The following is a 57,671-nucleotide window of genomic DNA, read 5'->3' as shown; positions in this document are numbered from 1 at the left end:
ATATTGGGAGAGTATTTAATAAGTATATAACATGACAAAGAAGTCAGGCGTTAACCTGACTTCTTCTCTTGCATCCTTATCCCAAAGCCAGACGACCTGGCTGGGATTCAGTGGCGTTATTTTTCATCTGTTTACTACGCAATTGTCCGCATGCCGCATCGATATCGGTACCATGTTCCATGCGTACAGTTGCGTTAATGTTATTCTTTTTCAACGTATCATAGAAGCCCAGAATGGACTCTTCCGTGCTCCGCTGATACTGACTGTGCTCATCCACCGGATTATACGGAATCAGATTGATGCTGACCATACTCTTGCGGCTGGACAACAGTTCAGCCAGTTCGGCCGCATGTTCACGCTGATCGTTGACATCCCGGAGCAAAATATACTCAAACATAATACGCTTGTTCGTCGTAGCCAGGTAATAATCCACTGCATCCATCAATTGTTCAATCGGGAAGGCCCGGTTGATCTTCATGATATGTGTCCGCAGTTCGTTATTCGGTGCGTGCAGGGAGATCGCTAGATTAACCTGCAGACTGCTGTCTGCAAATTCCTTGATCTTGTCAGGTAGCCCACTCGTGGATACGGTGATCCGTTTGGCCGCAAGCGCCAGTCCTTTACGATGCTTGATCACTTCGATGAAGTCAGTCATGTTCTGGAAATTGTCAAACGGCTCGCCAATTCCCATTACGACCACGTTAGTTACCCGCTCGCCTTGACCAGCTGCATCAAGATACTGTTGTACATGCATAATCTGTTCTACAATCTCACCACCGGACAGATCGCGGCTCTTCTTGATCAGCCCGCTCGCGCAGAAGCTGCAACCAATATTACATCCCACTTGAGTAGTTACACATACAGTGAGACCGTATTTTTGGCGCATTAAGACCGTTTCAATCAGATTACCGTCCTGCATACGCAGCAGAAATTTCACGGTGCCGTCTGCGGATTCCTGCTTCACATGTTCACTCAGCGAGTTCATCGTGAAGTGCTCGGAAATGACATCCAGGCATTCCTGACGCACGTCCGTCATGTCTGTAAAATCGTGCACACGCTCCTGATATAACCATTCCCAGATGCGGGAAGCACGGGATTTCTTCTGTCCGTGCTCCGGCAGCCAGTCACGTAATTGCTCTAATGTTAATCCATATATGGATGATTTAATCATGTTATTGTCCTCTTTTCGCAAAAAGCATATGGCTTATCGGTCTATCGAAAAAACCTCTACTCTGTATTGTCCCAAAATTGACGAGGGAACACAAGGGCTTTTGCATTTCTTCCAAGAGGTTTTATCAATGGCAAATCTGCACAGTAGCTTACTTCTCCACTTCAATTCCCAACCGTTTAGAAGTGAATAATACCGGAGGTGTGCAGCAGAACCAGAAGCACCAGGATTGGCGCTATATAACGCAGCATGAACAGCCATACCCGGAACCAGCCTGCACGCAGGCCGGAAGCTTCGGCTGCCTTTTTCCAGAAATATCCGGCAAAAATAGTAACGAGCAATCCACCAATCGGAAGTAAAATGTTGGACGCCATAAAGTCCATCCAGTCGAACACACTCTTCGAGCCAATCTTCCATTCAGGGAACAATCCAAGCGACAATACCGAAGGAAGCCCAACGATAAAGACCGCAAGTGAGATGGTCCATACCGAACGACTCCGGCTCCAGGATAGTCTCTCCATGAAATATTTCACCGGAACTTCCAGCAAGGATACAGCCGAAGTTAACGCCGCAATCGCTAGAAGCACGAAGAACAACCCACCAAACACGAAGCCCAGCGGCATAGCTGAGAAGGCTGCCGGCAGAGCCACAAAGATCAGCGACGGACCCTGATCCGGTGCAATCCCGAAGGAGAATGTCGTTGGGAATATGATCAGACCGGCAATGAATGCATAGATCAAGTCACCCGCACCGACAGCAATGGTTGCTGCACCGAGCGATTGATTTTTATCAACATATGAACCGTATGTCACGAGAATACCCATACCCAGCGATAGGGAGAAGAAAGCATGTCCAAGCGCAACAAGCGCAGATTCAGTCGTAAGCTGCGAGAAGTCAGGATTCAGGAAGAAGGAAACTCCCGCACCAGCTCCTGGCAAAGTCACTGCGCGAACCATCAGGATAATGAGCAGAACGAGCATCGCTGGAATCAGCACTTTGTTAAATTTCTCGATCCCATTCGATACCCCTTTGGCTACGATCCAGCCTGTAATCAGAACTGAAATCAGCTGCCAGACAATCGGCATATAACCGCCTACAAAATCACCAAATTGCCCAGCATAGTCAGGATTGTTATACAGCGTGCCGCTGAATGACGTCACTGCATATTGCAGCGTCCAGCCTGCAATGATGACATAAAAGGAAAGAATGATAAACGGCGTCAATACTTGCAGCAAACCAGCCGCAAGCCACCCTTTTTGCCCACCCGCTTTGATAAAGGCCGTAGCCGCGCTTCCTCTGCCGCTACGACCAATCGCAAGCTCAGCCAGCAATACGGGCAGACCAATCAATAGGAGACAAACGATAAAGAGCAGGAAAAACGCCGCTCCCCCATTCTCTCCCGTAATATAAGGAAACTTCCACATGTTGCCGAGACCCACTGAACTACCAATGGCAGCCAGGATAAATCCGGCCTGTGAGAAGCGTTCACCTTTGCCCGGTTCGTCTTGATTCAAATTGGAATTACTGGACTTACTGAAATTCATTATATCTACTCCATCTGTTCTAAGATTTTCCGTTATTATATAACAGTCATCCACTCAGGTCATTCGAAAATCGAAATTAATCGAAATGTTATTTATTTACAGGAATGTCCACATTAAATATGCTGCCCTTGCCTTCTTCGCTTAACAAAGCAATCTGACCATGATGCGCTTCGACAATCCACTTCGCGATCGCAAGCCCTAGACCGTGTCCTCCCGGACCACGTGTACGTGATTTGTCCCCACGATAAAAGCGGTCGAAGATTCGCTCCACATCCTCCGGCCTGATGCCAACGCCCGTATCTGTTACAGACAAATGGAAGATAGGACGTCCATCTTTATCCCGATCCGACAGCACCACACGAACCTCCCCACCCCGTGGAGTAAACTTCACAGCATTATCCAGCAAAATGGTCAGTACCTGTCTCAGTTTCTCCGGATCGCCATTGAGAACCATCTTATCAGGCCCTTCCAGCTCCATTCGAATGCCCTTTGCCGCTTTGAGACGCCGAATGGATTGCATCGTCTTTTCGGCAATCGGACGAAAATCGAAATCCCGCTTGACCAGTTCAAGCTCATCCGAGTCAGACCGTGCCAGAACGAGTAGATCTTGCACCATACGTGTCATTCGCCTGATCTCATCTTTCATGTTGGAAAGGGTTCTTCTGGCAAAAGAAGGTGCGTCCTGTCCAAGCTCCAGCTCAAGGGCGTTAACGGATGCCAGCAGCACGCTCAGCGGCGTGCGCAGCTCATGAGAAGCATCTCCTACAAACTCACGTTGTCGATTGTAGGACTTCACAATAGGAACCATCGCTTTACGGGACATCAGCCAACCGATGAGACAGGCAATAAATACAAACAGAATCGCCAATAAAATTAGCAGTATTAGCAGCCTGTGCAGCAGTTTGTATTGCGGCGTTACATTAATACCCGCATAGAGCGTCATTTCTGGACCATTCTTGGTCAGCACGTTCTGGCCGGTTACCATCAGATGGAGAGTCGATGGTGCAACAGGTGCAGCATCTTCCTCTCCGTTATCCAATACATCTGCGGGAACGCTCAGGCTTACCTCTTTAATCTCCTTGGCACGTGGTTTCCAGTCCTGTACAAGCCCCAGAAGGTCTGAACGCATCCCAGGGAACATTTCATTGCCTGAGATCACTTTGCCGTCCGAACCGAGGACATAATAGAAGAACTGGTCGCTGCCCGATCCCCATAACCTTCGATTATCCAGCGTATCTTCGGCCTTGCCTTCTTGCATATTCTTTTCCACCAAAGCCCGCTCAACCGCAACGAGAGAGAGAAGATTATCCTTCTGACCATTGATGACAATGTAAGATAACAGAACATAGACCACGCCTACAAATAGTGCAAGCAGCACAATCGTCAGGCTGCTGTATGTGAGGGTAAGTCGACCCTGCGTACGACCGAACAAATTTCCTTTAGTTCTTCCTGGGTGGATGCCTTGTTCGTCTCTACCTATTCGTTTTCTATTATTCAAGCTTGTAGCCCACCCCTCGGATGCTATGGATCAGGTGTTGTTTGTTGAATAGCTCAAGCTTTTTGCGCAGCAGCTTAATCGTGGCATCCACAATTTTGGTCGAAACGTCCGAGTCGTACCCCCAGATCCGTTCCAGGATTAATTCGCGGCTGAGGGTAGCGCTCTTGTTCCGTAACAACAGATCCAGCATCTGAAATTCACGAGGGCTTAACTGGATGACCTCCTCTTCCATACTCAGCGTCAGGCTGGAACGATTCAGATACAGACCATCCAGCTCAGCAACCTCTTCCAGCAGCGGTGCATAATTACGGCGACACAAGGCTCTCAGCCTGGCTTGAAGCTCTTCCAATTCAAATGGCTTCACCAGATAATCGTCTGCTCCTGCATCCAATCCCTGAACCCGGTCACACAGCGCGTCCTTGGCGGTTAACATCAAGATTGCTCCAGCATAGCCGTTCTCTCTTAATTTCTTGCATACGGATAGCCCTGTCCATCCAGGCAGCATCCAGTCCAGTACAGCCACATCATAATGAGAATCCATGCAATAGTGATAGGCGTCTTCCCCATTTTCCACCCATTCTACAGTCCCAAAGCCGGTTTTCTCCAACATATGAACAATCAACTCACCCAACAAGGAATCATCTTCAGCAAGCAGTATGCGGTGTGTAGTCAATGTGAACCTCCTAAGAAGCAGTATGTGATAAAGACGAGCACGTCAACCCTGCCCGGTTTAATTTTCAAACATTCTCGCACTTCCGGATGGTCCATGTCCAATACCTCGCGTTTGTAAAAATACCCCAGTCTGTCTTTCTCCGTTTTTTCACCTTTCGGGATTACAGTAAGGGTGCAACAAAAAATAAATCAAAATTAGGAGTGAATGTACAATGAAAAAATGGATTCCTGCCATGCTGGGTGCAACGATGATCTTCTCTGCCACATCGGCTTCAGTATTTGCCGCCACCCCGACCGCTGTAACTCAAGTCTCTGCTGCAACGAATGCCAAGGTGAGTTCGAATGGATATAATATCAGTCTGGATCAGAACTCCCTGTGCTCCAATACATCGCTGCAAAAAGTACTCGGCCTAAGCAAAACGGAATTGCAAAAGCAATTCCAGGCTGGTAAAACGTTGGCGGATCTGGCTAAAGCGAAGGGCGTCAGCACAACTAAAGTAACCAACGCCTTGTTGCAGCCACAGCTGACTAAGCTCGCAAGTGATCAGAAGTCCGGCAAGCTCACGCAAGCCAAAGTGGCTTCTATCAAGACAGACTTGACCAAGCAGCTGAATAATTCCCTCACCAAAAAAGTAACCACCGTAACGACGGTAACAACAACGTCCACGACCACTTCAACCACATCCAAGACGGCTGCGGCTACAGCAAAATCAACGAATACCACGTCATCCAATAACCTGACAAGTCTGAATAAATCTGCCGCCGCATCTGCACTCAACCTTTCGCAAACGGAGTTGAATCAACAAATCAAGGCTGGTAAATCCATCGTTGATATTGCCAAGGATCAGGGCGTAAACAAGACCACGGTAATTAATACCGTCGTAACCAAAGAAAAAAGCTGGGTCACTTCTCAACTGAATGAGTCCTGGAAAAACACGACTGGTACTTTGACTACAGAGCAGCAGCAATTCAAGGACAGCGGTTATTTGACGAAGGCTGCCCAGTTGTTCAACACATCCGCAGATGAGCTGCAAACCCAACTGAAGAATGGAAAAACGTTAACTGCGATTGCCAAAGAAAAAGGCGTGGATTCCAGCAAACTGACGGAAACACTCCATACCTATGCCAAACAGCAAGTAACCGAGCAATGTAACCAAGCCAGCTAATCCCCTTCCCCATTAACCCCAAACTACCACCAAACCATAAAAAGAGAGGGTCCTGTGAACAGGACCCTCTCTCCATCTATTGCATGATACATCTTTTCACTTCCTTGGCTTTCAGCAAACTTTAAGCTTCCATCCGAGTAAAACATGACCCAAAATTCATCCCTTTTTCAGCTTGGTCACCTATACTTGCACCAATCTCAATCGCCCATGCTGAGGAGGAGAAGGATGGACACACTGAGCTACAGAGATCCAAATACCCGATGGAACAGGCATTTCTGGCTGTATGCCGCTCTAATTTTTACTGGCGGTCTATTGCTGCGTTTGTACCTTGGAACACAATTCAGGGGTTATATCGGAGATCAGTCCCTGTTCGTCGATTGGATGAATGCCGTCCACCAATACGGGGTTCGTGAATCATACCTGTATGGAAAAGATCAGAACTATCCCCCATTGTTTATCTTCATTCTGGGGTTGTACCGCTGGATACTGGGTGGGCTCGGCATAACCGCCTCAGCTGGCAATCTGTCCATGAAAATACTGCCTATCGCCTTTGATATGCTGTCCTTGGCGGTCTTGACCCTCACATTCAAAAAGCTAAGCTCTGGCAAACGTTTGGTGCTGCTTGCAGTTCTTTCCTTCAACCCCGGTCTGCTGGTCGACAGCGCCATGTGGGGACAGATCGACATCCTGCACAGTACATTAATGGTGCTGTCAACCGTTCTGCTGCTAAGTAATCCTCTATTGGCGGGTGTATTGTTCACCGTTGCCCTGCTGGCAAAGTTTCAGGCGATCGTCATTGCTCCGGTCATCGGTATTGTATTACTACGCCAGCTTTATAACAGGCGATTTCACGCCACGCTTCTATTTGTAGCAGGATTAATGATGGCTATCCTGCCTGTGCTTCTCTATTTTGCTGCAAACGGAACCCTCGGCACCATGCTGTCCAACGCCTACGGAAGCGCCGTTAATATGTATCCGCAGCTTTCCCTGAACGCCATGAATATCTGGTATCACCTGCTTGGTGATCCGGGAACCAGCGATGCTACGGTGTTGTTTGGCATAGTAACGTATAAAATGGTTGGTCTGCTGCTGCTTGCTATTGCCGTGATTGGAGTAGCGGCCTATCTACTGCTGATTAAGGAAATTCGTATTTCATCCCTGCTCATTGCAGGTGCAGCGGTGAATCTCGCCTTCTTTATGCTGCCAACGGAAATTCATGAGCGCTACAGCATACCTGCTTTGTTATTCTTGGTTCTAGTTCCGTTCTTTGAACGTAAATGGATGTACGCAGCAATTGCCTTCTCCCTGACGACCTACGTAAATATTGCCATGATCATGAGCACGGGCTCTGGTGGCGACTTTGGAGCTGAGGAAGAGCTATCACGCATCGGTGGTGAGCATGGTAACTTTGGCGGAGGACATGGAGCGAGCTTTAGCATGCACGGTTCGGGACTGACCAATGACTTGATGTACAGCATGGGTATTTCCATTGCGATGATCCATATCGTGATCCTGCTCTGGGTTGTATTTGCCATGACCCGTGAAATTCTGGATGGACGAAAAAAACGTAGCTGAATATTATTTTGCAAGAATAAAAAAGAGGTGTTCCAACAGCCATTTCCATGGTTGCCGAAACACCTTTATTCCCATTAAATTTTAATTTCAAGCAACTCATATTTGATAATGCCCATAGGCGCATTGACATGAATGACACTGCCTACTTCTTTGCCCATCAGTTCTTTGCCAAGCGGGCTTTCGTACGATATTTTGTTATCAGCAACATCCGCCTCGGCCGGACCAACCAGCATGTATTCAATCTTCTCGGCGAATTCGATATCATTAAGCAGAATGGTTGAGCCAATGCTTACTTTGTTCGAGTCGATATTGTCCGAAGTGATGACTCTTGCTTTGGTCAGCATTTTCTCCAGAATCAAAATGCGGGTTTCCATAAAAGCCTGATCATCTTTGGCTGAATGATACTCACTATTTTCCTTCAGGTCACCGTAACTGATCGCGAGTTTCAGACGCGCCGCCAGTTCCTTACGCTTCACCGTCTTTAATTCCCTCAGTTCGTCCTCCAGCTTTTCCAAGCCTTCCTGTGTCAAAATCACTTCATCATTAGCCATTTTTTCCATCTCCTAATCTTGCTTTCTATCTATATTCTAACCTATATCCACTCCAAACGGTTAACATACCAAGAAAAAGAAATAACGCTCCCATTGATGGAAAGATGTGTATGCGTAACCTTTACTGTTACTTACTATATATAGGTAATAAACCTAGAATCATCTCAATACGATGTCGCATTTTTTCTATAATGGTCATTATTGCCATATAAAGTCTTCTAACCTACAATAGACGATACTGCTATCGAAGGAGGAAATATTTTGTATGCAACGATTCAATTCATAGGACTCTTCCTGATCCTTCCTGCTGCCTCCGGGTGGATTATGTTGAATAGTTTCCTGAAAAAGGCTTCGGGAAATGGCCGAAAACTTCTCAAGGTGTTCGAATTTATTTTTCTGACCATCACTCTATTGCTTTTCGCAGCAGGTCTTGCAATAGACAGTATGGGTGTTCAGGGAGGAGAACCCTTATCCATGTATGAAGACTCCGGCCTGATGGCATCCAATTACGCCACGCTGGATCACCGTAGTCTTCTTGTCCTTTTGGTCACGTTATTGCTTGGCTTGCTCGCTTATTTAGCAATGTTCACACGTCCAGGTAAGCTCTCACCGATCATTTACACCTTATGCAATAGTATCCTTGTATTAAATATCGTTTGGGGTATCGTCTATATCACGCATACTAGCATTGCTTGGTACACCGAGACGGGTATGTTCTTGATGTTTGCTGTGCTTCTGTTGCAGAGCAGCTATCTATCACTCATCTTCCTATATATTGGTCGATTGAAACGTTCATGGGATGGCTTTATCGAGGCTACTCTGGTTGAATATCCAACGTCATTGGATATGGAGCATTTACCAAAATGGCAACGACTGCTATACCGGTCTATCATTCGCTTTCATACCGCCCCGATCGTGTGGACCATTCTGATGTTTCCCATACAGCTTGTTATACAATTGATCCTTGTTCTGTTTGGACAACGCCCGGATAGCGCCATTCGCGTATTTCTGGATACAAGCAGCTTCAATTACTCCAGACTGCCGGCTCCACCGCCAAATATGATTCCCGGTGATGGGCACTATCTATGTACAGTTGCAGCCGGTGGACATCAAAAATGGGTCAAACCCGTGCGAGCAGGCATACGACATGGCCACATCATTCACGTTAACCGGCAACTCATGATCGCCAACGCATTCGAGCATGTTATGGAGCAGTATACACCGCGGTTCCATGGCTTAGTTCGAGGTTTGTACAATCGCTATGGATATCCAATTAGTAAACATATTCGTTCCAAATGGACCGCCGATATCGTCTATCTATTGATGAAACCGCTCGAGTGGCTATTCCTCATCGTCCTTTATACAACAGACGCTCACCCTGAAAACCGAATTCATATCCAGTACAGTGAGATGCGAGGAAAATATACACGTTTCTAGAAAAACGGAATTTTAACTGTACCGGTACAATTGAACCAAACCAGTGTGTTCATTTCATCCGTTCACTTTTACAATGAATTCAGAGCAGCAGCAATTAATAATACGCCCACTACATGACTCGAGGTGATCTGGATGAATGTTACATTGACTCCATCTGAAATACAGGCCTACCTGAAACGGATAGGCATTCATAATATCAAGGAACCCACCCTGGAATTCCTATCCGAAATCCAGCAGGCACATGTGCAGCATCTATCCTGGCAAACGGTCGATATTTTTGCAGGTCGGCCTGCGGGCATTGATCTTCAAGAATCGGTCCAGCTTATATTGCAAGGCCGCAGTGGTTACTGTTTTCATCTGAATGGCGCATTCAGCGTTCTGCTTCGCTCTCTGGGATATACGGTGCATTGGCATCGTGCCGGAGTTCAGCCATATAAAGAGCAGCCACGTGTGAACTCGTTCCATCTCGGTCTGTCGGTCTCTTTGCCAGATGCAGACCCGAATGTGGAACGTTGGATTGTGGACGTTGGTCTGGGCGGCATGCCCTTTGAACCGCTTCCTCTTCGTTATGGAACCTACGGTTCGGCGCCATTTACGTATACATTAATGCCTTCATCCGTAGCTCCTGGCGGATGGCGACTTGAATATGAGCCGAACGGGCCAAGTGAGGGTGTCGACTTCGCTCCCGAAGAGCTTACCAACCTGGAGGAGTTCATTCCCAAGCATGAATTCTACAGCCAGTCAGCCGATTCGCCTTGGCATAACACATTTTTACTCCGTCAGAGGCATGCTCTCCAAAGCAACGAACTACGTGGATGTATGCTCCGGACGCATGACCGTGAAGGTATCCGCAAAAAGGAAATTCAAACCTACACCGAGTGGAAAGACGTATTGGCTGAGAAATTCCACGAACCGTTGGTGAATTACACAGAAGTGGAACGCAAAGAAATGTGGGGACGGGTACAGGCTGCACATGAAGAATGGAAAAGAACAAAGCAGGTATGAAGCGACACGCGCAGACCCGATAAACCGATGATTATAAAGGAAAGTGTGCAATCCATGCCGAATACATCGTCAGGTGATAAATGATGATAACGATTCAAATTCTTCAAGTTCCGGCAGAATTGCCGGAGTCATACTGGAATCTTTTTCTGTCGCGAGTATCTGAGGAAAGACGAGGACAAGCTTCACGTTTTGTACATCAGGCGGACGCCTATCGCTCTGTTCTGGGTGAAGTGTTGACCCGTGTGGCGCTGAGCAAGTTGACTGGCCTAAGGCCGGGAGAGCTTTCGTTTACCCGTAACAAATACGGCAAACCTTCCCTCAGTCACCATGCTGATGTTCAATTTAATGTCTCGCACTCCGGCGATTGGATTGCTTTAATCTCTGGCGGTGACGCTGCTCTGGGTGTGGATGTTGAAAAAATAGCGCCTATCGACATGAAGATTGCAGAGCGTTTCTTCTCTCTCACGGAGAGCGGATTCCTGGCTGCGGAGCCCGCAGAGATGCAGCTGGAGACCTTCTACCGTCTATGGACGCTGAAGGAAAGCTACATCAAGGCCGTCGGCATGGGCCTGTCCATGCCACTTGACTCATTCTCCATGATCCGCAATGCTGACGGGAACTGGCACTCGCCAGAAGCAGCCGCATATCCATTCCTCAGCCTGCGGCTGGATCACGGTCATATGTTAGCAGCTTGTTCCGCAGGAGAAGATTTACCCACCCAGCCGGATGTCATCACAATCGAAGGGTTGTATCAAGCATTATTATGAAGGAGGGGTGACAAACCCCTCCTTCATTTTTTACATTTTATCAAAACGTGCATTAATCCCTTTCCGAACCATAATTTTCAAAAAAATGATTAACATTCTGTCCAGTTAATGGTACTATAGGACCAAAAGGAAGAGAAGTAGGTAATATAGATCAGGTATTTATAACTAGCTTCTACAATACATACTTGTTAATGCTCGATTCTCTCTCCCGATTTATTATTTTAGAAGGAAGTGGACAAATGCATATCTTTTTGCAAAACAATGCAGGTGTGACCAAAAACGTTAAGGTTGGTTTCAGCTGGACAACACTCTTTTTCGGTTTTTTCCCTGCTCTTTTCCGTGGTGATTTGAAATGGGCTGCCATCATGTTTTTGATTAGTGTTGCTCTTGGAGTCTTCACTGTGGGTTTCGGAGCTTGGGTTAGTGGAATCGTATTCTCCTTCGTTTACAACAAAATTTACATTAAAGAATTGCTGGAAAAAGGCTACCGTCCTGCAAATGCTGAGTCTCAAGCGGTTCTTGAGAGAAATCAGATTATTGCTCGAGCAGCATAAACTTAGAAAAGAATGTAACAAACATAGCAATTTAGATTCTTATTGTAGATTTATGAACTAGCACGCATGTAGAAATACCGAAAAGTCCCCGGCGAACCCGCCAGGGACTTTTTAATATTCAATGCACTGCATTCACGCACTCTGATCTGAAGAGATATCATGTTCAACTGCCAGGCTACAGGACTTAACCTTTCGATTGTACAGACGATTCCTGCGTCAATGGTGGAGATTTCTTTTGCCTCCGGAAGAGACCGTGACCACTGGATTTTCGTATCGTTGCTGCCGCGTCAGCATCACTGATTTTCAGGGCAAAGCATAGGCCAATTAACAAAAACGCAGCAGCCCCGAGCAAAGCCAAACGGTACGCCAGCATATTCGGCTCCATCGCTCCAGCCGCAGTCACCGTCGTTGTACCCACGCCAGCCAGAACAGCAGACAATAACGCCATTCCAATCGCGGAACCTAGCCGATTTTGCACCGTGAACCAGGTGGAGGCTCGTCCCATTGAAGGAGGCGGTATTCGGGCAAACGAAGCAATCTGCACCGAGCCTACCGTCTGCCCCAGGAAAATCCCCACGCCGAACAATAATGAGCGAATGAACCACGGATTCGTATCCACTGTAATCTGACTAAGCGTAATGAAAATCACAGCCGTGCAGATCAAACCCATGGATATCAGCTTACGCGGACCCATTCGCGGATATGTCCAGGGCACAAGCTGCGAAGCGATCATAAGTCCCAGAGCTTCAGGGAATGTGGTTAGTCCTGTCTCCAGCGCAGAGGCGTTAAGCACGTTTTGATACATCAGCGGAAATACATACAACATGCCCAGCAGACCCGCTGCTCCACATACGGACACCAGACCGGAATAGCGGAATAAACGGTCTTTCAGCAAACGTAGATCAAGCAAAGGCTGCTTCGCGCGCAGTTCTGCAACCACGAGCAACGTGAGCAGGATGATTCCCGTCAGACCAGCTCCAATAATAAGAGGGGAAGTCCACCCTCGCAGCGGACCCTGACTAAGAGCGTACATCGTCAGAGCGAGCCCTGGGGCAGATAATAACCACCCCGGTACATCCAGTCGACCGGCTCCCTGTTCTTTGTGCTCCTTCAGATAAATCATTCCGAAGATTACCGCTGGAATGCCGACGGGCAGATTCACATAGAAGATCCATCGCCAAGAGAGCTGGTCCACAATCAATCCGCTCACAATCGGCCCCAGGGCCGGGGCTAGCGCGATGGGCAGTACGAGCATTCGAGATACCTTGGCCCGTTCCTGGGGAGGGAAGATTCGAAACAGCATCGCCATCCCCACAGGAGTAAGCAGACCACCCCCTGCACCCTGCAAAATGCGAAAGAACGTTAGCGTACTTAATTGATCGGCCGTCGCACACAGTGCAGAGGATACCGTAAACAGTGCCAGTGCGGATAAGAAAACTCGTTTCGTTCCCCATCGATCACCAAGCCACCCGGCGACAGGTAGGAATACAGCGAGACTCACCAAGTACCCCACGTTCAAGGTACCCGAAGCAGCCGGGGGAATCCCCAGCTCCTCACTAATGGTTCGTAATGCTACGTTCAAGACCGTTCCATCCATGGCCACCATAAACATCGCCAACACGTAGACGATGCTGACAATGACTTTGGGATTCAGACCGAATTTCATCTGCTAGCCTCATGAACAGCTCCAGGCATACCGATTTCATCACAGAGGCTTAACGGTTTCAGATCTGTCCATTGCTCGGCGATGTAATCGAGACATACCCGGCGCTTGGCCCTGCCAAGCATCACGGTCCAACCTGCGGGCACTTCAAGGGATGCAGGCCAGAGGGAGTATTGCCCCTCCTCATTGATTAACACCAGATAGTTGCTGTCTTCATATTCAAATGGGTTGCTCATCGCCTTATCCTCCTATTTATGTTGAATTTCACGCTTGTTCAGCTCTTCAAGCTTGGCGGCCAGTGTTCGGCAGATTTCCTCCAGCGGCCCAGGCTGGCAGAGGTCCTTGTGACGGCAAGCGATATCATGACGTTCCAAACGGCCCCCGATGTACGCATTCCACATTTCCGGTTCAATCGGGTCGAACCAGTCCGGAATAATAGTGGATCGGAAGAAGATCAGATCCCCCTCGAATCGGGATGGCGTGTAGGCCCCCAAAATCCGTACGGAATTTTCATAGGTCTTCCGCAGCTTCATGATCGTTTCTTCATCCAAACTTGCCAGCGCACTGCCCTCACTGCGCAATATGCGCATAGCCGTTGCCATATCCAGCCGCCCATCTCCAATGCTGTCCGGATCATAACCACCCAATGCCAGTAATGCCGTTAAGGCTTCTTCCTCATCCGGTTCTCCGCGAATCGGCAGATAGTGGCTCGGATACGCATCCAGCATGGCGAGAAACTCCACTTCTTCCCCTTCCGATTGCAGCTGCACCGCCATGGCCTGCGCAACATTGCCTCCGAGAGACCAGCCAAGCAGACGGTAAGGTCCCTCAGGCTGTACCGAGCGGATATGGCGGATGTAGTCTGCTGTCATATCTTCCAGTGTAGACGGAAGTTCCTCGTACTCAGCAATTCCTCTGGCCTGTAACCCATAGAGCGGATATTCCATGCCCAGATGTTTCATCAGCCCAGCATAACACCAGCTAAGTCCTCCTGCAGGATGGACACAGAATATAGGCAGATGCTCCCCATGCGTTCTGAGCGGCAACAGCACTTGAAGCGAGCTTTTTCCGGAATCCGAATCCATCTCCAGTCGCTCCGCTAGTCCCGCTACGGTAGCTGTTTCGAACAAAATGCCGATGCCCGGCTCCCTTCCCATCGCTTCACGAATGCGGCTCATCAAGCGAACAGCCAGTAACGAATGGCCACCCAGCTCGAAGAAACTGTCATCAATACTCACACTCCGCATGCCCAATACTTCGGCAAACAAATCACAGAGGATCTCCTCCTGCGGGTTGCGAGGCGCTCTGCCACCTGTCGTTAATTGCATTTCCGGTGCGGGTAGTGCCTTGCGATCGAGCTTTCCATTAGCTGTAAGCGGCAGGCTCTCCATCGCTACAACCGCAGATGGAACCATATAATCCGGAAGGCTGGCAGACGTATGACGACGCAAGGCAGTCGATTCCGGTATCGTCCCTGTGTCCGAAGCCGGAACGATATAAGCTACAAGACGTTTATCCCCCGGCTGGTCCTCACGGACAATTACAGCAGCCTGGGCCACGCTTGAATGCCTTGCCAGCACCGCTTCAATCTCGCCAAGCTCAATGCGGAATCCCCGTATTTTCACCTGCTGATCCGCCCGCCCCAAATAATCAAGCGAGCCATCATGCAAACGCTTCGCCAGATCTCCTGTCCGGTACATACGTGTGCCTGGTGGACCGTATGGATCAGCAACGAATCGCTCAGCTGTAAGATCAGGTCGATTCCAATAACCACGAGCCAGACCCTCTCCGGCTACATACATCTCTCCGGTTACTCCTGTTGGTACAGGCTCAAGCTGATCATCCAACACATATACCCGAAGATCCGGTATGGCGCATCCAATCCAGCTGCTCGCGCCTTCCGTAGAACTGCCTGCATGCAGTTCCTGGTAGCTGACATGAACCGTCGTCTCCGTGATGCCATACATATTGATGAGTCTTGGCGCATCATCAGCATGACGTTCATACCAATCATCCAAGCGCCCAAGCTCCAGTGCCTCGCCTCCAAAAATGACATAACGGAGTGCAAGCTGCTGTCCCCAGGCCGGATTTTCCCTGTCAGCCTGCATGAGTTGGTAGAATGCGGATGGCGTCTGGTTCAATACGCTCACCTTTTGCTCAGCAAGCAACTGCAGGAACGCTCCAGGTGAACGGCTAATCTCATGAGGAACAACGACTAATCGCCCTCCATGCAGCAGCGGTCCCCAGATTTCCCATACGGAGAAGTCAAATGCATAGGAGTGGAACAAGGTCCATACATCACTCGCGTCAAAATGGAACCAGTGCTGCGTGGCATCCAATAAACGGATGACATTGGCATGCGGAATAACGACCCCTTTAGGCTTGCCTGTCGAACCCGAGGTATAGATCATGTAAGCCGGGTTCAGAGGTGTTACACGCCCATTGCGTTCACTATCCGCAGGGTTTCGATCATCCAGCATCTCCAATTGCTGCAAAGTATGCAAATCGTCCATATTAATACACTGAATTTCTGCCACCTGCGGAAGCAAGGTGTATACCTCTGTACTTGTTACCATTACTTTCGGTGCTGCATCTGTCAGCATATGTGTCAACCGATCTGCCGGATAATTGGGGTCAAGTGGTAGATAAGCGGCTCCTGCTTTTAGCACAGCGAGAATGCCCACAACCATTTCAACGGAACGAGGCAAGGCTAGCGCAACCATTTGTTCCGGTGCCACGCCTTGAGCGATCAGTAATCTGGCAAGCTGATTGGCTCTTGCATTCAGCTCCCTGTAATTCAAGGTGATATCCTCACAGGTCATGGCAGTCGCTTCCGGATGAGCCGCTGCTTGTATTTCAAAGCGCTCGGCTATGGTCAGTTGTGCATCCTCACTCAGCGTAAAGGACCATTCTTTTTCAAGCTGGGCCTGCTCTGTTGGGGTCACGACATGAAATCTGCTGATTCGCTCATCCAACTGCTGCACTGCATCTTCAAGCACCTGCATCAATCGGACCACAAGTTCACCTGCAGTAGACTCCCGGAAGAGATCTGCACTATATTCCAGCACACCTTCAATTCCGCCTGGAGACCCGTTATGCTCACGCTGCTCTGTCAGCTCAAGGGTTAGATCAAATTTGGATGAACCCACACCATGCATGCGGGTTTCCGCCGCAATATCCGGTAGATCAAGACGAATATCCGGTGTATTTTGCAGAACAAGCATCACTTGGAACAGCGGATGTTTGGAACGCGACCGAGGCGGATTTAATACTTCAACCAACCGTTCAAAGGGCAGATCCTGATGTTCATATGCAGCCAGGTCGACTTCCCGCACACGAGCCAGCAGCTCACGGAATGTTGGATCACCTGAAGTATCTGTGCGCAGCACAAGGGTGTTAATGAACATACCCACGACTTCATCCAGCGCATCATCGCTCCGTCCGGCAATCGGTGTTCCTATCGCGATATCCGTTCCTGCACCCATTCGGGTAAGCAGCAAGGACAGTGCCGAGTGCAGCACCATGAACAGGCTGACTTTATTCTCACGTGCGATGATCATCAATTGCTCATGCAAACGTTGACTGATCGTAAAAGGCACTGACCCACCGCGATAACTGGACACGACTGGACGTGCGTAATCCGTAGGGAATGTAACCTGCTCCGGTAAATGGGCCAGCTGGTTGCTCCAGAATTCCATCTGTCTTGCAATCAGACTGTCCTGCTGGTTCTCATTCCCTAGCAATCTCTCCTGCCACACCGCATAGTCGGCATATTGAATGCGCAGCGGCTCCCAGGCAGGTGAAGAACCCCGCAAGCGTGATGCATAAGCCACCGACAGATCGCGGATGAGCGGTGACAATGACCATCCATCCCCGGCAATATGATGCAGCAACAACAACAGCACATGCTCATCAGCGCCGATTCTGAACAACTCGGCACGAATGCCTGGTTCAGTGGAAAGCTGGAAACTGTAGCGTGACGCTTCTGTCAGAAGCTCGGGAAGCTCCTGCTCCGTAGCAGCGGTTATATTCAATTTCACTTTGACGTCAGCAGCATTCAGAATATGCTGGCTCGCAGAACCCATTTCAGGCGGATACAACGTTCGTAATGTCTCATGACGGTCTACAATATCCTGCAGGGCGTTCTCCAGAGCATCCGTATCCAGCTTCCCGGCCAACCGGGCAACCAGCGGAATGTTATACGTCGGATTGGCGCCTTCCAGACAATACATGAACCACAACCTCCGCTGGGCAAAGGAGAGCGGAAGCTCCCCCTGACGTGAAACAGGCTGAATAACAGGTCTCACCGATTTCGCCTGATCCAATCGTTTGGCTAGGCCTGCGGCGGTTGGAGCTTCAAATACACTGCCAATCGTTAGATCTGCACCGAATACATCACGGATACGTGCTGTAATTCGTCCAGCCAGCAGGGAGTGCCCACCCAGTTCAAAGAAATCATCGTCAATGCCCACACGACCAACACCAAGAATCTCAGCGAACAGACTGCACAGAATTTCTTCTTGTGGCGTGCGCGCCTCCCGTCCATTGGCAATTGACAGCAAAGTAGGCACAGGAAGCCGTTTGCGATCGATCTTTTTATTCGGTGTCAACGGCATCTCGGGCAGTAGTGTGAATGCAGCAGGCACCATGTAATCCGGCAACGCATCCGCCACGTAAGCTCTTAGTTCTGCCAGATCCATACGATTCTCAAGTTCAGACTCACCCACTACGTACGCTGCCAATCGCTGGTTTCCCGGTTGGTCTTCGCGAGCCATGACCGTGACCTGAACTACGCCAGGATACCTGGAGATTACCGATTCAATCTCGCCCAGTTCTATCCGGAAACCTCTAATTTTGATCTGATGATCTGCACGACCCAAATAATCGATAGAACCATCCGGCAGCCATTTCGCCAAATCTCCTGTACGGTACATCCGACTGCCTGGCTGACCGAAGGGATTGGCTACAAAGCGTTCTGCGGTCAGATCAGGCCTGCCCAAATACCCGCGCGCAAGCCCTTCGCCTGCGATATAGAGTTCCCCTACTGCACCCGAGGGTACTGGCTTTAAGCCTTGATCCAGCACATATAGCTGTGTGTTGCGAACCGGACCACCAATCGACGGTTTCCCCATCACCCCTGTGTCGAACGAGGCAGCCGTGGAATAAATGGTTGTCTCGGTTGGGCCGTACTGGTTATTGACGTGACACCCCAATTCCTGCAAAGAAAGCTTCAGTTCCTCCGTCAGCGCCTCTCCTCCGGTAATCACGGTTAGCCCATCGAATCGCCCTGGGCGGCTCGTCACCAAAGACTGCCATAACGTAGGCGTAGCCTGCATGATGGTGGTTCCCAGCTCTCTCATCTTCCCAGCCAGAGCTACCGGATCAAGAATCGTCTCTTTGTGTGCAATATCCAGCCGGGCACCCGTCGTAAGCGGCAGAAATACTTCCAGTACGGATATGTCAAAAGCAATCGTAGTCACCGACAGCCAGTGGTCCTGCGGACCAACCTGTAGTCTCGTCTTCATATCCTCAAGCAAATTTGCCAGCCCCAGATGAGTTACGGCTACGCCCTTGGGCTTACCTGTGGAGCCTGAAGTGTAAATAATATACGAAGGATTGAGCAGAGAAGCTGTACTTGTCAGATCATCACCTTCGGGATTACTTCCAGGCCGACGACTCACTGCCGTAGCAGTATTCGGTTCATCCATGACCATCATCGGTACACTGGATGTTGTTGGCAGACTGGAAACATGGTCCATCACCGTCACCACACAAGCAGGCTTGGCATCATCCAACATGTAGATCAGACGCTCTTCGGGATAGTCAGGGTCAAGCGGCAGATAGGCGGCCCCCGTTTTGTGGACAGCCACAATGGCGATGACCACTTCGAGCGAACGAGGCAGAGCAATGGCCACCCGCTGTTCCGGTCCTGCCTGATATCGTTGTATCAATTCATGAGCCAACTGATTCGCTCGTTCATTCAGCTCCGCATATGTCAGGGACTCCCCTTCGAATGTCAGCGCCGTTGCAGAAGGTGTGCGGCGGACCTGCTGTTCAAACAGTGCTGCTGAATTGCTATCGGCCGTCACCCCTCCCATTCCATTCCATGTCACCAATACTTGCTCACGTTCGGCAGGGAGCAGCAATTCGAGTCGTCCAACCGTTTCCGTCTCCATGCCTTCATGCATCACCAAGTTCAGCAGCTGCATATAACGAAGCTGATGGTTCTGCAGTTCGGAATCACTGTAGATAGACGGATTCGCATCAAAATCAATACTCAGCCCATGACCATGCCCTTGGTCCACCACATGAATGGACAGATCGTCTACCGGGCCCGTGGACAGGTTGTGAATCATGCCGGGCTGCCCTGCAAAGTTCAATTCATGGTGGAATGGCATGACATTAATCATGGGTCCGAACAGGCGACGATTCTCTCCAAGCAGCTTCAGATCACGCCGCAGATCCTGGTGCCGATAGCGTTGATGCTTGCGTACCGCCCGAATCTCCTGGACAACCTGTCTCAGCAACTCTGACACGGTCAGATTTGACTCTACGTTGAGACGCAGCGGAAGTACATTCATGACCATACCCGGAACCCGCAAGGATGTTGATCCCAATCGGCACATCACGGGCAGGGCCAGCACAACATCGGTCGCCCCTGTCATTCGGTGTACGTAAATGGCTGTTGCCGCTACAAACAAATCCGGCCAGGTCACACCGAACCTTGCCGCTGCCGCCTGCATTTGCTCGCGCTGCGGCTGTGTAAGCAGACCGCTCTGTCTCAGGAAGTAGGTAGAGGTTCGCGGAGCCCGTTCCCCCAGACTGACAACATCCGGTTCATCAGCATATCGATCCATCCAGAACTGACGATCCTGTTCTTTATCCACGGAGCCAAGATAAGCCTCGTCTTCCTGAAGTACGGCTGCCAACGAGCCAAACGACGCCCCCTGCTGGACTTGATCTACACCTTCTCCTCTTACCCTTGCAGAGTATAGGCTCGCCACCCTGCGGGTAATCAGCGAAACGCCGTATCCGTCAATCGCGATATGATGGATGCGCTGGTACCAGTAATAACAATCATGGCTCAGCTGGAACAATGCCTCCGTGAAGAGTGGACCTGTCGCCAGATTGACGGGATTGGCCAGATCCTTTTTCATCCAGTTTAGTGCTGCTGTGTGGGGTTCCGATTCCTCCCTCACGTCGATGACATGAAATGTCCAATGATCCGGGTTGCTGTTCAAAGACTGCCATGGACCTTGTTCATTTTCGCCATAAACCATATTCAGCGATTCTGCTTCCGAAACGGTCTGTCGCACACTTTCTTCGAATCGTCTGGCGTCTACGCTACCCTCGATGACCACATACTCGGCGGTATTGTACATCGGATTGTCCGGATTCAACTGCTGAGCGAACCAGATGCCGGACTGTGCAGAGGACAGGGGCCAAGCCGTGTCCCGACTGAGCGACGTATGCACGGCCCCGCTCAAAAGTAGTCTCCGTTCGGAAGCACCTTATTTTGGGCCTTATCCAGCAATGCTGCCCATGCAGCCAATGTAGGCAGCTCCGCCAGATCCACGAACGTTACCCCCGCTCCTTCCACTCGAAAGCGCTCAGCCAGACTCATAATACGAATGGAATCGAGTCCCCACATCTGGATCAGATCATCGTGCTCTCCAATGTTGGCAGGCTGCTCCTGGAGCATCTCTCCAACCTGATTTCTCAATGCTTCCAACGTGACTTGTTCAACGCCATGACTTCCGTCCTGAATTCGCTCTGCTGCGGATGCCGTTTGTTGCTCAGCCTCTGAAACAGCCAACTGAGCGGGGGTAGCATAGGATCGATCTCCTTTCTCACCTTGCTCCCCTTGACCCCCTTGCAGACCTGCCTCGGATTTCAGTGCTCCTTCATTTCCGTCAGCGGCAGAATCATTTAGCGATTCAAGTAAACGTCCGGTTGTCAGTGTTACCGCGCACCTTTCTGCTGCATACGTCAGGGCCATGCGATGTTTTTCCGCCGAGAAGTCAGCTACTGCATCCGCAACCAGGAACGCCTGAATGTCTCTCATAAAGGCTTCACAAGAGGTCATCAGACATCCGATATGTGCATAAATACCGCAAACGATCAGTTGATCGCGGCCATCCCGCTGCATTAGTTCAAACAGGTCTGTTTTCTGGAAGGCGCTATATCGCCATTTGGTCATGAACGTATCCTGGGGAGCGGGTGCGAGCGCATCAATAATCTCTTTTTGCACAGGTCCTCCATCAATTCCCGCACCCCAAAAGTCCAGCTGTAACCCACGCTGCTCCGGAGTCTGTCCGCCCGGTTGTGCGGAGTAGACCACCGGAATGCCAAGCTCATGACACTTTGAACGAAGTTGTGAAATATGATCGATCAGCTCCACAACAGGGGATTGCCCTGCCGTAAAGGCGTTCATAAAATATTGCTGCATATCATGAATCAGGAGTACCGAGCGCTTCGCATCCGGTGTCCACATTACCTTGTTGACGGGAAGCTCCGACTCTACAGGCATTGCATAGGGTTGAATCTTTGGAAGTGCCATGAATATCCCTCTTTTCAGCTTTATTTATCACAATCATGTTCATCACTGCGCTGTAATGCTATCTATCAGAAATAACAATTAGGATATGGGCTGTTTAGCCGTAATCATCTCACGCAACGCTTTTTTGCTTACTTTGCCAACTTGAGTTTTGGGAAAAGACTGCACAAACTCAATCCGATCCGGTATTTTATAGCTGGCCAGACCCCGATTACGTAGAAAAGATTTCACTTCGGCAGCTGACGGAGCTTCACCGCTCGGCACGATAAATGCACAGGAGCGCTCGCCCAGATATTCATCCGGCATGGATACCAAAGCCGCATCATGCACAGCAGGATGCGCCAGCAGATGATTTTCCACTTCCTCGGCGGCCACTTTATCGCCGCCACGGTTAATTTGATCCTTCGCCCGTCCTTCCACAACGAGATATCCATCAGCCGTAAGACTGGCAATATCTCCGGTACGATAGAAACCGTCCGTGGTAAACGATCTGGCATTATGTTCCTCAGCCTTGTAATAACCACGAATCGTATAAGGCCCTCGTGTCAGTAAATGCCCCGATTTTCCCTGTTCTACATCCATGTCTTCGTCATCCACAATTCGTACTTCATCATACGGAGACATCGGCTTGCCCTGAGTGTTAACAATCACATGCAACGGATCATCCAGACGGGTGTAGTTCACCAGCCCCTCCGCCATGCCGAACACTTGCTGTAAGGTGCAGCCTAGGACGGGTTGGACACGTGCAGCCACCTCGGCGCTGAATTTGGCTCCACCAACCTGAAGCACCTCAAGTGAAGGAAGTTTAATCCCCAGGGTAGCCGCCGCATTCAACCATATGAGTGCAAGTGGTGGTACAAGAGCCGTTATGGTTACCTTATGGCGCATAATGAGTGGAAAAGCTTCATCCGGGCTGGACCCGCGTGACAGTACAATGGTTCCACCCGCATACAGCGTACCCAGAAAGCCGGGTGAGCTCATGGGATAGTTATGTGCTATAGGCAGAACGGCCAGGTAGACACTATCTGGGGTAAGTCCGCAGACTTCCACACTTCTCCGCAAACTGTAGATGTAGTCATCATGAGTGCGGGGAATCATTTTGGACAGCCCGGTACTTCCACCAGACAACTGTAGAAAAGCAACATCCGAAGAAACTGGCTCATCCGGCAGTGTGACTGTTGCTGTATAAACATCCTCCAAAGCCGTAAATCGCCCCGCTTCTCCCGCCACGAATACATGCCGAAGTCCCGGAACCTCTGCCTGAACCTCTTCGGCCAGTGTGCGGTAATCAAACCCTCCATCCTGATCAGGTATCACGTATGCTACGGCCTCAGAGAAACGGGCAAAATACGTAATCTCACTCTTCCGATGTAAGGGAAGTGCATATACAGGCAGTGCACCAATGCGGAATAAGGCAAAACACACCTCGATAAACGCCGTAATATTGGGCAGCTGGATAATAACTCGATCATGCTGTCGTATTCCTTTGGCATATAAGCCAGCGGCCAGACGATCCACCCGATCGTTCAGCTCCGCATAGGTTAATTGTTGTTCACCACTGATAACGGCTACTCGATTGCCATATAGTTCTGCGCGCTGGCGGAGCATTTCTCCAAACGTAATTCCTTCCCAGCAGCCTTCCTGACGATAACGTTCGGCAACTTCCTCAGGCCAGGCCTGAAATCCTGACAGCATCATTCATTCCTCCTTCATACTGGACACAGATGAATCCAAACCCATGGCGAGCAGCATTGTTCCGAATTTCGCTGAGGTCTCTGCCAGCTCCGCTTCGGCTGTAGAACCTGCCACAATACCCGCGCCAGCGAACAGTTTAAGCGTATTCCCTTCCACTTCCGCACATCGGATCGTTACAGCCCACTCGCCGTCACCCTCACTATCACACCAGCCCACCATGCCGGTGAATAATCCCCGTTCAAACGGTTCCTGTTCTCGGATGGCTTCCCGAGCGGCCTGTACAGGCGTTCCACAAATTGCTGGTGTAGGGTGGAGAGCAAACGCAAGTTCCAGTGATGATGTGTTCACATTAGCAAGCTCCCCGTGAATTTCCGTAGATAAGTGCCACATGGTTCGTGTTTGGATCAAGGAGGGTTCTGCCGGGACGGAGAGCTGCTTACACAACGGACGCAGCGCTTCCGCCACAGCCTCAATGACTACTGCATGTTCATGGCGATCTTTGGCGGAAGCCAGCAGTGCTTTTGCACGGCGACGGTCCTCAGCCGGATCATCACTCCGGGCAGCAGACCCAGCGAGTGGATTGGCTCTCACTTTGGACCCTTTCCGGGTAACCAGCAATTCGGGACTCGCTCCGATATAAGTCCGATGAGTTTCTTTTTCCGCCTCCACATAAGCGCGTTTATTTGTTGTTATATCACCTTTCGCTAAAGAGAGTTTTGTCATCGGAACAGCAAATGTATATCCGTGTGTGTTATCCCTGAACAAATTACGGAGTAACTGATGTGTGTCCACAATTGTCTGTGAAGTCACATGCAGTGTACGGGATAACACCACTTTGTGGAGATTGCCTTGATTTAGATCCAACAAAACGTTTTTTACGCTTTGCTGAAATATAGCTCCGGCAGGTTCTTCACGTACCTCACAACCCACTGCAGCTGGGCGTTTTTCCACCGATGCTCTGGCGTCCGGGGATAAAGGATCAGCCCATTGGATCTTCTCTGGCACGAATAGCTCTGCAGAAGAATGTATCGGATCGAACGGAATGGCGCCGACCACAATCGGTTTCGTTTGGCCCGAGCGTCTCGCCTTTCCCATCAACTGCTCCATCCGGTTAATGAAAAGCTGCGTTTCTTCATTCCGCTTTTGTTCACTAACATTAACCGCGCCCATGGAGTCAGGTGTATTCCCTTCCGATGCCTCCATGGCAGACCATCGAATCTGCCCCCCTTGAGCTAACAGGGTATGTTGCGGTGAAGACCAGAAAAAGGACGTCCCTTCCTGATATTGTTCCAGAAGGTGTAAGGCGGAAGTTGCAGCAACCGTACCCGCTTTTGACATGATTATCATCTCCTTATCTTGATTCAGGCACCTAGCGTGGCGCCTCCGTCCACACACAAGTTATGCATCGTAATATGTCTAGCCTGATCCGATACCAAAAAAAGCACACTATCCGCTATATCCGATGGTAACGCCAGCCTGTTCAGTGGTATGCCCAGTCGGTATGCTTGCTGGGAACCCGCGATAACGGCCTGTGCTCCCTGCTCATCTGCCCACAATGCACGCTGCATATCGGTATCCGTCGAACCTGGAGATACAATGTTACAGCGGATATGGTCTGAGGCGTATTCAAGCGCCAAACATTTGGTGAACATGGTTGAAGCCGCTTTGGAGGCCACGTAGGCAGACATGTGCATCCGGGGCACGCCAGAAGCATTTGAACCGACAGTAACAATCGCCCCCGACTGACGTTCGGCCATGTAACGCACCACAGCACGTGACATGTAAAATACACCATGTGTATTCACGTCAAAAGTTCTTGTCCATTCTTCATCAGGGAGCTCTCTCACAGCCCCCGTGTATAGTACTCCCGCTGCATTCACCAAAATGCCAATCGGACCTAATGTATTCTCAATACGCTGGATTGCATCTTCGACGAATTGACGATTAGATATATCCACAGGACAGGCTGTTGCTTGATAACCCTGACTATGCAGATCTGTGACCAGTTGATTCAACTGATCCTCTCGTATGTCGACAGCTGCAACAATAGCGCCCTGCTCGGCAAGCAATCTCGCCACGGCTGCACCGATGCCTTGCGCAGCACCGGTGACTACGGCTACTTTTCCATCAATCCCTGTGTAACTCACTCCTGTTCCTCCCTTGCATTACTGCTCCCTCTCCTATTGGAGGAGATATGTTAGCCTGCTGAACACGATTGGATATCCGTAAATCCGTAACATTTCTGTCCACTTGCCTTTCGCCCAATATCACGTACCGATACCTCTGATTGAGAAATACTGTCGTCTCTTTCCTCCTACGACTCCGGGCTGCAGGCAAAACGCATCGTACGACTAATCAGAAACGGCAATACGGATACATGGTTTTCTTCTTCAAACTCGGTATATTTAATGTCCAGACCGGGCTGATTCAGCGCAGACAACCGTTCTGTAAGACTCGAAGCCTTATCATTGTTGCGCGCAGGATGTGTCTTCTCCTGTTCACCCATGCCAATCCACACCTTGACGTTCACGGGATGCTCTTCCAGCCGTGCGACAAATTCCTGTTCCTCCGCCAGCATGACGTTCTGATTCCAGTGAAGCGAAGGGCTACCCGCAATGTAATAGCGAAAAGCTTCTGGTTTCTTGAACAACGTATGCAATACGAACAATCCACCAAGGGAATGACCAAAAATAGCCTGTCTGCTCCGGTCAATCCGGAACTGTCGTTCCATATCCGGCTTCAGCTCTTCTTCAATAAACTGCAAGAATTCATCGGCTCCACCCTGTTTCGGTAAAGGTGTTCCATCCGAATTCTGTGTATATTCCGTTGTGGCCTGCGGGGTAAAGTCATAGTAACGGTGCGGTGAAAAAGGACCGGCCGTTGGATACCCGATGCCAACAACAATGGCCGGAAGTGCTCCGGTCTTCTCCGGTCTGCGGCCCTGTACACGAACGGCTTCGACCATCGTGCCAAACACCGAGTTGGCATCCAGCAGATAGATCACCGGATATCCCGAAGGCGGTGGTGCTTCTGCCGGTTGGAATACCATGATTTGATAGGCATGATTGCCGTTGCGTGATTTCATGGTCCACTGTTCGGCGCGTGGAATCTGTACGGTACTGCGTGCGATATGTTCAAGGGTGCCAGATGCGGGTTGATTGGGCTGAAACGTCATTACGGATGGTTCCTCCTCGTTGTTCTGCGTATATAGGTTGAATACTGAACTAAATATGTTTTGTATGAGATTGATTCTCATTACCAATTATAAAAGAGTAAATCCGGCTGTCCCATGGACGATATCCAGAAATGATTTTGATTATCTCCATATTCCCACATTTCTGTAACTGACTTGGTTACTCCTAAAATAAAAAAACTCCCTCACGGAATACCTGAAACGCTGGAATTTGTCCGGTTTCTGGCACTCCGCAGGGAGCTACATTTCTCATATTGTGATCAATACATCAATGGATTGCCTCTATTATTGCGTTAACGCCTTCAGCGTGTCGTCAATGACATGACCATAAGCAATCAATCCACCGCCCAGCCACGGAGCTGGCTCTACTGCGTACACATTTCCAGCTTTAACGGCTGGCATGCTATTCCATACTTTGGTATCCGTCATTTCCTTCATGCTCCCCGGACCCTGTTCCACCGTGAAAATAAAGTCGGCATCAATCTCAGGCAACACCTCGGTCGATACCGTTGCGCTGTTCTCCGTTTGTACCAGTGTTGGCTTGCCAAGCCCCAATTGCTGATATACCACGTAACCACTAAAGTAGTTACCACCCATCATACTAATCCCGCGAGGTGCAAAACGAATGATCGCTGCTTTCTTGCCTTCGGTAACTTTGGCGAGCTTGGCCTTAGCATCATCTACCTTCGCATGATATGTTGCAATGGCTTTTTCGGCCTCAGCCGTTTTGCCCAGCAGATCACCGATCACCTGCAAAGACTTCTCTACATCACCCGAAGCATTCGTAAATACGTAGGTTGGTGCAATTTTCGAATAACTCTCATATACACCGTTCTCAGCATATTGGGCCGTGTGTAGAATAATAAAATCCGGATTGTACGCCATTAGTGCTTCAGGAGAAGGCAAACCACTGGAGAAATCCAGTGTTGGCACTCCGCTCAACTGGTCCTTAAGGTAAACATGGCCTTGCGTACCACTCGCCCACTGAGCTACCGGTTTAACGCCTAGCGTCAGCAGAGAGTCTTCCAGATAAGGTGCAAAAACACGCTCCGTATGCTCAGGAACGATAACATCATGTCCCAGATCATCTTTGACAGTTCGTTCTCCTTTGGTTTGTTCCGTGTTCTCTTCGGTTACAGCAGTCCCTGATGAGGCCGTGGTGGAAGCCTCCGTTGTTGGCTGCTCTTTCTGTGCTTCTCCCTCAACTTCTGATTTTGAACCACAGGCAGACAGCAGACCCGTAATCAATACCAGTACGAGCAAGGCCGAGAAACCGGTACTACGAAATGGACGAACGGAACTTTGTCCGTTACCTTTTTTCTGTTGAAACATGACATATCCCCCTTGATAAACATTCTCATTTAGATAGATGGATTATATGTCATGTAGCCCGCGAATCACCATGGACGTTATCCAGATATACATTTGGACAATATCCCGTGAAAATCAGGAGCGCTTCATCCAGCATGCGCATCACGCCTACGGCAGAGTAGTCAAACCATGGGTCACCTGTGATCAGATGAATCTGGTATTGCCTTACTGCCTTAAACTGACGCCATACCGGCGAGTGCTGTAGACTAAGCCAATACGCCCGCGATGCGGCCTCAGGACACACCATAACAAGAATCCGATCTGGATTTAGCGCAGCCAGTTGTTCCAATGTTAACCGTGTGTTGGCCTGAACATCGGGAAACGTCTCCAGTTGTAATCCATTATTGTACAACACCTCTTCAATGCCCGGATTTCGATACAGATAAAGGTGCTGACCATACACCCGGACAACGATGACCTTCTCTCGCCCCACTTTCTGTTTTACGGAATCCCGTGCCTTCTCGACTCGCTGATTGTATACGCTAATCCACTGCTCTGCCTGTTCTTCCCGCTCCAAAAAAGCAGCAATCATGCGTAACTGCGCACGCCAATCCAAGTGATACTTCGGTACAAAACAACAAGGTGCAATCTCAGCCAGTTTGGCCTGATCCTGATCACTGATCTGATCCGTACCGACAATAGCGTCCGGCCGGATATGAACCAAACGCTCCACGTTGGCTTCAAATCTCAAGCTGGTATACGGGTCTGTTAGTCTCAAGTGTGACTGAATCTCTGTTCGGTGCGCGTTATAATAATAAGCGGTCCATTTGGGGTCAATCGGCGCAGCGACAGGCATGACATTAAGCGCCAGCAGCTGTCCAATAATGCTGGAGGAGCAGGTGGCGATGCGTATTCTCGCATTTTTGGCATAATCCGAAGGAGATACGCCCACTTCTTTTTTAAATTTGCGGCTGAAATAATACTCATCGCTATAGCCCACTCTCAGCGCGATTTCACGAAGTTTGTATCCTGTTTCTTTCAGATATCGTTTCGCACGATTGATGCGAAGATCGGTCAGATATTCCATTGCACTCTGCCCGTAGGTCTTCTTGAACAGGTCCACGAAATATTTCGCACTGATATTGGCTTTGTGGGCGAGATCCGCAATAGACAATGGTTCGTCATAGTGCTCATCCATATATACTTTTACCTTGGCAAGATCCGTCTTGGGACTGCGGCCGGTAACGGGTAAGTGCGCAGGGGTCTGCGAATCATTTTCCAGTAACATGAGGCCACTCCTTTCGATCTGCTTGATCGGTTTGATATGAAATGTACAGGGCAATAAAGCCGGTACTATATTAGACTAACGAAAATGATAATCATTATCAATTAAAATATCACATTCTTTTCCATACAGTCAATCCATATATGGAAGAATGTACACAGTTCGATGTTAAGACAATCCCGTAAAAGGCAAAAAAGCTAACTGCGTGTTTTGGGCACGAGTTAGCTTTTGATGACGAATTTTGCAACATTAAGTTTGTAAAAATTTGAATTGAATTTAATCCCGGCTCCGCAGCTTGCCGAGTAGACGAATAATTTCTAGATACAGCCATACCAGCGTAACCATCAATCCAAATGCACCGTACCACTCCATATATTTCGGAGCACCGTTATCGGCACCACTTTCAATAAAATCAAAATCAAGTACCAGATTCAGTGCGGCCACAATGACGATAACGACAGAAATGCCGATTCCGATCAGGCTGTTGTCATGCAGATAGGGAACGGTAATCCCGAAAAAACCAAGAACAAAACTGAGGAGATACATAATCATGATGCCTCCGGTTGCTGCCACAACCCCCAGCTTGAAATTCTCCGTAGCTTTGATCAATCTTGTCTTGTATGCCATCAACAGAGCAATAAAGACGGCCATGGTCAGCAAAGCAGCTTGCAGCGTAATGCCGTTATACAAGTATTCATACGTAGCCGAGAGTGCTCCGAGGAACATCCCTTCCGCAACGGCATAGATCGGCACAAGATAAGGCGCTGCAACAGGTTTGAATGAAATAATCAATGCGAGGATAAATCCGACAATCGCCCCTCCATATGCAAGAGGAAGCACTTCCTGCCCATTGAAAAACATCATCCAAGATGCAAATGCACTGCCCAGCAGGATTACCAGCGTAATAAACGCCTTGTTTACCGTACCGTTAATCGTCATTCTAGTCTGATATCGATCATCTCCATAGCCTCTGGAGTCTTCAAACGTACTATCTTTGAGTGTGGGGTTACCGCTACGTCCGATCAAAACAATCACCTCTTCTATGTATTTGGTTAATCCTGTACTACCATCTCTACGTTCTACATTGCCATTTCTACGAACTACATATTAAATTGCATATTGAAAATATAAATTCTAATGCTTCCAGGCAGACGTGGGATGCAATCCGGAGATCACATCCTTGTCTGTTGACGCAAGGCATGGGCTATATGTCCCAAAACTTTGCGAAGAATACTTTACGCTTTATTCAGCACATTCCATCATTTGATTCCAATTCTTAACGCTCTTGGGGCATATTCGAGATAATTATTTGTACAACACTTTATCTACATTGTATTTCGCACGCATCGTGTTGATGATATAGGTCTCGTAAATTTCGCGATCCACCGGATCTTCAATAACGCACACTTCAATGGTGGTTACTTCCTCGCGGTGTGACTTCATTGGTGATACGGTATCTTCAAAATGTTTCTTGATGCGCGGTCTTAATTTTCGTGCTTTCCCGACAAATAACAACTCATCAGCAGCATTGTAAAACATAAAGATACCGCCCTGTTCCCGCGTAATCAGGTGGAAATCGGTGAATCCATAAATGTGGCTAAGCTGTGGATCAGCCTGCTTCGTGATGGTGACATCTGGTGTTGGCACAGTAATATTAATCAATAGGTTCACTTCCTCATTATCTATAGGTTTACATCCTATCATATATTATAAAGGGAAACCATTTCATTAATAAGAAGCAAGATTCAAGCTTTTTTCAACTATTACGACAAATATTTCAAAAAAAAGGTTAACTTCCCTGATTCAAAGTGGTACTATAGGGGTATGAGGAAGAATTTGGGCACTAAGACATATGTCTTTATATCTACTTCCGTCTATTGTACCCTATGATTGATCATCTTTTTCATACTGAATTCTGTTACGTGCGCACGACAAGAGTACAGTTAGCAAGAACCTAGCTTTATAGCTTTACGATTCATCATCTATTCGACCCTTGCAGCAAGCAAACGTAGAAAGATCCTAGCTTAACGAAGATAGTATAGAACTGGATTGACCTAGAAAGCCTGCAATTATAGCCGTACGAGAGTAAATAGACACACGTAGAAGGACAGATAGCTATCGATCCTAGAGAGACTAGTCATGCAACGCCAACCTAGAAAGTTATAAGCAGCAGCACTATAAAAGATGGATCACGTTTCACCCCAGCCCGGCATGATGCCAGGGCTTTTTTACGTTTGCGCAAACAACTAACCACCTCCGCAGGGAAACAGAGGTATCGTGGTTCTTTCTGTGGGGTTTATAATATGGCAAGATAGCAAAAGAGGGAGTGATGGGATGTATTCCGATCTGCAACTGACGGAGGACCGCCCTGTATATATACAAGTCAAAGATTATATGAAGCGATTGATGCTCAAAGGCGGCCTGCAAGCCAAACAAAAGCTTCCTTCTACCCGCGAACTCAGTACACTCATGAAAGTAAGCCGCAGCACGATTCTGCTGGCCTATGCTGAACTTGAGGAGGAAGGCCTGATTTACGCGGTCAAAGGTAAAGGCAATTACGTAAGCTCCACCATTGATGCACCTGAGGCAACATCCGGGTGGCAGCTGGACTGGAACGAACGTGTCAGCGATTATGCAATCCAGGCGGAGCAGTATGATCTGATGAAACATGGCTCTGGCTCTGAGCGCGGTGAGATTTCATTTACCAGCATCGCGCCGGATGAGAAGCTGTTCGACATGCACAATGTCAAAAGAGCCTTTCTCGACCGGATGTCGCTTGAAGGGGAAGTGCTACTGAATTACGGATATGCACAAGGCTACAGACCTCTTATGAAGTATCTGCTGCGCTATATGGAAAATAAAGGTGTCGACCTATCCGGCAAAGATATTCTGATTACCAACGGATTTACTGAAGGTTTTGATCTGGTACTGGGCGCACTTCGCAAAAAAAGCGGCAGGGCCCTGTGTGAAAACCCGACACATCATACCGCTGTTAAAAATCTGAGACTTCATCAATTCCATCTCACCGGTGTGGATATGGAATCAGATGGTCTGGACCTAAAGCAGTTGGAACGGGAACTTGCAGCCAACCCGTATGATCTGGCCTATCTCGTGCCCTCCTACCACAATCCAACCGGGATCGTCACATCACCTGCCAAACGGACAGAGATCATTCGGTTGATGAACCAGTACCAGGTGCCGATTATTGAAGACGGCTTTAACGAGGAACTGCGCTATTCCGGTTCCCATGTCTCCCCTCTGATTGCCAGTGTGGGCAAAGGGAACGGACTCGTGTATCTGGGCAGCTTCTCCAAGATATTGTTTCCGGGACTGCGTGTAGGCTGGGTCATTGCGGATGCGGCGCTGATTGATTACCTGGAAAGCATGAAACGGGCGCGCAGCATTCATACCTCGACGCTGGACCAGTCCCTGCTCTATCAATATCTGAGCAACGGCAATTTCGAGAAATATTTGAAGCGGGCCCGTACAGAGTACAAGCGAAAATATGAACTGGTGGTCCGTTGCTTGCGGCAGTATCTGCCAATGTGCCGGGTTTCCGGTGAAGGCGGACTTCACCTGTTCGTACAATTCCCACCAGAATACCGCACGAGGGAGCTGCTGGCGGCTTGCAAGGCAAAAGGCGTTACCTTCATGCCCGGGGATACCTTTTATCTTGAACCAGGCCAGGGACAAAACACGATGCGTTTGGGCTTCTCCCGAGTCAGCGATGAGAACATTCGCAAAGGTATTCGCATCATCGGCGAGACGGTTGCTCAAATGAAATGAGGAGGATTAACATGAAAGTTGGCGTTATTATGGGTGGCACATCTTCGGAGCGGGATGTTTCTCTGCTCACCGGACGGGAGATGATGAACCATCTGGATGGACAGAAGTATGAGGTTATTCCGGTGGAGATCAACAGCAAACGAGATCTCATTGACAAAGCCGCAGGATTGGATGTGGCACTGCTCGCTCTGCACGGCAAATATGGCGAGGATGGTACGATTCAAGGTACGTTGGAGTCGCTGGGTGTTCCTTACACAGGCTGTGGTGTCCTCGCGAGCAGCGTATGCATGGACAAAGATATGTCCAAACGCCTCATCCAGCATGCGGGTGTACCTACTGGCGAGTGGCTTCAGGTAAGCAGTCTGGATGAATTGTCATCAGTCGCTGTGCAGCAGTTAACGTATCCCGTTGTGGTAAAGCCCAATTCAGGCGGTTCCAGTATCGGCACGCAAGTGGTGCAAGAACCCTCGGCTCTTCATGCGGCTGTAGAAGCGGCTCTCGTCTGGGACGAAGTCGTCATGATTGAGCAATATATTGAGGGTGAGGAGATTACCTGCGCCGTTCTGGATGGTCAGATGCTTCCTGTTATCTCGATTCGTTCAAATGCCGATTTTTTCGATTACACCTCCAAATATAATGATGGCGGCGCTGAGGAGCAGGTCGTCCATTTGCCTGCGGATTTGCATAAACGTGTAGAAGCTGCGGCATTAACCTGTTACCGGGTGTTGAAATGTAGTGTCTATGCTCGCGTGGACATGATGATTCGGGATGGCATGCCCTATGTGCTTGAGGTGAATACGTTGCCAGGTCTTACCCGAAATAGCCTGCTGCCCAAAAGTGCAGCCGCTGCTGGTATCTCCTTTGCCAGTTTGCTGGATTCCATTATTGATCTCTCGTTAATAGAACGCCAAAAGGAGGCAACTCGATCATGAGTCTGAATGTAACGATTCGTAACAGTTCCTCTGAAGATCTGCAAGATATGGTCATTCTTATGGATCAACTCGGTTACCCAACCACGTATGCCGAGATGAAGGAGCGTTATTCGCACATCGCTGCGGATTCAAACTTTGCAACGTTGGTTGCCGAGGTCCGTGGCCGTGTCGTTGGACTGATTGGCCTCCAAACATCTTATCTATATGAAAAAAACGGAAGACACTGCCGTATTATGGCTCTTATCGTGCATGACCAGTTCAGAAGCTCCGGCATCGGTCGTCAGCTTATTCTGGAAGCAGAACAATGGGCAGCCACTCATGGCGTGGATTCCTTGTCTCTAAACAGCGGCAATCGCCCGGATCGTGAAGCTGCGCATGAATTCTACCAACAGATGGGCTTTACCGCGGGAAGCACCGGCTTTAGCAAAAAGCCGCAGGCTTTGCAGCATAGCTGACTGTTTACAAAGTAACATCAAAAAAACGCCCATTTCCGACACAAAGGTCGGAAACGGGCGTTCTCTATTTCGCTATAAGTAAATTATCTTTTGGCCTTCATGGATTCATACGCAGCAAGTAACTCCTCTACAGCCACGCCATTAATCTTCATTCCTGCCACCTGACACTGTTCCAACTGTACGCCGGATAGATTACAGTCATTGAAATGACTGCCCTTGAGGTCACAATGCTCCCAACGCATGGGTGCTCTGTCTGCGCCGAGGTGTGTATCCTGAAAATGAACACCATCCAAAGCACAGAATTCAACCTTGCTATCTGTTAAACGCAAATCGGCCAATAATATGTTGGTCATATTCAGATTGGTGAATTTGCCCCCACTCAGGTTGCAATCGGTCATCCGGATATCCCGAAGATTGCTGGTGCTGAAGCGAAGTGAATCCAGATCAGCTTGGTAAAATTCAGTAACCGTCTCATCCTTAACATTGGATATTTCCTCGGATGGGAGCTGGATCACAGGCTCTATTGTTATGATTTTCTCATATCCATATTCATCTTCAGACGCATAGAGACAGATATAACCCATTTTCTCATAAAAATGATGATTATCCCGCTGTCTTCCCGACGTCTCCAGCTTCCATATCCCAATCTCCGGGAATTCGGCCTCAACAAGCCTGATGACCTGAGATCCTATACCCCGACCATGACAAACGGGATCAATAAAGATTTTATCCAGTCTCGCATGCCTGCTTCCCAATACATTGACACTGACTCCACCAATGGTACATCCATCCCATTCTATAACGTAATAGCCCCATTCACGGATCACGTAACTGTGCATACGAACAGACGAATAGCCTGGTGGACAAAGGTTGCTGTCCGGAACTGTGTCTCCTTTAGCCCAGACCCTGATCGCATGATCAAAGGCTCTGGTGCATATCTCCGTGAGCACTTCAGCATCCTCATGGCGTGCACGACGAAGCTGAACTAGAGATTGCAGCCCCAGTGAAGATGCTGGTGCCGGTTGTACTTTATGTCGCTCAAAATAATCGTAGTCTGCCTGATCCGAAAGTTTTCTGCGAGAGACATAACGAAATCCAGCATGCTCAAGCACCTTGCGTGAAGGCTGGTTAAACGGCTTTACAATACCCACAATTCGATCCAATAGAGTATGTTCAAATAAGTATGTCGTTAAGGCATTCACTGCTTCTGTGATATACCCTTTATTCCGATAATCCCGTGAAATGGCGTAAGCCACTTCACGATCATCACTATCCAGCATGTCATTGGGAAATACACCACACCAGCCAATGATTTGCTGATCTTTGTTGTGTACAACAGCCAGCATGACCCGTACATCTTTCGGATCGAACTGCTCGTAACTGCCAACAACAAATTGCAGAAAACCATGCAGCTGTTCCTCTGTCATCCTCCATTCGGGAAGAATATCCGTGATTTCCGGTTGTCGGGTTAATGCGTACAGCGCGCCCTGGTCTTCCAGCGTTAGTGGACGTAATGTAATTGAACTGGATTGGATGATTAATTGACTTTTCATATATAACACCTCTGGGGATTTATTTGGGATGACACGACAAAGAGGAGCACCTCTAATAGAGGCACTCCCCGATTCGTTTCATCATTTCAGAAACGCCGAAGCTCCTCGTAATGGGTCAAAAAGGACACACGTATCCCGTTAATGGTCTAACGGAATTTTTTCATTGTGTTCTTTCATGATCATTACGAGAAATCTGGCATACTCTGAAATCCCCTCTCAACCTAAGACTCACATGCAAATCTTACTTATGGCCGGTCGATGAAAATCCAGCCTGTTTCTTTTTCCTTATCTACAGATGCCCCAAGAGATTCGGCCATAAAGCGCAGCGGGACGTAAGTTTTGCCGTTTTTGCCCACATAAGCAGGTTCGACCATTGTTACTTCCTTGCCTGCAACGGTGGCCTTCTTGGAACCCACAGTCAGGACAATCTCATCGCCGGTGATATCGTCAATAACGACGATTTTATCCGACCCTTTGGTCCATTTCACTTCAGCATCCAATTCCTCGGACAGATAACGAAGAGGAACAAATGTTGTATTTTTAACAGTGACTGCGCCATAGGTTTCGTCGTCCGGATACAACATGACATATTTACGGGTGATTCCCGCTTCATCCTTCAACAGCTGATACACAAGTGAATTGGAATCAAAATTGCGCAACATCTGACCTGGAGTGATATCTCCCTGCATCAGATCAATTGCACCAGCCGTTTTGTCCACGGCATCCACAGTTACTGGTCCACCAATATTCCACAGTTCACTGTCACCATATACGGATACCGATTTGATTGGCAGATCTTCAGAAGCAGGCAACGCTACTTTGAAATCATAATTCTGTTTACGGATATTCAGTGCGCTGTCTAGATAAAAGTCCAATTTGAGATTGGTCTCAGTTCCGAACACCGTCTTCAATTCAGGTGTTTCGGTCAACAAGCTGGCTAGTTCCTTGTCGTAATTGGCAAGAATCTCGTCAAGACCGCCCTTAATCATTTCATACAATGAAGCAACTTCGGCATCCCGTGATTCGCTAATCGTAGAAGGAAGGGCACTGCCGTCGCCAATATCAACCGTGTTGAATGTAACGAGGATAGGGTAGAACACATCATACAGATCTCCAATCAGATCCTTGAGTCCTTGCTCATCCTGAGCAACACTTGTCAGAAACGGTTTAACCATGGCAAGAAGCTCTTCTCCACTGATCTCCACATGCAGCTTGGAGAGGCTCAGCGATTCACCGTTAACCGATTCCTGTACCGGCGTTACGGAAATATTTTTCGGGTTGGACAAATGCTTCAGCGCAAAGGTCAGCAATTTCGGGGAAAGCTCCTCGATCTGCTTCTCCAACGCCTTCGTATCTAGCATAGGAAGTGTGTCATCCTCCAAAGATATGTATAGAGGCTTTTGCGCTCCGTCTACATCAATGACCATTTCCGATTTATCCATCGACAGATGGAAAGGTAATTTCTTTCCTTGCATACTCAGTGTACCTTTGACAGACGCCGTGTTGGAGTCCTTCACTTTGGCATCTTCAATATCCAATGAAACGGAATTAATGAGTTCAATCATTTGAAGCGCATCCTCATCGACGAGGTTTGCTGTAGGTTCAATTTTTATATGCATCGACTGTTTGGATTCACCCGACTTGACGGTTGTGCTGTTGACAACGGCTTTGCTAATATCTACGCCACCTACGGCCTGACATCCCGTAAGCGTAACCATCATCAAAACGAGTGGTACGGCAATCCACTTCAATAGCTTGTGATTTTTGATACGATCTCCTCCTTAGGAAAAATGTGGTTCACTCCTATTATGAGGGTTATAGGTAATTGTTGTAAACCGGATCGGTAAATAAATACCAAAAAAAGGCCGAACGATGGTCCGACCTCGGGTATGACGTATATTTAAAATTTGGTGTAATTGGCTTCAACAACACTATGCCTAGTCCAATCATAAACAGTTCAGTTTATTCTTTTTTCGTATCCTCTGCCTCAGTGTCCTCATCGGATTCTTTACCATCGGTACGTGCAGGGGTTTCAAATTGATCCGGTTCGTCGTCTTGAATGGCTTTGTTCTCTTCATTCTGGTCTTGTGTCATATCGTATTCCCTCTCTTCTACCGGATTTTAGGCAACAATCTGTGCCTTGTTTCTATCAATAACCGGAATAATGAAAAATTAAACAGACAGAGGTGGGAACTTAGAAAATATAAAAGACAATTCCGTTCCCGCTTGCAGCCGTTGCCTGATATAAAGCCTGAACATCATTTAGTGTCTGAACGATCTCCTGGAATGTCTCCTCTGCGTCCCAATCTTCCATGACAGGATACACGCCCTCAGCTACCATTTGTTCCAGGCTAAACCGTTTCTTCAATTCTTCAGGTGTCAGTTGTTCTAACGCCATGTACGCCTCGAGCACCTGTTCATTGTTCAGCAGGAACAGATCCATGTCTGAATAGTTGCCCAGATATTGTTCGCCTGCCAAAGGGACCACATATCCCAGAGGAGACTGCCCCTCTACCACTTCACCAGTCAACGTAAACTGAAGCATCTGCCACATTTTATCGATATCCAGCTCGACCGAACAATCATGAACACTGACCTCACCTGACTTAATGGATTCAACCAATTCTTTGGTGACAACAAGATATCTGCCGGACATGCCCATACCTTATCCCTCCTATGTATGTACTTCTCTTCTTTCCCATTAACCGTGCATGTTGTACAAGAATCGGGGTAAAGAGGTGGAAAGGAACAATAATCTTCAAGGAGGAGCGGAATCCATGAAAAAGTTTGATTACAGCCTCAATTACGAGGAGCTTGATCTGCGCAAGCAGCCTGAACTGTATACCGTTGGCAGGGGAGAGCAAGGAGTATTAATGGTGGAGCCCTACAAAAGCGAGATTCTACCGCACTGGCGGTTCAAAACACCTGAAATTGCGAAAGAATCCTCGCAGAAGATCTACGAACTATTTTTGGAGTATAAGAAAAAGGATGACTTTGTCGGTATGGATATGGCACGCAAGTTTCTGCAAATGGGCTATACGCGGGCAAGGCGGTATACGAATCATAAAGGCGGACGCAAATACTCGAAGGAGGACGGCTCCATCCTGCCTTATCAGAATGATAAGGTGAAGGCTGAATCAGCAGCCATTTTCAAAGCACAATGGGAGATCGCCAAAACGGATCCGGATTATGTGAAAATGAAGCAGGAGCACCGGGAAAAGTACGAGTCGGAGAACGCGCAGAAGCATGGGTGAAAATACATGATTTATGCAGACGTTCATTTTGATATAATGCAATACATCAAGCTTCACACACGAGATTAACGATGTATACCCATCCAAAGGAGCCCTCATGAACCCACCTAGCCACCATTTCGTCCTAGCACTTGTTTGCATCACCCTGTGTCTGTTTATTCTGCTTCCTTTGCCTGCCTCTGCAGCCAAGTCTGAACTTGCCAGACAACATGAAATGACAGCCTTTGGCCCGCTACAAAGCGATGTTGACGGGATGCAGCCGGGATGGAACCTGGGAAATTCTCTGGATACGGTCGGACCTGATGAAACGTATTGGGGCAACCCGCGAGTTACCCGGGAACTGATACAGCAGATCGCTGCTCAGGGATACCGAAGTATTCGTATTCCCGTCACATGGGATGGGCATATTGGGGACGCACCAGACTACACTGTTGATCCAGCCTACATGGCTCGTGTTCAGGAGATTGTCCAATGGGCGCTGGATGCCAACCTCTATGTCGTCGTGAACGTTCACCATGATTCCTATCTCTGGATCAGCCAACTGGAGAATAACCACGATCAGGTGCTTTCCCGTTATAAAGCAGTATGGACTCAGATTGCCAAGCAGTTTAAAGATGAACCGCGTAAGCTGATGTTCGAGAGTGTTAACGAACCGCGCTTTAACCGCGGAGCAACAAATGCCGGAGATATGGGCTCGGGCAGCAATATTGATGAGGCACGGCAGTTGGAGCTTTTGCATGAATTGAACACTGCATTTGTTAAGTTGGTACGGCAAACAGGTGGAAATAACAGCGAGCGCCCGTTGGTCCTGCCTACGCTGGAAGGTTCACCAACACAGGTGAGACTCGACAGTTTGCGGCAGACAATAGTGGGGCTGAAGGATCACAATCTGATTGCTACGGTGCATTATTACGGATATTGGCCGTTCAGCGTCAACATTGCAGGGCATACCACCTTCGATACGGATACGAAAAATGATGCGGCCAGCACGTTCAATAATGTGTACAACACGCTAGTTGTTCAAGGTATTCCGGTTATTCTGGGCGAATACGGCCTGCTCGGTTTTGACAAACATACGGATGTCATCGAACAGGGAGAGAAGCTGAAATATTTTGAGTTCATCGGTCATCAGTTAAAAGAAAAAAAGATCACGTCCATGTTATGGGACAATGGTCAGCATCTGAATCGAAAAACATTCCAGTGGGCTGACCCGGATTTATTTCAGATGATCCAAGCTTCCTGGACAGGACGTTCTGCCGTAGGAGAAAGCGATCTGCTCTATTTCAGACAAGGTTCGCCTGTGGGAGACAGACCATTGACGATCAAGTTAAACGGAAACAAGCTGGTTGCCCTGTATGCGGGTGAGGAGATGCTGAAAGCTGGCACGGATTATTCGTTCAGTGGCAACACGTTAACCGTCAAATCCACTGCGTTATCCCGGATGATCAGCTCAACTCAGAAGCTTGGGAACAATGGGATACTCACAGCGAAGTTCAATCAGGGTGCAAAATGGAAATGGAATGTGATTGTGTCCACGGAGCCCGAGTTGGGCGACGCAACAGGTATAGTAGACTCCTTCTCCATTCCCACCCAGTTTCAAGGTGATCAGCTTGCCACGATGGAGGCTGTGTATACATCCGGTGAGAACACAGCGCCACAGGACTGGACACCGTATAAGGAATTCTTGACCACATTTGCTCCTTCTTATGAAACGAATGAAATTAAGCTACAGCCCGATTGGCTCAAAGAACTGCACGCTGGACAGATCGAGCTGACATTTCACTTCTGGAGTAGTGAGCTCATTCGCTACACTCTGATTAAGAACGGAAATCAGGTGACTGGCGAGGTACGAAATTGAGCCTGTTCGCGGGTTGGGATTGTACGACCCGTTGATTGCAATGGGCTCTGCTGGATGCAGCAGCGTGACCTACACAGTATTGAAGATTGTTCAAATAGAGACGCTGCCAGTGGGGTATTTCAGCTGGCAGCGTCTTTGAGTTTGGTAGGTTTGGTATGGTTAAGCCTGTGCCTTTTGCGGCTTGCCACTCTTCGAACGGGGCCGAAGCATACCCCCTACAATCCTCAGCATTTGTCTGCGCGGCATAAGGCGGGCGAACTGGGCCGTCCAATAATTGGAGGCACCTGGCACAGCATACGGCTTGCCTGAATCCAACGCCCTCATCGCCACTTCCACAACATGCTCAGGCGTATCCCGTTTGCCTACCGAGGCCTCTTCGGCTCCTACTACGTCAAAGAATGAGGTATCGGTTGAGCCAGGGCATAGAGCCAAAAACTTAACGCCTCGTTTCCGGTTCTCTTCATACAACGCCTCTGTAAAAGAAAGAACGAAAGATTTCGTAGCCCCATATACAGCCATGTATGGATCAGGTTGAAAAGCAGCTGTTGAAGAAACATTGATGACGGTACCGTTCCGTTTTTGCAGCATACCTGGCAGGAAAAGATGGGTCATGTTCATGACTGCGAGTACATTCAGCATAATCTCTTCCTGCTGCCGTGCACCATCCACCTGCTCAAACATTCCATGCGTGGCAAATCCCGCATTGTTGATTAATACATTAACCTGTATGCCCCGATTCATACATTCCTCATAAACGTGTTGTGGTGCATCCGCCTGGGATAGATCCGCTACGATCACTTCCGTCTTCACTTGATAGGTTCGCTCAATCCGTTCTGCCAATTGACGCAATTTGGACTCCGATCGGGCCACCAAGACCACATGTTTTCCTTTTGACGCCATCTCCAATGCAAAAGTCTGCCCAATTCCTGAAGAAGCCCCCGTAATGAGTACCCATTGATTTTGAACCTGCTTCATATCTCATCCACCTTTTCAGAACACTCGTTTTTTATCGGAAACACTGTTTCCTAATGAAATTATCGTACTCTCTTGTCTTCGTACTGTCAACTTCTTTTGATCATTTGACGATTTCCAGCGTAAAACAGTAGAATGACGATAAGAAACACGGTTACCGTTAAACAACAATATGGATGTATGAGGATGAGATAGATGAAAGATCACAATTCGGGTTCCAAAGAATCCGCTCACACGGTCACTACCTTTCAGGAAGCCAGACTCCAGCACTCCGAAAACCTGCGCCAAAATATTGTGCATGCCGCCGCATCCTTGCTGCAAGAGCACGGCCCCGAAGCCGTTACAGTTCGGCGCGTGGCAGAACGAATGGAGTGCTCCACCAAAATCATATATAACCTCTTCGGCAAGAAAGAAGGGTTAGCTAAATATCTATATATGGAGGGGTGCTCCCTCCTATCCCAATCGTTTGAATCCGTGCCGCAGCAAGCATCATTCGAGAATTATTTTCGCGATCTCGCTTATGCCTACTGGGATTTCGGAATTACACAATCCAGCTTCTATCAGCTGATGTTTGGCGGTTCTTTTGCAGAATTCAAACCAGATGCAGAGAGTCTGCAAGGAACAGCAACTGCACTCAAACAAATTACGTCCCTGGTTGCGGTCTCAATTGAGCAGGGAATGCTTAAGGAGAACGATCTCTTGCTTGCAGTTCGTATGATCTGGGCCCCTCTGCATGGCGTCATCCACCTGTACCTGGGAGGCCATATTGAGAGTGAAGAGGCCGCGAAACGGCTATATGATCATACGTTGTCCATGGTTATTCTTTCTCTTGTTGGAGTATCCTCCAAGGGCTAAGCCATGAATGGATAAGGAAACGAAAGAAGGAGCAGGCACTTCATCGCTCGGATGAAGGACCTGCCCCTTTTTATCATTATATATAAGGGATTACTATCGCTAATTAACGTGCGGTTTCGTTTTCAGCTTCCCAACGCGAGATTTCAGCACGGACTTTGGGAGCCACTTCTTTGCCGAGCAGTTCAATAGCTCTCATTACCTCCTCATGCGGCATCGTGCCGAGGGGAGTGTGTAACATGAAGCGTGTAATACCAACTTCTTTACGTAGATAGATAATCTTTTGAGCAACGGTATCCACATCACCGACATACAGCGCGCCTTCCAGACTACGTGCCGCGTCAAAGGTTGCACGGCTATAGTGTCCCCAGCCGCGTTCACGGCCCAACATATTCATTACTGCCTGAGCTGGAGGGAAGAATTTCTCCACAGCTTCATCTGTTGTATCCGCAATGAAGCCATGAGAGTGAGAAGCAACGGTCAGTTTGGAAGCGTCGTGACCTGCATGTGCAGCTGCTTTTTTGTACAACTCCACCAGTGGTGCGAATTGAACAGGACGACCACCAATAATGGCGAGAACAAGCGGTAATCCAAGCAGACCCGCGCGGACAACCGATTCCTGGTTACCGCCACTCCCGATCCATACAGGCAGCTTCTCTTGTACCGGACGCGGGTAGATGCCTAGATTATTAAAGGAAGGGCGGTGTTTGCCTTCCCAGGTTACTTTTTCCGAATCACGCAGTTTTAAGAGGAGCTCCAATTTTTCATCAAATAATTCATCATAATCATTCAGATCATACCCGAACAATGGGAATGATTCGATGAATGATCCCCGCCCTGCCATAATCTCCGCACGCCCATTCGAAATACCGTCCAGCGTTGCAAAATCCTGAAATACCCGTACCGGATCAGCCGAAGATAGCACCGTTACAGCGCTGGTTAGGCGAATGCGTTTGGTCTGTGAAGCTGCGGCGGCCAAAATGATAGCGGGTGATGAAGCGGCATAGTCGGCACGGTGATGTTCTCCCACGCCGTATACATCCAGCCCCACCTGATCTGCCAAAACGATCTCTTCAACGACGTCGCGAATACGCTGCGCATGACTTATAAGTTCTCCTGTTTTTATATCTGGGTTCGTCTCTACAAATGTACTGATTCCGATTTCCATTGTCTATTCCTCCCTGGTATGAAGCGATCCGTCGTTCATCTAACCTATTGTAAGTAGATCACCTTTTGTTATTTATCTTAATATTGAACTATTTTGAGGAAAAATACAAGTGCCCCCTGTTTTCCAGAGGGCACTTTCGTGACATATTCTTCTCAAAATCCAATGATTTCATGATGATTTCTTTTTCCCAATGTACAGCAGATGAGACGATATTCCCAATATCGACGGGTCTTTGGCCACCTCAATCATATAATGGATCAACTCATCGTATTCCCCGCGTTCTTTCCAATATTGCTGCTGCTCTTCTGTGAGCATAGCTCTAAGACTGGACGATCCAATCAGGTCTACCGTTTCGAATCCGTACTGCTCCATAAATGGGTTAATATCCTGAATGTTGAAATAGTACGCCCCCGTAAACCGTCCTTGATCCAGATGATCGAATGTTCCCTTTTCCACAAAAGAACGGATAGCTTCCATGTGGTCATGTGGTTTCCATTGCTGCGGGGATTGCAAAGAGGTAATGCCCATTCGCATACGGCTCTGCATCGCTACAAACACAGTTCCCCCACGCTTGGTGACCCGATGCAGCTCCCTTACCGCAGCCACTCGCTCTTCTTCCGTCTGCAAATGATACAATGGCCCAAGCATCAGAGAGGCATCATACGTCTCATCTGCAATGCCGTTCAGATGGGTCGCATCCAATACATGGAAACTGTCAAACTGCTGTGTCAAATCCAATTCCTTTGCCTTCTGCCGAGCCATATCCACAGATGCAGGGGTCAGGTCTGACAGCGTGACATGGTATCCGAGTTTGGCAAGCTCCATCGCATATTTGCCTGGTCCGGCGCCATTGTCCAGCACAAGTCCGGTTGCCGGAAGTGACTCTCGGATATAATGCATGTTAATGATGAACTCCAGCGGTTCCCGATCCAACCTTCCCCACTCGTCAAATCTGGAATAATACTCAATCACACGTGATCTTTCCATGATTCTGCACCTGCCTTTTCTCAACATTAAGGCCATATAAAAAAACAAAAACCTGCCACCTCAACTAAGAGGCGACAGGTCTGACCTTCGCGGTACCACTCTTCTTGATCCATGAACAGGATTGGAAACATCATGCTCCAACCTATCCTGCCATAACATCTCAGGACCTGATGACGGAGGTTAACCGTCAGGATCTACATGAAGTCAGCGTATAGCATCATTTTTAACATCCAGCCCTTTGTGCGCTGAGCAATGACGATATTCATGTAACTACGGTTCGATTCTGCTGCTCACAGGTGAGTTGGGGAAAGGTTGGACTGCCTTGCACCGAAGCGACAGTTCTCTGGACCAAACCTTGTGCCTTAATACTCCTGATCATTGCGTTTGACTGTTAAATTTTATCCAGTATATTACTTCTAAATATTTCCTGTCAATTCTTATTTTCCAGTTGCACAGCTACTTCACGTTCCGGTTCTTCTGTGCTGTACATCCAGGGATATACGATTGCTGTATCCGACGTGTAATTATTATATCGATCAATACCCAGGTTTTTTCCGTCACCGGCAAATTGAGTTTTGGAAGGAGTACCATAACTTCGTTTGCCCTTCTGGATCGTATAGGTCTGATTAATTCCACCAAAATGTAGATCATCACTATATCTCTCCACGTACAAATCACCGTCTTTACGGTAATATGTCCAATGGATTATAGAACCGCCCAGATTTGAATCAAGGTACTGTGGTTTCTCCCCAATCTCGGATAACGTAATCGGCTCAAATTCACCCTGAAAATAGTTGACTTTATGGCGAGCGTACAAGGTCATTGGTGTATCTTGGTTGATTTCTAGACCAGAGGTCACTTCGAAGCGCAGTTCCGCTTCATGTGCCGGATCGTCCGACGGCCATACCCCTCCAATTAACTGGCTGCCATTTACATCAAGTGTGTATTGCAAATATGGTAATTGCATGAAATATTCGCTATGAGTAACGATCAGCCTGATTTGGGTGGGTGTAATTATGGCTTCCTTGATGACTGCTCCATCCGACTGCTGATCCAGAGGTATATTTAGCACTCTTTTACTCGTACCACTAAGCATCTCTGTTTTATCCAGACGTATACCAATATCCAGTGATTGCTCCATTTTGCCTTCTTCTTTACTGTAAGCCAGTACATAACTTGCTGCTTGTTGCTTCAACTTCTCCAAGTTATAGAACTGTTCCGATATATATTCACCATGTTCTCCCGGCTTTCCATATATGCCCGCTGCATTCCCTTCCAAAATCTGTCCTTTCTGATCGTATATCTTTAAATACGGAAAGGCATAGTCACGAACCTCCGGTTGATCAAAGGTTAATGATGTAGACAACATCATCTTATCTTCCTTTTCATTGAATGCGCTCACTACAAGTTCACCCAAACCATCCTTATTGATATTGAACACCTGTGATTGTTGCTGAAAAGGATTTAGGGTAATTTCCTTTTCTTCCGGAACTAATATTTGGATTCCACCTACAGTGAAGTCGACATTCGCTTCTTTTCCTGATGGTGTCCACTCCGTCTCAAAGTACCCTTTAAACTTTCCATTGGTCTGATCAGGAACATGGTAGTATCTTCCTTCGATTAGCTTACCACTCTCATCCCGCAGGCCAATAGAAGGGAATTGTAATGTATCACCTCCGTACTTACCAGGGTCCAATGTATACAAAATAACCGTGCGATTATCATCGGAAAAGGCTGTATCCAGTGTTAAAGTCACACCGTTGACCGTTACGGACTGATTCAGTTTCTGTCCAAGATCCTTTTGCATGGCATTCTGGATACCACTACGGTCATTTAAAATTTCACCCCAATTATAATGGACTGCTGCATATACTGGCGTCGCCATGAGAATAACTGCAGCGGTTCCTATCAGTGCAGTCTTTTTCCATTTGATCTGTTGCGGCAGATGTTCTTTATTCTCTGATACATGAAGCTCTGGGCAACGCTCCTGATCCTGTTGAATCTGATTCCACATGGCATCGAAATCGGGATAGCGAATATCTGCATTATTTTTCAGATGACGAGACAACAGATTTTCCGTATGCTTCACTATACATTTCCCCTTTCTGATGTTGCTTTCTGGCTTGATCCCATTTTTTCCTAAGCAATCGAATTCCCTTATATACTCTGGACTTCACCGTTCCCAGTGGCACTTCCAGAATCTCTGCAGTTTCGGATAAACTTAATTCGTTCATATAACGCAGCAGAATCGCTGAACGTATCTTTTCAGGTAGCTCATGAACCCATTGTGCCCAGACCTCGGACTCCTCCACATGTTCGATCAACGTATCAACCGGATCAGCAGTTCGTTGAGGGGTGAGAATAAACTGCCTTTTCTCCCGCTGCTTGGCTGTGCGTTCCCTCTTCAGAAAGTTAAGACAATGATTCACCGTAATTCTCATCAGCCATGTCTTCATGTATTCAACCTTCTGCCAATCCTGACGAAATACCGTAATAAAAACATCGTGGCATACATCTTCGGCATCCTGAGCATGATGGAGCATGTAATAACAAGTTCGGTACACATCCTTGTTGTATATCTCAAACAATTCCTTTTCGTTCAAAAGCTTTCCCTCCTTTCTCTGCATCAGCCTTCTCAAATCTATAGACAAAGCCGATCCTTCAAAGGTTCATTCTTACCCTTTCTCCACACAACAAAAAAGAACCTTCACTTCCACAGCATTGCAGAAATGAACGTTCTTTATGGTTTAAGACAAGGCCAATAACATGGCAATCCAGCGTGCCAAAAGGAGATGCTAGATTTTTTTCACAAACTCGGACTTCAGCTTCATCGCGCCCAGGCTGTCGATTTTGCAGTCGATGTCATGGTCACCGTCAATCAGACGAATGTTTTTGACTTTGGTACCCTGCTTAACTACCAACGAGCTGCCTTTCACCTTCAAATCCTTAATGACCGTAACAGTATCGCCATCATTCAGGACATTACCATTCGAATCACGTATTACTTTAGTTTCTTCCGCATTCTCTTGTTCAGACGCTAGCGCCCATTCGTGCGCACATTCTGGACACACCAACAAATTACCGTCCTCGTACGTGTATTCGGAATTACATTTGGGGCAATTAGGCAAATTAGACATATGTATTAAACTCTCCATTCATTTTGTGGCTTCCTCGCAAGTATACGGGAATGCAATCTATTGTTCCACATAGGCCACGCTGGTTAATTGATTTTAAACTAAATTTAAGATTGCCCCGCCCCCTGATTTAAGGAAGGTTCCTTATACTGAAGCAATAAAAGAAAAATGGTGGAGCATCACAACGAAATACTATTCTTAAAAGTCGTGTCTTACACGAAATGCTGATATATATCCTATAAAAGGAGTTTCTGCTCATGTCACCCTATGTTTTTCCTGTCCAAACGGCTTTCTTTATTTTTGTCCTGATCGCCATGTTTCTGCTGGTTCCTTGGTTGATCTACGGATATCGGAAAGATGGATTTTTTAGCTGGTCGCGGTTTGGGGTCAGCTTCTCATTTATTTTCTACCTACTGGCTGCGTACTGTCTGGTTATTCTTCCTTTCCCGACCACTCGTAATACATGTGCACAGCAAGCAGCGGATACCGTATATTACAACCTTGTTCCGTTCACCTTTATAAAAGATATTATGAAAGAAACACCAATCGTCTGGTCTCAACCCGCCAGCTATATGGGAATGATTCAGGGCAGAGCTTTTCTGCAGGTTCTGTTCAACGTAATGCTTCTCATGCCACTTGGCGTGTATATCCGTTATTTTTGGCAAAAGAGATCGTACTGGAAACAGGCTTTGTTAAGCGGATTCGGCTTATCCCTGTTCTTTGAGATTACCCAGATCACCGGCTTCTACGGTTTTTATGATTGCCCGTACCGGCTGTTTGACGTGGATGACCTGTTACTGAATACTTCAGGAACGATACTGGGATTTTTCGCAGCTCCCATCTTGCTTGCCTTATTCCCGTCTCGAGCAAGTATTCAGGCGAAGAGCGAGCAGATTCTGGAACAAAACAAGGTCTATCCTGTGCCTCAATTACTGGCACTTATCATTGACGGTGTAGTTGTTGTATTCCTGTCCAATCTGATGTCCATATTTAATTGGAGTAATACAAATGTGATCGTCAGTACGCTAAATACGGCGATCGCCATGCTGTTTGTATTTTTCTTTATTCCATCCTTGCGAGATGGCAAGACTCCAGGGTCTGCCCTCATGCGGTTCAGATATGTTCACCGGGAGACTGGGGAGCCTTCCAGCGCATCCCTGTTTAAAAGGTTGCTGGCACTTTACGCCCCTTGGATCTTGGTCACCGTAGCTCAATTCATAACTGATTATGCCTTTCTGAACGAAAATGTAATGCTCGAACCTTATAAGGTGTGGATCTCTGTCGGAATTTTTGGTCTGCATATGCTTATTCTCTTGGTGTTGTTCGTGCATGTCATGCTGGTGCTGTTCTCCCGAGGCAAGCGTGCGTTTTACTGTGATGATGTGTCCAAGACACGAGCTTCAAGAAAATAAAATTCCTGACTCACAACACTCACAGCACATAGTTTCAGATGACAGATAGTACCGTAGCGTTTGCCATTAAAGCCGGCAAGTTTGATCCATCGTAAAAAAAGGTGTGCCTCGTCAGCCAATGACGAGACACACCTTTTAAATATATTGAGATGAAGTACAGATGGGATAAACTATAGCCCCAGCAGCTCACGTTTGGAAGCTTCCGGGTCATGGACCACCTCTACTTCATGATTGAATATCAGCGTAGCGCGATTATCTTCGTAGGCAGGCCAATTAACTTCCGATGTCTCAGGCTTGCCCTGCTTGGTAAACGAAATCCATGCATCCTGCACTTCACCTGCAAGTTTTACCGCGGCAGCATCCGGTTCGGCATTCATAAACTTCAATACAGGTAACGTATTAAAAGCAAAGAAGATATCGATACTATGGATTGATTTATGCAGCAGTGGATGCTCCGGCATCACCCAATCAAAGCGATACATCCATACAGGTGCATGTTTCTGCTGAGCAGCCGCATATTGCACAGCCGAGCGCCAGAAGAACAGATCCGTCATCACCTGGGCCTGGCCATCTGCAGTTTTGGGATAATTGTCCGCAATGGCAGCCCGATTCTCCAGATCAGGTGTCATAAAATCAACAGCCTTCACCATGTTGATCTCTTCGGAGTAAGGCACCTGAGGCTGAATGAACAACGAGCCTTCATGCAAAGTAGTTCCAATCAGTACAGGGATATCCTGTGCGGCTCCCTCTTCTACCGCCTGAAGAGGCGACTTCGGAAGTGTAACTCCATCCAGTACGGGCTGGAACAACAGGGCCATCCCTGCACCGCTTTGTTGTTTGACCGTCTCGCCAGCAGCGATGATTTGCTCCACTGGAATGGATTTGAGTTTATGCAGGTCATCCGGTGTTACACCCAGAACCTTCAGCATGCCATCACGAATGGCTGAAGCCTGCTCTGCTGGCATAACTTGTGAGGCTCCACTTTGCATAATGGCGCGGTGGAATAACCCTTTGGCTGCTGGCATCGCCATCAAAGCCGCAATACTCATGCTGCCCGCAGATTCTCCGAATACAGTGACGTTATGCGAATCACCGCCAAAAGCTTCGATGTTGTCCTGTACCCATTGCAGCGCAGCAATCTGATCCAGTAAACCCACATTAGATGCAAAACCATCTCCAAGCGGAGCCAAATGCAAGAACCCTAGCGGCCCCAGGCGATAGTTGATCGTCACGACGATAACGTCTCCCCGGAGGACAAGTTGTGTTCCATCGTACATGGGCTGGCTGCCAGCGCCTGAAACGAAAGATCCGCCATGAATCCATACCATTACGGGAAGTGGATCATGGCTTTCTTTTTCGGGTGCCCAGATATTCAGGTAAAGGCTATCTTCCGATTCCACCGGAGGCTGTCCAGATAGGCCCTCGGCTTGAGGATTTCTTGGCTGTATATTTTCAGGACCGAATTGTTTCGCCTCCCGAACTCCGTCCCACGACTCGGGTGGGATTGGAGCCTGAAAGCGTAATTCACCCACGGGTGGTGTAGCATAAGGAATGCCTTTCCATACACTCGCTCCATGCAGAAGCTCTCCTTGAACCGTGCCATATCTTGTGTTTACTTGAAGTTCCCTCATGCGCACATACATCCTCTCTACTGATCGATAGTTCCAGTTTACGACTGGTATTGTTCAGATCTGGGTGTAACTTTGAGCTGATGAAATTCTGTCTCAAGGTTTATTAAATAACGTACACGAAGAATAATTTTGTATTGCTTCAACGCCCTTTCGTACGTACTGGCAGGCGCGTTTCCACTTATTTGAGTATAGATCTCCGCGATACCCATTTACAAGTTTGTCCAGATTCAAGTACCACTGCTACGTTTCACGTGGAACTTTTACAGCAATAATAAAGACTCCGCTTCATTTAACGAGCGAAGTCTTCTATTGCTGTCCTGCATATTCCATCAAATCACCCGATGTATGGATCAATTACCGCCGTTTACTTTTAGCGGATAAGGAACCGTATATTCTGCGCCTTCAATCCAGCTCCCGGTTATATGATTACGTCCCTTAACGACAACCCGATCACGGTATACATCCACATGCAGACTCTCACTTCCCTCCAGATGCTCATCCTCATCCGTCCAGAGATAAGCTACAGAGGAAGCATTAAACATCGTTGGCAGCTGTCCGCCACCTTCGTACATGGTGCGATGAGCCTCTAATTGCCAATGGGTGTGCCCAGAGAAGAGAATGACCTGCGGATAACGACTTAGAATTGCCTTTAATGCTGCGTCCTGACTCACACCATACCAACCCTGTTCCTTCATGGAACCCGCGACTGTATCCATCAGTGGTTGATGGAGAAAGACAAAAATCGGCTGCTCAGGCAATGCTTGCTCCGACAGTTTTGTTTCCAGCCATTGCAGTTGATCGGCAGACATATCACAATCTTTCGGATGAGGCTGCTCCGTACCTAGAAAGATATAATGATAACCGTCGATCCAGTGGTCATGATACGATCCGTTCATACCTGTGATTGCTGTAAAATCACTCAGCCGCTTCTGCCATAACTCTTCAATTGAGATGGAATTCTGGGGTTTTTCAATACCATGAGCCTCGACCTGGCCCATATCCCCTGAATGCCCCAACACCTGACCCACCTCGTGCTGGGTCATTGTGGTCAAGTTCAGCGGCGGATCTCCCCATAGAATGGCTCCAATATCATGATTGCCTACAGTGTAACGGATTTGAGGCAGTGATTCGCCGTGAGCCTCCAATATACGCTGCAACTCTTGGTATTCTTGCGGTAGTCCACGATCGGTCACATCGCCCACATGCATAATTCCGCTGCTGCCATGGCTATACGTTGCGATGTCTTCCAGCGCTTTCTCCAGATGACGGTTATGGATATGATCAGCCTGCTCTCTCACATGAGTATCTGTGATGACCTGGAAGCTGATTATCGGTTGTTCGTATTTATTTTCATTATCCATCAGGAATCACTCCATTTCAGTCCAATAATGCCAATCAGAATAAAGCCCATCCAGACGATCGACATCGCCTTCAGACGTTCACCCAGAAAGTAATGTCCCACGATCCCAATCAATGTAATGCCTACACCCGACCAGATGGCATAAGCAACACCCAGCGGCATATACTTCACAGCAAAATTCAACAGGGTAAAGCTCGCTCCATAACAAGCAAACATAAGAATGGAAGGCCATACGCGGGTAAAACCATCCGAGACCCTCATCAGAATCGTACCGCTCAGCTCCAATCCAATAGCTAGGGCAAGTAGTATCCATCCCGTATACGAATGGTTCGTCATCGGTTTACCTCGACTTCCAGCAATTCATCAAACGAACGAACCGTAAGATCCGCGAGCTTGATATGAGCAGGTTCGCCGACAGCAATCTTCCAGGCAGCTCCGGCAGCACGAGCCATCTCCATATCACCATCCGTATCGCCGATCACGACAACTCTTGCAGTAGGTACACCCAGACGCTCACACGCCAGCAGCAACATGTCAGGAAACGGTTTTCCCCGTCCAACCTGATCCGTTCCTACAACTACGGTGAAAAAAGATTCAATCCCCATCCACTTCAAATGACTTAGGGCATTTTCTGTCTCATCCGCTGTGACGACACCCATTTTCAGTCCTTTGCTGCGACAGTGCTCAAGAAAGGCAAGAACGCCTGGGAGGGGCTGAGCAGGGCGCTCCTTATTCATTGCGTATTCTGCCTGCAGCAAACATTCCCTCACAATAATTTTCGCTTCCGCCCAGCTTAATCCTGCACGATAGCCATGCCAAGTTAATACGGCGTAGACTTCCTCCATCGTTCCCATGGCAAGGGGTCCTCGCACATCATAACCGTTCATTCGTCCCTGCTCATCATGGAATGTTCCCCATATATGAGGAATCTCTACTGCATTGAACTGAAGGCCACGGGCAGCAAGCTCTTCCCGGAAGTTCTCCATCACGCAATCGGTCCAGAAGCCCCACATGGCTGTAAAATCAAGCAATGTCCCATCCTTGTCAAATAAAATAGCCTCAATTGGGGTAGAAAGGCTCCCAAGCGTTAATTCGGGCATTGGTTACGCTCCTTATCTGCTGAATTACGAAGTCAGAAAAGCGGCACATGACTGCACCGCTCCTCTAAGTTAAACTTGTTTCCCTTGTTATTTCACGCGATCCAATTCTTTTTGAGCCTTTTCTTTGGCTTCCTTCAGCGCTTGTGCCGCTGGAATGTTATTAATCTGTACCTGATCTGCCGCATCCTTCAGTGCATCATTGATTTTGCCTCCAGTCGGGTCCTGGAACGGAGCCGAAGCATGGGAAGCCTGCTGCAGTGGAACCTTGATTTGCGGGTTCTCTTCACTGAACGTTTTGAAAGCAGGATCTTCTTGAGCAGATTGACGAACTGCAATGTAACCTGTGTTCATGGACCAAGCGGCTGTATTCGCTGTTTCCGAGAAATACGTCAGCCATTTATAAGCTGCTTGTTGCTGTTCTGGACTTGCTTCGGCCGGGATACCTGCCATGATCGCACTCGCTACAGGTTTGCCTTGGCCTACACCTTCCCAGCCCGGTTGTTCCATAGCTGCAACGATGCTGAAATCCAGATCTCCCTGGTCACCGCTGGAACCGGTGTATCCAGCTGCTTTATTTTTCATCACATCATCAATGGTTTTGTACCAGTACTCCCAGCCTTGGCCGCCAAAATGAATACCCATGGTCTTGTCCTCATTAATCCACTTGCGGAACAGCTCCCACGTCTCTACCCATTCCGGTGAATCAATCGTTACGGTCTTGCCGTCATCACTCAGAATTTTCCCGCCTTTACCCAGCACGGCGTCGATCATGTTATCGCTACCCCACATCGGCTCCCAGCCGTAGAAGGTTGTCTTGCCATTCTCCTGCTTGCTCATCTTCGCTGCCGCTTCAGCAAGTGCCTCCCACGTGGTCAGAGTGGCAGGATCGATATTATTACCTTTCAGCGCATCCATACGGTAATACATGATCTGAGTTGTTCCGTACATCGGTAAGAAATATTGCTTGCCGTCTACTTTTCCCTGCTCCAGGAAGGTTTGCACGTAATCTTCCTTGTTAAAGCTCTGATCGGCGGCGATCAGCTCATCCAGAGGTGCATAGTAGCCTTTGCGCGCCCAGTCGATATTGGAGCTTAGTACAGCGGCGGGTACTTTTTTCGAGGCAATGGCAGCCTGCAGTTTCTGTTCGGTCTCCGTGTAATCGGCTTGTACAATCCCTTTCACAACAACTTCGTTCTGGGATGCATTGAAGGCGTCAATCGTCTTCTTCATGTTATCTCCCAGGTTACCACCCAGACCATACCAGAACTCAATCTCGACCGGACTACTTGATGCAGAATCAGCTCCATTCGCAGCTACTGCATCTGAACCCGTGCCCGTACCGCTATCGGCAGAGGAACCACACGCGGTGATCAGGGCAAAACTCGCAGCCAGTACCAGCGACATGCCCCCTCTCCACCTGAGCTTTAATTTGTTACGCCATTTCATACTCGCTTGACCCAATTTCATTTTGATTCCTCCTATATAAAGTATGTTGTGAAAATCAGTTCTTGTTCACGCCGGCAGTAATATTCACACTCTGCATGATCGTTTTCTGGGTAAACAGGAAAAGGATAAGCAGCGGTGCGATGGTAAAAGCACTGGCAGCCATGATCTGCGGCCATGCCAGACCGTAGGCTCCACCTTCCACGAAAAAGCTGCGCAGACCTGCGGATACCAATTGCAGATTCGGGTCTTTGGTAATGAGCATCGGCCAGAAATAGTTGTTGTACTGGTCAATGAAAGTAATCAACACCATCACGGCAAACGACGAACGAACCAGCGGCGTCATAATGGTCCAAAGAATGCGGAAGTGCGACGCTCCATCCAACTGGCCGGCTTCCACCAATTCGTGGGATACCTGCATGAACGCCTGACGAATCAGGAAGATAGAGAACACACTGACACAGTTGGACACAATCAGTCCGGTATAGGAATCCAGTAATTTAAGTTCGCTGAGCACCAAATAACTGGGCAAATAAACGGCGGTACTCGGAATCATGTAGCCTACCAGAATCAGTCCGGTGAGAACCCCTTTTATACGAAAACGCATATGGGTGAGTGCATAGGCCATCATGCTGGAGTTAATGACCTGGATCAGACAGATCGCTGCCGCTACCCCTGTACTGTTCAGAATGTAACGGGCAAATGGAGCAGACTGCCACGCATCCACATAATTGTTCCAGCGGAACGTTTCGGGCCAGAAGGTTGGCGGGAACTGCCAGATCTCGTCATTGGTCTTTAAACCGCTAATGACCATCCAGTAGAACGGAAATGCCATCGTCAGACTCACCAGCACAAGCAGCAGATAGCGAAGTGCGGTAGCAAATCCTTTTCCTGCACGAGGGACCTTCCGTTTCTGCACTTCCTCACGAAGACTATCTTTTCTTGTTTGGTTGCTTAGAGTGGTCATGTTCATCAATAGTGCACCAGGCGTCGGCCGAGCAGGAAAGATACTCCTGACAGCAGAACGCAGATCAGAATAATAACAACGGCGATGGAAGAAGCCTCGCCCACATTGAAGGACTCAAATGCAGATTGATAATACATGTAAAGCAGTGTTCTTGTTGATCCCGCTGGTCCCCCTTGCGTCATCACGTTGATCTGGTCGTAAGCCTGAAGCGACTGGATCGTCAGAATGATGGACAGGAAGAACGTGGTGGGTGAAATCAACGGCAGTGTAATGCTTCGGAACTTGTCCCAGCTGCCTGCCCCATCAATCGATGCCGCTTCAAGCAGATCGGATGGCAGGTTACGCAATGCGACCAGATAAAATACCATAGACCAGCCAATCGATTTCCACAGCGTGACGATGAGCACAGCTACCAGTGCCCAGTTCTGATCTTTCAGCCAGCCGATCGGGGATATGCCGACCCAGCCAAGCAACAGGTTGGCCAGCCCCACTTCAGGTTCGAAAATCCATGACCACGCAATGGAGACTGCGACTGTCGGAGTCACCCAAGGGGAGAACAGCAGCGTCCGGAACAAGCCGGAGGACTTAATCTTGCTGTTCATGAGCATGGCCAGCGCCAATCCACCCACAATCGTAGGCACTACACTTCCAAGACCGAACAACAGCGTAACTTTTAATGAACGGTAAAATTCAGAATTGGTTAGCAGATAGCTGTAGTTATCCAAACCGACGAATAATTTGTCAGGACTCATGAAGTCCCAATCCGTAAAACTCAGATAAACAATGTATCCCAAAGGCCCCAGCCAGAAAATGAGTAATGGGATAAGGGCAGGAAGGGTGAAGAGAACCGCTTCTGTCTCCCTCCATAATTTCACACGCAATTTGCACACTCCTAATCGTCCAAATTTTATTTAATTTCTCTAAAAATCATGCCTTAAAACTCCCTTTAATCTCTTCTGTACAAAAATGATTGTATAATACATTTGAAAAATGTAATTCCGGGTTATGTTAAAATAACGCGAGGTCATGTAAAATATGAAAAGGAAACAGGGAGTCCCATCCATATACTAGAGGTGAGATTGTGGGAAAAGAAGCTGCCGAGGACCAGAACCATTCGTCGTTGTCCTATCGGCCCGAGCTGAGGGAGAAAGTCATTGACGCCATTG

48 protein-coding genes (1 of these 48 cut by a window edge) are annotated in these 57,671 nt (G+C 48.2%); 14 read left to right on the top strand and 34 right to left on the bottom strand.

Annotated features, from left to right (window positions below):
* Positions 1-76 precede the first annotated feature (76 nt).
* The 4 genes from rlmN to A6049_RS17495 all read right to left on the bottom strand — a co-directional run bounded on the left by rlmN (position 77) and on the right by A6049_RS17495 (position 4,883).
* Positions 77-1,171, bottom strand: a complete 1,095-nt coding sequence (rlmN, locus tag A6049_RS17510) for a dual-specificity RNA methyltransferase RlmN (RefSeq protein WP_063565897.1) — start codon at positions 1,169-1,171, stop codon at positions 77-79.
* A gap of 176 nt (positions 1,172-1,347) precedes the next feature.
* Positions 1,348-2,712, bottom strand: coding sequence for a sodium-dependent transporter (locus A6049_RS17505; protein ID WP_063565896.1), 1,365 nt, complete (start codon positions 2,710-2,712; stop codon positions 1,348-1,350).
* 88 nt (positions 2,713-2,800) lie between these two features.
* Complete coding sequence (locus A6049_RS17500; protein WP_145921936.1) at positions 2,801-4,210, bottom strand: sensor histidine kinase; 1,410 nt, start codon at positions 4,208-4,210, stop codon at positions 2,801-2,803.
* Positions 4,203-4,883, bottom strand: coding sequence for a response regulator transcription factor (locus A6049_RS17495; protein ID WP_079697558.1), 681 nt, complete (start codon positions 4,881-4,883; stop codon positions 4,203-4,205). The genes A6049_RS17500 and A6049_RS17495 overlap by 8 nt, the downstream gene beginning before the upstream one ends.
* A 211-nt stretch (positions 4,884-5,094) precedes the next feature.
* On the opposite strand from A6049_RS17495, the gene A6049_RS17490 reads away from it, so the two are divergent.
* Both A6049_RS17490 and A6049_RS17485 read left to right on the top strand, forming a co-directional pair.
* Entirely contained in the window at positions 5,095-6,048 is a 954-nt protein-coding gene (locus tag A6049_RS17490) for a hypothetical protein (RefSeq protein WP_063565895.1), read from the top strand.
* Between the two features lie 225 nt (positions 6,049-6,273).
* Positions 6,274-7,623, top strand: a complete 1,350-nt coding sequence (locus A6049_RS17485) for a hypothetical protein (protein ID WP_063565894.1) — start codon at positions 6,274-6,276, stop codon at positions 7,621-7,623.
* Between the two features lie 74 nt (positions 7,624-7,697).
* Here the strand turns inward: A6049_RS17485 and greA are convergent, their stop codons facing one another.
* Positions 7,698-8,174 carry a transcription elongation factor GreA gene (gene greA, locus A6049_RS17480; RefSeq protein ID WP_063565893.1) on the bottom strand — a complete coding sequence of 159 codons (477 nt, stop codon included), beginning with the start codon at positions 8,172-8,174 and terminating at the stop codon, positions 7,698-7,700.
* Between the two features lie 261 nt (positions 8,175-8,435).
* Here greA and A6049_RS17475 point away from each other — a divergent pair, with 261 nt between their 5' ends.
* The 4 genes from A6049_RS17475 to A6049_RS17460 all read left to right on the top strand — a co-directional run bounded on the left by A6049_RS17475 (position 8,436) and on the right by A6049_RS17460 (position 11,937).
* Positions 8,436-9,611 carry a DUF6688 domain-containing protein gene (locus A6049_RS17475; RefSeq protein ID WP_082935343.1) on the top strand — a complete coding sequence of 392 codons (1,176 nt, stop codon included), beginning with the start codon at positions 8,436-8,438 and terminating at the stop codon, positions 9,609-9,611.
* A 132-nt stretch (positions 9,612-9,743) separates the two neighbouring features.
* Positions 9,744-10,616, top strand: a complete 873-nt coding sequence (locus A6049_RS17470) for an arylamine N-acetyltransferase family protein (RefSeq protein ID WP_063565891.1) — start codon at positions 9,744-9,746, stop codon at positions 10,614-10,616.
* Positions 10,617-10,696: 80 nt separating this feature from the next.
* Entirely contained in the window at positions 10,697-11,383 is a 687-nt protein-coding gene (locus A6049_RS17465) for a 4'-phosphopantetheinyl transferase family protein (RefSeq protein WP_095206139.1), read from the top strand.
* A 239-nt stretch (positions 11,384-11,622) separates the two neighbouring features.
* Entirely contained in the window at positions 11,623-11,937 is a 315-nt protein-coding gene (locus A6049_RS17460; protein ID WP_063565889.1) for a hypothetical protein, read from the top strand.
* A 184-nt stretch (positions 11,938-12,121) separates the two neighbouring features.
* Here A6049_RS17460 and A6049_RS17455 read toward each other — a convergent pair whose 3' ends face one another.
* The 12 genes from A6049_RS17455 to A6049_RS17400 all read right to left on the bottom strand — a co-directional run bounded on the left by A6049_RS17455 (position 12,122) and on the right by A6049_RS17400 (position 31,303).
* Positions 12,122-13,603 carry an MDR family MFS transporter gene (locus A6049_RS17455; protein ID WP_063565888.1) on the bottom strand — a complete coding sequence of 494 codons (1,482 nt, stop codon included), beginning with the start codon at positions 13,601-13,603 and terminating at the stop codon, positions 12,122-12,124.
* Entirely contained in the window at positions 13,600-13,836 is a 237-nt protein-coding gene (locus A6049_RS17450) for an MbtH family protein (RefSeq protein WP_063565887.1), read from the bottom strand. Before A6049_RS17450 ends, A6049_RS17455 begins: the two co-directional genes overlap by 4 nt.
* A 12-nt stretch (positions 13,837-13,848) precedes the next feature.
* Positions 13,849-21,087: an amino acid adenylation domain-containing protein gene (locus A6049_RS17445; protein WP_240321479.1), complete on the bottom strand. Its 7,239-nt coding sequence runs from the start codon at positions 21,085-21,087 to the stop codon at positions 13,849-13,851.
* Complete coding sequence (locus A6049_RS17440; protein ID WP_063565886.1) at positions 21,084-22,160, bottom strand: isochorismatase family protein; 1,077 nt, start codon at positions 22,158-22,160, stop codon at positions 21,084-21,086. The genes A6049_RS17445 and A6049_RS17440 overlap by 4 nt, the downstream gene beginning before the upstream one ends.
* A gap of 78 nt (positions 22,161-22,238) precedes the next feature.
* Positions 22,239-23,852, bottom strand: coding sequence for a (2,3-dihydroxybenzoyl)adenylate synthase (locus A6049_RS17435; RefSeq protein WP_063565924.1), 1,614 nt, complete (start codon positions 23,850-23,852; stop codon positions 22,239-22,241).
* A gap of 3 nt (positions 23,853-23,855) precedes the next feature.
* A complete protein-coding gene (gene dhbC / locus A6049_RS17430; protein ID WP_063565885.1) occupies positions 23,856-25,190 on the bottom strand; it encodes an isochorismate synthase DhbC in 1,335 nt (444 codons plus the stop codon).
* A gap of 23 nt (positions 25,191-25,213) precedes the next feature.
* Entirely contained in the window at positions 25,214-25,999 is a 786-nt protein-coding gene (locus A6049_RS17425) for a 2,3-dihydro-2,3-dihydroxybenzoate dehydrogenase (RefSeq protein WP_063565884.1), read from the bottom strand.
* Positions 26,000-26,166: 167 nt separating this feature from the next.
* Complete coding sequence (locus A6049_RS17420) at positions 26,167-27,027, bottom strand: alpha/beta hydrolase (protein ID WP_063565883.1); 861 nt, start codon at positions 27,025-27,027, stop codon at positions 26,167-26,169.
* A gap of 303 nt (positions 27,028-27,330) precedes the next feature.
* A complete protein-coding gene (locus A6049_RS17415) occupies positions 27,331-28,377 on the bottom strand; it encodes an ABC transporter substrate-binding protein (protein WP_095206138.1) in 1,047 nt (348 codons plus the stop codon).
* 49 nt (positions 28,378-28,426) lie between these two features.
* Entirely contained in the window at positions 28,427-29,644 is a 1,218-nt protein-coding gene (locus A6049_RS17410) for an AraC family transcriptional regulator (protein WP_063565882.1), read from the bottom strand.
* A 273-nt stretch (positions 29,645-29,917) separates the two neighbouring features.
* Entirely contained in the window at positions 29,918-30,667 is a 750-nt protein-coding gene (locus A6049_RS17405) for a Bax inhibitor-1/YccA family protein (RefSeq protein ID WP_063565881.1), read from the bottom strand.
* A 279-nt stretch (positions 30,668-30,946) separates the two neighbouring features.
* Complete coding sequence (locus tag A6049_RS17400) at positions 30,947-31,303, bottom strand: nucleotide excision repair endonuclease (protein WP_063565880.1); 357 nt, start codon at positions 31,301-31,303, stop codon at positions 30,947-30,949.
* A gap of 672 nt (positions 31,304-31,975) precedes the next feature.
* On the opposite strand from A6049_RS17400, the gene pdxR reads away from it, so the two are divergent.
* From pdxR to A6049_RS17385, 3 genes are read left to right on the top strand one after another with little or no spacing between them, the layout of a single operon-like run.
* A complete protein-coding gene (gene pdxR, locus A6049_RS17395) occupies positions 31,976-33,427 on the top strand; it encodes a MocR-like pyridoxine biosynthesis transcription factor PdxR (protein WP_063565879.1) in 1,452 nt (483 codons plus the stop codon).
* A gap of 11 nt (positions 33,428-33,438) precedes the next feature.
* Positions 33,439-34,359, top strand: a complete 921-nt coding sequence (locus A6049_RS17390; protein ID WP_063565878.1) for a D-alanine--D-alanine ligase — start codon at positions 33,439-33,441, stop codon at positions 34,357-34,359.
* Positions 34,356-34,814: a GNAT family N-acetyltransferase gene (locus A6049_RS17385; protein ID WP_063565877.1), complete on the top strand. Its 459-nt coding sequence runs from the start codon at positions 34,356-34,358 to the stop codon at positions 34,812-34,814. Before A6049_RS17390 ends, A6049_RS17385 begins: the two co-directional genes overlap by 4 nt.
* An 83-nt stretch (positions 34,815-34,897) precedes the next feature.
* Here the strand turns inward: A6049_RS17385 and A6049_RS32645 are convergent, their stop codons facing one another.
* The 4 genes from A6049_RS32645 to A6049_RS17370 form a co-directional block, all read right to left on the bottom strand.
* Positions 34,898-36,367, bottom strand: coding sequence for a GNAT family N-acetyltransferase (locus A6049_RS32645; protein ID WP_095206137.1), 1,470 nt, complete (start codon positions 36,365-36,367; stop codon positions 34,898-34,900).
* A 245-nt stretch (positions 36,368-36,612) separates the two neighbouring features.
* The gene (locus tag A6049_RS17375) at positions 36,613-38,118 is read right to left on the bottom strand and encodes a copper amine oxidase N-terminal domain-containing protein (RefSeq protein ID WP_240321478.1); all 1,506 of its coding nucleotides are present in this window, start codon (positions 38,116-38,118) and stop codon (positions 36,613-36,615) included.
* A 211-nt stretch (positions 38,119-38,329) separates the two neighbouring features.
* Positions 38,330-38,461 carry a hypothetical protein gene (locus A6049_RS34415; protein ID WP_256716703.1) on the bottom strand — a complete coding sequence of 44 codons (132 nt, stop codon included), beginning with the start codon at positions 38,459-38,461 and terminating at the stop codon, positions 38,330-38,332.
* Between the two features lie 100 nt (positions 38,462-38,561).
* Complete coding sequence (locus tag A6049_RS17370) at positions 38,562-39,029, bottom strand: YfbM family protein (RefSeq protein WP_063565876.1); 468 nt, start codon at positions 39,027-39,029, stop codon at positions 38,562-38,564.
* Positions 39,030-39,144: 115 nt separating this feature from the next.
* On the opposite strand from A6049_RS17370, the gene A6049_RS17365 reads away from it, so the two are divergent.
* Both A6049_RS17365 and A6049_RS17360 read left to right on the top strand, forming a co-directional pair.
* The gene (locus A6049_RS17365; RefSeq protein ID WP_063565875.1) at positions 39,145-39,621 is read left to right on the top strand and encodes a DUF4385 domain-containing protein; all 477 of its coding nucleotides are present in this window, start codon (positions 39,145-39,147) and stop codon (positions 39,619-39,621) included.
* 97 nt (positions 39,622-39,718) lie between these two features.
* Complete coding sequence (locus tag A6049_RS17360) at positions 39,719-41,479, top strand: cellulase family glycosylhydrolase (protein ID WP_063565874.1); 1,761 nt, start codon at positions 39,719-39,721, stop codon at positions 41,477-41,479.
* A gap of 159 nt (positions 41,480-41,638) precedes the next feature.
* Here the strand turns inward: A6049_RS17360 and A6049_RS17355 are convergent, their stop codons facing one another.
* Positions 41,639-42,454, bottom strand: a complete 816-nt coding sequence (locus A6049_RS17355; RefSeq protein ID WP_063565873.1) for an SDR family NAD(P)-dependent oxidoreductase — start codon at positions 42,452-42,454, stop codon at positions 41,639-41,641.
* Between the two features lie 192 nt (positions 42,455-42,646).
* Here A6049_RS17355 and A6049_RS17350 point away from each other — a divergent pair, with 192 nt between their 5' ends.
* Entirely contained in the window at positions 42,647-43,306 is a 660-nt protein-coding gene (locus A6049_RS17350) for a TetR/AcrR family transcriptional regulator (protein ID WP_063565872.1), read from the top strand.
* Positions 43,307-43,409: 103 nt separating this feature from the next.
* On the opposite strand, the gene A6049_RS17345 is transcribed toward A6049_RS17350, so the two are convergent.
* The 5 genes from A6049_RS17345 to A6049_RS17325 form a co-directional block, all read right to left on the bottom strand.
* Positions 43,410-44,471 (bottom strand): LLM class flavin-dependent oxidoreductase, encoded by a 1,062-nt coding sequence (locus A6049_RS17345; RefSeq protein ID WP_063565871.1) that lies wholly within the window; start codon positions 44,469-44,471, stop codon positions 43,410-43,412.
* Positions 44,472-44,639: 168 nt separating this feature from the next.
* Positions 44,640-45,458 carry a class I SAM-dependent methyltransferase gene (locus A6049_RS17340; RefSeq protein ID WP_063565870.1) on the bottom strand — a complete coding sequence of 273 codons (819 nt, stop codon included), beginning with the start codon at positions 45,456-45,458 and terminating at the stop codon, positions 44,640-44,642.
* Between the two features lie 430 nt (positions 45,459-45,888).
* Positions 45,889-47,547 carry a DUF4179 domain-containing protein gene (locus A6049_RS17335; protein WP_063565869.1) on the bottom strand — a complete coding sequence of 553 codons (1,659 nt, stop codon included), beginning with the start codon at positions 47,545-47,547 and terminating at the stop codon, positions 45,889-45,891.
* Positions 47,504-48,061 (bottom strand): RNA polymerase sigma factor, encoded by a 558-nt coding sequence (locus A6049_RS17330; RefSeq protein WP_063565868.1) that lies wholly within the window; start codon positions 48,059-48,061, stop codon positions 47,504-47,506. Before A6049_RS17330 ends, A6049_RS17335 begins: the two co-directional genes overlap by 44 nt.
* Positions 48,062-48,253: 192 nt before the next feature.
* A complete protein-coding gene (locus A6049_RS17325; RefSeq protein WP_063565920.1) occupies positions 48,254-48,595 on the bottom strand; it encodes a zinc ribbon domain-containing protein YjdM in 342 nt (113 codons plus the stop codon).
* 254 nt (positions 48,596-48,849) lie between these two features.
* Here A6049_RS17325 and A6049_RS17320 point away from each other — a divergent pair, with 254 nt between their 5' ends.
* The gene (locus A6049_RS17320) at positions 48,850-50,004 is read left to right on the top strand and encodes a VanZ family protein (protein ID WP_063565867.1); all 1,155 of its coding nucleotides are present in this window, start codon (positions 48,850-48,852) and stop codon (positions 50,002-50,004) included.
* 170 nt (positions 50,005-50,174) lie between these two features.
* Here A6049_RS17320 and A6049_RS17315 read toward each other — a convergent pair whose 3' ends face one another.
* The 7 genes from A6049_RS17315 to A6049_RS17285 all read right to left on the bottom strand — a co-directional run bounded on the left by A6049_RS17315 (position 50,175) and on the right by A6049_RS17285 (position 57,386).
* The gene (locus tag A6049_RS17315; protein ID WP_063565866.1) at positions 50,175-51,635 is read right to left on the bottom strand and encodes a carboxylesterase/lipase family protein; all 1,461 of its coding nucleotides are present in this window, start codon (positions 51,633-51,635) and stop codon (positions 50,175-50,177) included.
* Between the two features lie 350 nt (positions 51,636-51,985).
* Positions 51,986-52,996: a metallophosphoesterase family protein gene (locus A6049_RS17310; protein WP_063565865.1), complete on the bottom strand. Its 1,011-nt coding sequence runs from the start codon at positions 52,994-52,996 to the stop codon at positions 51,986-51,988.
* A complete protein-coding gene (locus tag A6049_RS17305) occupies positions 52,996-53,331 on the bottom strand; it encodes a DMT family transporter (RefSeq protein WP_063565864.1) in 336 nt (111 codons plus the stop codon). The genes A6049_RS17310 and A6049_RS17305 overlap by 1 nt, the downstream gene beginning before the upstream one ends.
* Positions 53,328-54,095 carry an HAD family hydrolase gene (locus A6049_RS17300; RefSeq protein WP_063565863.1) on the bottom strand — a complete coding sequence of 256 codons (768 nt, stop codon included), beginning with the start codon at positions 54,093-54,095 and terminating at the stop codon, positions 53,328-53,330. Before A6049_RS17300 ends, A6049_RS17305 begins: the two co-directional genes overlap by 4 nt.
* Before the next feature lie 87 nt (positions 54,096-54,182).
* Positions 54,183-55,562, bottom strand: coding sequence for an ABC transporter substrate-binding protein (locus tag A6049_RS17295; RefSeq protein WP_063565862.1), 1,380 nt, complete (start codon positions 55,560-55,562; stop codon positions 54,183-54,185).
* A 34-nt stretch (positions 55,563-55,596) separates the two neighbouring features.
* Positions 55,597-56,511 (bottom strand): carbohydrate ABC transporter permease, encoded by a 915-nt coding sequence (locus A6049_RS17290; protein ID WP_240321477.1) that lies wholly within the window; start codon positions 56,509-56,511, stop codon positions 55,597-55,599.
* The gene (locus tag A6049_RS17285) at positions 56,511-57,386 is read right to left on the bottom strand and encodes a carbohydrate ABC transporter permease (RefSeq protein WP_063565861.1); all 876 of its coding nucleotides are present in this window, start codon (positions 57,384-57,386) and stop codon (positions 56,511-56,513) included. The genes A6049_RS17290 and A6049_RS17285 overlap by 1 nt, the downstream gene beginning before the upstream one ends.
* A gap of 200 nt (positions 57,387-57,586) precedes the next feature.
* Between A6049_RS17285 and A6049_RS17280 the strand changes: the two genes are divergently transcribed.
* On the top strand, positions 57,587-57,671 hold the 5' end (the start) of the coding sequence (locus A6049_RS17280; protein WP_063565860.1) for a GbsR/MarR family transcriptional regulator. The gene runs 482 nt beyond the window's last position; only the first 85 of its 567 coding nucleotides appear in the window; the start codon lies at positions 57,587-57,589; its stop codon lies off the right edge, out of view.

The organism is Paenibacillus sp. O199 (assembly GCF_001636635.1).
Lineage (GTDB): Bacteria > Bacillota > Bacilli > Paenibacillales > Paenibacillaceae > Paenibacillus > Paenibacillus marchantiae.
The sequence above is the reverse complement of the archived record's forward strand: the minus strand, read 5'-3'. Positions and strand labels throughout refer to the sequence as shown.

Excerpts from the sequence above, each read along its gene's own strand:
- A6049_RS17505 (WP_063565896.1), bottom strand. The coding sequence starts at position 2,712 with ATGAATTTCAGTAAGTCCAGTAATTCCAATTTGAATCAAGACGAACCG.
- A6049_RS17320 (WP_063565867.1), top strand. The coding sequence starts at position 48,850 with ATGTCACCCTATGTTTTTCCTGTCCAAACGGCTTTCTTTATTTTTGTC.
- A6049_RS17355 (WP_063565873.1), bottom strand. The coding sequence starts at position 42,454 with ATGAAGCAGGTTCAAAATCAATGGGTACTCATTACGGGGGCTTCTTCA.
- dhbC (WP_063565885.1), bottom strand. The coding sequence starts at position 25,190 with ATGTCAAAAGCGGGTACGGTTGCTGCAACTTCCGCCTTACACCTTCTG.
- A6049_RS17300 (WP_063565863.1), bottom strand. The coding sequence starts at position 54,095 with ATGCCCGAATTAACGCTTGGGAGCCTTTCTACCCCAATTGAGGCTATT.
- A6049_RS17305 (WP_063565864.1), bottom strand. The coding sequence starts at position 53,331 with ATGACGAACCATTCGTATACGGGATGGATACTACTTGCCCTAGCTATT.
- A6049_RS17465 (WP_095206139.1), top strand. The coding sequence starts at position 10,697 with ATGATGATAACGATTCAAATTCTTCAAGTTCCGGCAGAATTGCCGGAG.
- A6049_RS17290 (WP_240321477.1), bottom strand. The coding sequence starts at position 56,511 with ATGAACATGACCACTCTAAGCAACCAAACAAGAAAAGATAGTCTTCGT.
- A6049_RS17460 (WP_063565889.1), top strand. The coding sequence starts at position 11,623 with ATGCATATCTTTTTGCAAAACAATGCAGGTGTGACCAAAAACGTTAAG.
- A6049_RS17455 (WP_063565888.1), bottom strand. The coding sequence starts at position 13,603 with ATGAAATTCGGTCTGAATCCCAAAGTCATTGTCAGCATCGTCTACGTG.
- A6049_RS17370 (WP_063565876.1), bottom strand. The coding sequence starts at position 39,029 with ATGGGCATGTCCGGCAGATATCTTGTTGTCACCAAAGAATTGGTTGAA.
- A6049_RS17310 (WP_063565865.1), bottom strand. The coding sequence starts at position 52,996 with ATGGATAATGAAAATAAATACGAACAACCGATAATCAGCTTCCAGGTC.
- A6049_RS17435 (WP_063565924.1), bottom strand. The coding sequence starts at position 23,852 with ATGCTGTCAGGATTTCAGGCCTGGCCTGAGGAAGTTGCCGAACGTTAT.
- A6049_RS17325 (WP_063565920.1), bottom strand. The coding sequence starts at position 48,595 with ATGTCTAATTTGCCTAATTGCCCCAAATGTAATTCCGAATACACGTAC.
- pdxR (WP_063565879.1), top strand. The coding sequence starts at position 31,976 with ATGTATTCCGATCTGCAACTGACGGAGGACCGCCCTGTATATATACAA.
- A6049_RS17365 (WP_063565875.1), top strand. The coding sequence starts at position 39,145 with ATGAAAAAGTTTGATTACAGCCTCAATTACGAGGAGCTTGATCTGCGC.
- greA (WP_063565893.1), bottom strand. The coding sequence starts at position 8,174 with ATGGCTAATGATGAAGTGATTTTGACACAGGAAGGCTTGGAAAAGCTG.
- A6049_RS34415 (WP_256716703.1), bottom strand. The coding sequence starts at position 38,461 with ATGACACAAGACCAGAATGAAGAGAACAAAGCCATTCAAGACGACGAA.
- A6049_RS17415 (WP_095206138.1), bottom strand. The coding sequence starts at position 28,377 with ATGTTTCAACAGAAAAAAGGTAACGGACAAAGTTCCGTTCGTCCATTT.
- A6049_RS17350 (WP_063565872.1), top strand. The coding sequence starts at position 42,647 with ATGAAAGATCACAATTCGGGTTCCAAAGAATCCGCTCACACGGTCACT.
- A6049_RS17440 (WP_063565886.1), bottom strand. The coding sequence starts at position 22,160 with ATGGCACTTCCAAAGATTCAACCCTATGCAATGCCTGTAGAGTCGGAG.
- A6049_RS17315 (WP_063565866.1), bottom strand. The coding sequence starts at position 51,635 with ATGAGGGAACTTCAAGTAAACACAAGATATGGCACGGTTCAAGGAGAG.
- A6049_RS17295 (WP_063565862.1), bottom strand. The coding sequence starts at position 55,562 with ATGAAATTGGGTCAAGCGAGTATGAAATGGCGTAACAAATTAAAGCTC.
- A6049_RS17485 (WP_063565894.1), top strand. The coding sequence starts at position 6,274 with ATGGACACACTGAGCTACAGAGATCCAAATACCCGATGGAACAGGCAT.
- A6049_RS17390 (WP_063565878.1), top strand. The coding sequence starts at position 33,439 with ATGAAAGTTGGCGTTATTATGGGTGGCACATCTTCGGAGCGGGATGTT.
- rlmN (WP_063565897.1), bottom strand. The coding sequence starts at position 1,171 with ATGATTAAATCATCCATATATGGATTAACATTAGAGCAATTACGTGAC.
- A6049_RS17450 (WP_063565887.1), bottom strand. The coding sequence starts at position 13,836 with ATGAGCAACCCATTTGAATATGAAGACAGCAACTATCTGGTGTTAATC.
- A6049_RS32645 (WP_095206137.1), bottom strand. The coding sequence starts at position 36,367 with ATGAAAAGTCAATTAATCATCCAATCCAGTTCAATTACATTACGTCCA.
- A6049_RS17340 (WP_063565870.1), bottom strand. The coding sequence starts at position 45,458 with ATGGAAAGATCACGTGTGATTGAGTATTATTCCAGATTTGACGAGTGG.
- A6049_RS17410 (WP_063565882.1), bottom strand. The coding sequence starts at position 29,644 with ATGTTACTGGAAAATGATTCGCAGACCCCTGCGCACTTACCCGTTACC.
- A6049_RS17490 (WP_063565895.1), top strand. The coding sequence starts at position 5,095 with ATGAAAAAATGGATTCCTGCCATGCTGGGTGCAACGATGATCTTCTCT.
- A6049_RS17360 (WP_063565874.1), top strand. The coding sequence starts at position 39,719 with ATGAACCCACCTAGCCACCATTTCGTCCTAGCACTTGTTTGCATCACC.
- A6049_RS17345 (WP_063565871.1), bottom strand. The coding sequence starts at position 44,471 with ATGGAAATCGGAATCAGTACATTTGTAGAGACGAACCCAGATATAAAA.
- A6049_RS17470 (WP_063565891.1), top strand. The coding sequence starts at position 9,744 with ATGAATGTTACATTGACTCCATCTGAAATACAGGCCTACCTGAAACGG.
- A6049_RS17385 (WP_063565877.1), top strand. The coding sequence starts at position 34,356 with ATGAGTCTGAATGTAACGATTCGTAACAGTTCCTCTGAAGATCTGCAA.
- A6049_RS17420 (WP_063565883.1), bottom strand. The coding sequence starts at position 27,027 with ATGACGTTTCAGCCCAATCAACCCGCATCTGGCACCCTTGAACATATC.